The sequence below is a fragment of the Cellulosimicrobium sp. KWT-B genome (genome assembly GCF_002127155.1).
GTDB lineage: Bacteria > Actinomycetota > Actinomycetes > Actinomycetales > Cellulomonadaceae > Cellulosimicrobium > Cellulosimicrobium funkei.
Genome location: NZ_NEDO01000001.1, coordinates 629650 through 686102 on the forward strand (window position 1 = coordinate 629650; position 56453 = coordinate 686102).

General features: G+C 75.8%; 48 protein-coding genes and 1 tRNA gene (2 of these 49 only partly in view). 21 read left to right on the forward strand and 28 right to left on the reverse strand.

The features are described from left to right. Positions 1–7, reverse strand: partial view of an NUDIX hydrolase gene (locus B9L22_RS02690; protein ID WP_086149110.1) — the start only. The gene continues 659 nt to the left of window position 1, outside the view; only the first 7 of its 666 coding nucleotides appear in the window; its start codon is at positions 5–7; its stop codon lies off the left edge, out of view. A gap of 72 nt (positions 8–79) precedes the next feature. On the opposite strand from B9L22_RS02690, the gene B9L22_RS02695 reads away from it, so the two are divergent. Next, positions 80–796, forward strand: a complete 717-nt coding sequence (locus B9L22_RS02695; protein ID WP_319946766.1) for an ATP-binding protein — start codon at positions 80–82, stop codon at positions 794–796. Positions 797–862: 66 nt separating this feature from the next. Here B9L22_RS02695 and B9L22_RS02700 read toward each other — a convergent pair whose 3' ends face one another. The 7 genes from B9L22_RS02700 to B9L22_RS02730 form a co-directional block, all read right to left on the reverse strand. Then, positions 863–1735: a methyltransferase gene (locus tag B9L22_RS02700; protein ID WP_233139633.1), complete on the reverse strand. Its 873-nt coding sequence runs from the start codon at positions 1733–1735 to the stop codon at positions 863–865. 167 nt (positions 1736–1902) lie between these two features. Continuing rightward, positions 1903–2979, reverse strand: coding sequence for an LLM class flavin-dependent oxidoreductase (locus tag B9L22_RS02705; protein ID WP_086149112.1), 1077 nt, complete (start codon positions 2977–2979; stop codon positions 1903–1905). Then, positions 2976–4385, reverse strand: coding sequence for an LLM class flavin-dependent oxidoreductase (locus B9L22_RS02710; protein ID WP_086149113.1), 1410 nt, complete (start codon positions 4383–4385; stop codon positions 2976–2978). Before B9L22_RS02710 ends, B9L22_RS02705 begins: the two co-directional genes overlap by 4 nt. Beyond that, positions 4382–5200: an ABC transporter ATP-binding protein gene (locus B9L22_RS02715; protein WP_086149114.1), complete on the reverse strand. Its 819-nt coding sequence runs from the start codon at positions 5198–5200 to the stop codon at positions 4382–4384. The genes B9L22_RS02710 and B9L22_RS02715 overlap by 4 nt, the downstream gene beginning before the upstream one ends. After that, entirely contained in the window at positions 5176–6039 is an 864-nt protein-coding gene (locus tag B9L22_RS02720) for an ABC transporter permease (protein ID WP_086149115.1), read from the reverse strand. Before B9L22_RS02720 ends, B9L22_RS02715 begins: the two co-directional genes overlap by 25 nt. Continuing rightward, on the reverse strand, positions 6036–7157 hold the full coding sequence (locus B9L22_RS02725; RefSeq protein WP_086149116.1) for an ABC transporter substrate-binding protein: 1122 nt from the start codon (positions 7155–7157) through the stop codon (positions 6036–6038). Before B9L22_RS02725 ends, B9L22_RS02720 begins: the two co-directional genes overlap by 4 nt. Before the next feature lie 521 nt (positions 7158–7678). Continuing rightward, complete coding sequence (locus B9L22_RS02730; protein WP_031315080.1) at positions 7679–10246, reverse strand: ATP-dependent Clp protease ATP-binding subunit; 2568 nt, start codon at positions 10244–10246, stop codon at positions 7679–7681. Positions 10247–10526: 280 nt separating this feature from the next. Between B9L22_RS02730 and B9L22_RS02735 the strand changes: the two genes are divergently transcribed. Beyond that, entirely contained in the window at positions 10527–11174 is a 648-nt protein-coding gene (locus B9L22_RS02735) for a hypothetical protein (RefSeq protein WP_228485221.1), read from the forward strand. A gap of 170 nt (positions 11175–11344) precedes the next feature. Then, a complete protein-coding gene (locus B9L22_RS02740; protein WP_086149117.1) occupies positions 11345–12298 on the forward strand; it encodes a universal stress protein in 954 nt (317 codons plus the stop codon). Positions 12299–12300: 2 nt separating this feature from the next. On the opposite strand, the gene B9L22_RS02745 is transcribed toward B9L22_RS02740, so the two are convergent. Next, positions 12301–14364, reverse strand: coding sequence for an AarF/ABC1/UbiB kinase family protein (locus B9L22_RS02745; protein WP_086149631.1), 2064 nt, complete (start codon positions 14362–14364; stop codon positions 12301–12303). Between the two features lie 164 nt (positions 14365–14528). Between B9L22_RS02745 and B9L22_RS02750 the strand changes: the two genes are divergently transcribed. Then, complete coding sequence (locus B9L22_RS02750) at positions 14529–14861, forward strand: cupin (RefSeq protein ID WP_085386519.1); 333 nt, start codon at positions 14529–14531, stop codon at positions 14859–14861. A 46-nt stretch (positions 14862–14907) separates the two neighbouring features. Then, complete coding sequence (locus B9L22_RS02755) at positions 14908–15618, forward strand: hypothetical protein (RefSeq protein ID WP_086149118.1); 711 nt, start codon at positions 14908–14910, stop codon at positions 15616–15618. A 69-nt stretch (positions 15619–15687) separates the two neighbouring features. On the opposite strand, the gene B9L22_RS02760 is transcribed toward B9L22_RS02755, so the two are convergent. Further along, positions 15688–16182, reverse strand: coding sequence for a hypothetical protein (locus B9L22_RS02760; RefSeq protein ID WP_086149119.1), 495 nt, complete (start codon positions 16180–16182; stop codon positions 15688–15690). Positions 16183–16289: 107 nt separating this feature from the next. On the opposite strand from B9L22_RS02760, the gene B9L22_RS02765 reads away from it, so the two are divergent. The 4 genes from B9L22_RS02765 to B9L22_RS02780 all read left to right on the forward strand — a co-directional run bounded on the left by B9L22_RS02765 (position 16290) and on the right by B9L22_RS02780 (position 21378). After that, complete coding sequence (locus tag B9L22_RS02765) at positions 16290–17327, forward strand: LacI family DNA-binding transcriptional regulator (RefSeq protein WP_086149120.1); 1038 nt, start codon at positions 16290–16292, stop codon at positions 17325–17327. A gap of 360 nt (positions 17328–17687) precedes the next feature. After that, positions 17688–19784, forward strand: a complete 2097-nt coding sequence (locus B9L22_RS02770) for a heavy metal translocating P-type ATPase (protein WP_086149632.1) — start codon at positions 17688–17690, stop codon at positions 19782–19784. A 141-nt stretch (positions 19785–19925) separates the two neighbouring features. After that, positions 19926–20519, forward strand: a complete 594-nt coding sequence (locus B9L22_RS02775) for an alpha/beta family hydrolase (protein WP_086149633.1) — start codon at positions 19926–19928, stop codon at positions 20517–20519. A 91-nt stretch (positions 20520–20610) separates the two neighbouring features. Continuing rightward, on the forward strand, positions 20611–21378 hold the full coding sequence (locus B9L22_RS02780; protein WP_143317027.1) for a hypothetical protein: 768 nt from the start codon (positions 20611–20613) through the stop codon (positions 21376–21378). Between the two features lie 131 nt (positions 21379–21509). Here B9L22_RS02780 and B9L22_RS02785 read toward each other — a convergent pair whose 3' ends face one another. The 4 genes from B9L22_RS02785 to B9L22_RS02800 form a co-directional block, all read right to left on the reverse strand. Continuing rightward, positions 21510–21791, reverse strand: coding sequence for a hypothetical protein (locus B9L22_RS02785; RefSeq protein ID WP_086149122.1), 282 nt, complete (start codon positions 21789–21791; stop codon positions 21510–21512). Positions 21792–21946: 155 nt separating this feature from the next. Continuing rightward, a tRNA-Thr gene (locus B9L22_RS02790) sits at positions 21947–22019 on the reverse strand. Between the two features lie 113 nt (positions 22020–22132). Continuing rightward, on the reverse strand, positions 22133–23686 hold the full coding sequence (locus B9L22_RS02795) for an alpha/beta hydrolase (RefSeq protein WP_086149123.1): 1554 nt from the start codon (positions 23684–23686) through the stop codon (positions 22133–22135). A gap of 88 nt (positions 23687–23774) precedes the next feature. Then, positions 23775–24383 carry a hypothetical protein gene (locus B9L22_RS02800; protein WP_086149124.1) on the reverse strand — a complete coding sequence of 203 codons (609 nt, stop codon included), beginning with the start codon at positions 24381–24383 and terminating at the stop codon, positions 23775–23777. 126 nt (positions 24384–24509) lie between these two features. Here B9L22_RS02800 and B9L22_RS02805 point away from each other — a divergent pair, with 126 nt between their 5' ends. The 3 genes from B9L22_RS02805 to B9L22_RS02815 all read left to right on the forward strand — a co-directional run bounded on the left by B9L22_RS02805 (position 24510) and on the right by B9L22_RS02815 (position 27383). Next, positions 24510–25835, forward strand: coding sequence for a low temperature requirement protein A (locus B9L22_RS02805; protein ID WP_086149125.1), 1326 nt, complete (start codon positions 24510–24512; stop codon positions 25833–25835). Positions 25836–25943: 108 nt separating this feature from the next. Continuing rightward, the gene (locus B9L22_RS02810; protein WP_051027601.1) at positions 25944–26324 is read left to right on the forward strand and encodes an SHOCT domain-containing protein; all 381 of its coding nucleotides are present in this window, start codon (positions 25944–25946) and stop codon (positions 26322–26324) included. Positions 26325–26393: 69 nt separating this feature from the next. Further along, entirely contained in the window at positions 26394–27383 is a 990-nt protein-coding gene (locus B9L22_RS02815; RefSeq protein ID WP_086149126.1) for a TIGR03557 family F420-dependent LLM class oxidoreductase, read from the forward strand. A 6-nt stretch (positions 27384–27389) separates the two neighbouring features. Here B9L22_RS02815 and B9L22_RS02820 read toward each other — a convergent pair whose 3' ends face one another. Further along, positions 27390–28526: a DNA polymerase III subunit delta' gene (locus B9L22_RS02820; protein ID WP_086149127.1), complete on the reverse strand. Its 1137-nt coding sequence runs from the start codon at positions 28524–28526 to the stop codon at positions 27390–27392. After that, positions 28523–29287: a dTMP kinase gene (tmk, locus tag B9L22_RS02825; RefSeq protein WP_233139635.1), complete on the reverse strand. Its 765-nt coding sequence runs from the start codon at positions 29285–29287 to the stop codon at positions 28523–28525. Before tmk ends, B9L22_RS02820 begins: the two co-directional genes overlap by 4 nt. Before the next feature lie 100 nt (positions 29288–29387). On the opposite strand from tmk, the gene B9L22_RS02830 reads away from it, so the two are divergent. Further along, a complete protein-coding gene (locus B9L22_RS02830) occupies positions 29388–30116 on the forward strand; it encodes an HAD-IA family hydrolase (protein ID WP_086149129.1) in 729 nt (242 codons plus the stop codon). A 79-nt stretch (positions 30117–30195) separates the two neighbouring features. Here B9L22_RS02830 and B9L22_RS02835 read toward each other — a convergent pair whose 3' ends face one another. Continuing rightward, positions 30196–30699 (reverse strand): MarR family winged helix-turn-helix transcriptional regulator, encoded by a 504-nt coding sequence (locus B9L22_RS02835; RefSeq protein ID WP_051876361.1) that lies wholly within the window; start codon positions 30697–30699, stop codon positions 30196–30198. 122 nt (positions 30700–30821) lie between these two features. Between B9L22_RS02835 and B9L22_RS02840 the strand changes: the two genes are divergently transcribed. Then, the gene (locus B9L22_RS02840) at positions 30822–31031 is read left to right on the forward strand and encodes a hypothetical protein (RefSeq protein ID WP_021482922.1); all 210 of its coding nucleotides are present in this window, start codon (positions 30822–30824) and stop codon (positions 31029–31031) included. Between the two features lie 21 nt (positions 31032–31052). Here B9L22_RS02840 and B9L22_RS02845 read toward each other — a convergent pair whose 3' ends face one another. Continuing rightward, on the reverse strand, positions 31053–32147 hold the full coding sequence (locus B9L22_RS02845; RefSeq protein WP_086149634.1) for a Gfo/Idh/MocA family protein: 1095 nt from the start codon (positions 32145–32147) through the stop codon (positions 31053–31055). A gap of 127 nt (positions 32148–32274) precedes the next feature. On the opposite strand from B9L22_RS02845, the gene B9L22_RS02850 reads away from it, so the two are divergent. Together B9L22_RS02850 and B9L22_RS02855 are read left to right on the forward strand one after the other, a co-directional pair. Continuing rightward, positions 32275–33060, forward strand: coding sequence for an ABC transporter ATP-binding protein (locus B9L22_RS02850; RefSeq protein ID WP_144681809.1), 786 nt, complete (start codon positions 32275–32277; stop codon positions 33058–33060). Further along, entirely contained in the window at positions 33057–35723 is a 2667-nt protein-coding gene (locus B9L22_RS02855) for an ABC transporter permease (protein WP_086149130.1), read from the forward strand. Before B9L22_RS02850 ends, B9L22_RS02855 begins: the two co-directional genes overlap by 4 nt. 64 nt (positions 35724–35787) lie before the next feature. Here B9L22_RS02855 and B9L22_RS02860 read toward each other — a convergent pair whose 3' ends face one another. Continuing rightward, positions 35788–37071 (reverse strand): MFS transporter, encoded by a 1284-nt coding sequence (locus B9L22_RS02860; RefSeq protein ID WP_086149131.1) that lies wholly within the window; start codon positions 37069–37071, stop codon positions 35788–35790. 1 nt (position 37072) lies between these two features. Next, positions 37073–37579, reverse strand: a complete 507-nt coding sequence (locus B9L22_RS02865; RefSeq protein ID WP_086149132.1) for a MarR family winged helix-turn-helix transcriptional regulator — start codon at positions 37577–37579, stop codon at positions 37073–37075. A gap of 93 nt (positions 37580–37672) precedes the next feature. Between B9L22_RS02865 and B9L22_RS20720 the strand changes: the two genes are divergently transcribed. The 3 genes from B9L22_RS20720 (at position 37673) to B9L22_RS02880 (ending at position 40199) form a co-directional block, all read left to right on the forward strand. Further along, positions 37673–38173 carry a PadR family transcriptional regulator gene (locus B9L22_RS20720; protein WP_086149133.1) on the forward strand — a complete coding sequence of 167 codons (501 nt, stop codon included), beginning with the start codon at positions 37673–37675 and terminating at the stop codon, positions 38171–38173. Then, positions 38170–38907, forward strand: coding sequence for a hypothetical protein (locus tag B9L22_RS02875; protein WP_086149134.1), 738 nt, complete (start codon positions 38170–38172; stop codon positions 38905–38907). Before B9L22_RS20720 ends, B9L22_RS02875 begins: the two co-directional genes overlap by 4 nt. A 146-nt stretch (positions 38908–39053) precedes the next feature. After that, positions 39054–40199: a glycerol dehydrogenase gene (locus B9L22_RS02880; RefSeq protein ID WP_086149135.1), complete on the forward strand. Its 1146-nt coding sequence runs from the start codon at positions 39054–39056 to the stop codon at positions 40197–40199. Between the two features lie 172 nt (positions 40200–40371). Here the strand turns inward: B9L22_RS02880 and topA are convergent, their stop codons facing one another. Both topA and B9L22_RS02890 read right to left on the reverse strand, forming a co-directional pair. Then, positions 40372–43149 carry a type I DNA topoisomerase gene (gene topA / locus B9L22_RS02885; RefSeq protein WP_086149136.1) on the reverse strand — a complete coding sequence of 926 codons (2778 nt, stop codon included), beginning with the start codon at positions 43147–43149 and terminating at the stop codon, positions 40372–40374. Positions 43150–43304: 155 nt separating this feature from the next. Continuing rightward, entirely contained in the window at positions 43305–44402 is a 1098-nt protein-coding gene (locus tag B9L22_RS02890) for a phosphatase PAP2 family protein (protein ID WP_233139641.1), read from the reverse strand. A gap of 148 nt (positions 44403–44550) precedes the next feature. Between B9L22_RS02890 and B9L22_RS02895 the strand changes: the two genes are divergently transcribed. Further along, entirely contained in the window at positions 44551–45288 is a 738-nt protein-coding gene (locus B9L22_RS02895; protein WP_086149138.1) for a TetR/AcrR family transcriptional regulator, read from the forward strand. 4 nt (positions 45289–45292) lie between these two features. Here the strand turns inward: B9L22_RS02895 and B9L22_RS02900 are convergent, their stop codons facing one another. Genes B9L22_RS02900 through B9L22_RS02910 form a run of 3 tightly spaced genes read right to left on the reverse strand, consistent with a single transcriptional unit; the run spans position 45293 to position 51386 of the window. Further along, positions 45293–48958: an ATP-binding protein gene (locus B9L22_RS02900; RefSeq protein WP_086149139.1), complete on the reverse strand. Its 3666-nt coding sequence runs from the start codon at positions 48956–48958 to the stop codon at positions 45293–45295. Further along, positions 48958–49713, reverse strand: coding sequence for a DUF4194 domain-containing protein (locus tag B9L22_RS02905; protein WP_198947185.1), 756 nt, complete (start codon positions 49711–49713; stop codon positions 48958–48960). Before B9L22_RS02905 ends, B9L22_RS02900 begins: the two co-directional genes overlap by 1 nt. Then, entirely contained in the window at positions 49710–51386 is a 1677-nt protein-coding gene (locus tag B9L22_RS02910; RefSeq protein WP_086149140.1) for a DUF3375 domain-containing protein, read from the reverse strand. The genes B9L22_RS02905 and B9L22_RS02910 overlap by 4 nt, the downstream gene beginning before the upstream one ends. Before the next feature lie 341 nt (positions 51387–51727). Here B9L22_RS02910 and B9L22_RS02915 point away from each other — a divergent pair, with 341 nt between their 5' ends. Continuing rightward, entirely contained in the window at positions 51728–52426 is a 699-nt protein-coding gene (locus B9L22_RS02915; protein WP_233139643.1) for a vitamin K epoxide reductase family protein, read from the forward strand. A gap of 84 nt (positions 52427–52510) precedes the next feature. Here the strand turns inward: B9L22_RS02915 and B9L22_RS02920 are convergent, their stop codons facing one another. The 3 genes from B9L22_RS02920 to B9L22_RS02930 form a co-directional block, all read right to left on the reverse strand. Continuing rightward, on the reverse strand, positions 52511–54007 hold the full coding sequence (locus tag B9L22_RS02920) for a S1 family peptidase (protein ID WP_034652773.1): 1497 nt from the start codon (positions 54005–54007) through the stop codon (positions 52511–52513). Positions 54008–54124: 117 nt separating this feature from the next. Next, a complete protein-coding gene (locus tag B9L22_RS02925; protein WP_086149141.1) occupies positions 54125–55096 on the reverse strand; it encodes a LysR family transcriptional regulator in 972 nt (323 codons plus the stop codon). A 42-nt stretch (positions 55097–55138) separates the two neighbouring features. Continuing rightward, on the reverse strand, positions 55139–56453 hold the 3' portion of the coding sequence (locus tag B9L22_RS02930; protein WP_086149142.1) for a methyltransferase. 374 nt of this gene lie beyond the right edge of the window; only the last 1315 of its 1689 coding nucleotides appear in the window; its start codon lies off the right edge, out of view — the gene reads right to left on this strand; its stop codon occupies positions 55139–55141.

A 56453-nucleotide genomic window follows, 5' to 3' on the forward strand; every position in this document is an offset into this window, starting at 1 on the left:
CGGTCACCGGGGAAGGCTACGCGCCCCACCCGACGCCCCGCCTCGGGGCTCGCGCCGGACGCTGCGACAATGGTGTCCCGTGAGCGACCCTCAGCACGACGCCGACGGCGGCCCCACCGACGCCGCCACCCGGACCGATCCGGTGCCGACCGGACCCGCCGGGGACCCGGCGCTGTTCGACCTCCCGCCCGGGTCGCGCGAGGTCCCGACGCGGATCGTGCTGCTCACCGGGGCGTCGGGCTCGGGCAAGACGTCGCTCACCCGTCGGCTCGGGCTCCCGGTCGTCGCGCTCGACGACTTCTACCTCGACCACGACCACCCCGACCTGCCGCAGCGGTTCGGCATCGTGGACTGGGACGACCCCCGCTCGTGGGACGCCGAGGGCGCGGTCGCGGCGCTCGTCGACCTCGCGCGCACGGGCCACGCCGACGTGCCGGTCTACGACATCCCGACGTCGCGCCGCACCGGCACGACCCACGTCGACGTCACGGGCTCGCGCGTCGTCCTGGCGGAGGGGATCTTCGCGGCGGAGATCGTCGCGGCCTGCCGCGCGCAGGACGTGCTGGCCGACGCGATCTGCCTCTACCGACCGCGCCTCGTGACGTTCTGGTTCCGCCTGCTGCGCGACCTCGCCGAGATGCGCAAGCCGCCGCTCACCCTGTTCCGGCGTGGGTGGGCGCTGCTGCGCGCCGAGCCCGCGCTCGTGCGGCACTGGGAGTCGCTCGGCTGCCGCGCGCTCACGCCCGCGCAGGCCGAGAAGGAGATCCGCGCGCTGCTGCGGCCCGCCTCGGCCTAGGTACGCGCGGAAGCCTGCCGAGACGTGTGAAGTGGCCCCTGACCCGCGCGTCGCAGGGGCCACTTCTCACGTCTCGGCGGGGAGCGTCCCGACGACGATCGTCGCGCCGATGTCGTCGTCCCGGACGACGCGCGCGACGAGCCCGGCGCGGTCGAGCACCGCGACGGCGCCCGCCGCCTGGCGCTCGCCGGACTCGGTGAGCAGGTGGCCGCCGGGGGCGAGCCAGGCGGGCGCCTCGGCCGCGACGCGGCGCAGCACGTCCAGCCCGTCGCCGCCGCCGTCGAGCGCGACCTGCGCCTCGTGGTCGCGCGCCTCGCGCGGCAGGAGCGGGATCTCGCCCGACGGCACGTACGGCACGTTGGCGAGGAGAAGGTCGACCCGCCCGCGCAGACCGGCGGGCAGAGGGTCGAAGAGGTCGCCCTCGTACGCGGTCCCGCCGGCGGCCGCGACGTTGCGCGCCGCGCACGCGACCGCGGCCGGGTCCACGTCGCTCGCGTGCAGCGCGACGGTCTCGTCGCCGCCGAGGCCCACCGCCGTCGCGAGCCCCAGCGCCCCGGCGCCGCAGCACAGGTCGACGACGACCGTCCGGCCGTCCGGGCCACCCTCCGGACGACCGCCGGGGACGCTGGCCGGGCCGCCGTCGGACAGGGGCGCCGGGCGCCCGGCCCGCCGCCCGAGCGCGACCGCCTCGTCGACGAGCAACGTGGTGCGCTGGCGCGGCACGAACACCCCGGGGTCGACGGCGACCCGGAGCCCGTGGAAGTCGACGTACCCGAGGACGTGCTCGAGCGGCTCGCCCGCGACCCGGCGCGCGACGAGCACCTCGAGGTGCGCGTCGTCGTCGGCCCGCTCGGCGAGGAGCGCGGCCTCGTCCTCCGCGAAGACGCACCCGGCGGCGCGCAGCCGGGCGGTGAGGTCGTCGAGCCGGCTCTGGTCCACGCTCCGGACGGTACTCCGGGTCGCGGCCGCCCGGGGTCCGTCGACCGACCCGCGATCGACCCGCGCGCCCGGGATCAGCCCGCGCCCTGGATCGACCCGTACGCACCGGTCCGACCCGCAGAGGGTCGACCCCATGACGCACGGGTCGATCCCCGCGACGGTGACCGTCAGTCGCGCAGGAGCGGGAGGAGCCGGGTGCCCTGGCGCTCGATCTCGCGCAGGTACGGGGTGTCGGACAGGACGCAGTGCGTCACGCCGAGGTCCTCGTAGCGCCGCAGCGACTTCGCGACGTCCTCCGCGGAACCGACGAGCCACGTCGTGCCCGCTCCCCCGCCGCCGAACCGGCCCGGGGCGGTCCACAGGTTGTCGTCGAGCACCTCGCCCCGCTCGGCCAGGTCGAGCAGGCGCTGCTGCCCGACGGCGGTGCTCCGCCCCCGGTCCCGGGCCGACCACGCCTCGCGCTCCGGCGAGCGGGCCGCGAGCTGCGCGACCTTCGCCTCGGCGTCGGCCCACGCCTCCTCCGTCGTGTCCCGCACGAACGTCGTGACGCGCAGCCCGAACTCGAGCGGTGCGTGCTCACGGCCGAGCTCGGCGCTCAGCCGCCTCAGCCGGTCGATGCGCTCCGCGATCCCGTCGAGCGGCTCGCCCCAGAAGAGCTGCACGTCGGCCTCGGTCGCCGCGACGCGCTCCGCCGCCTCCGAGGCGCCGCCGAAGTAGATCCGCGGGTGGGCGCGGTCGCCGCGGACCACGGGCCGCGGCCCCAGCGACGAGCGCGTCACCGAGAAGTGCTCGCCCGCGTACGTGACCTCGTCCTGCGTCCACAGGCGCCGCACGATCTGCAGGAACTCGCGCGTGCGGGCGTAGCGGTGCGCCGGGTCGGCCTCGCCGTCGCCGTACGCCTCCTGCCCGTCGGTGCCGGACACGATGTTGACGCGCAGCCGGCCGCCGCTGAGGTGGTCGAGGGTCGCGGCGGCGGACGCGAAGTGGGCCGGCCGCCAGAAGCCGGGCCGGATCGCGACGAGCGGCTCGAACGTCGTGGTGCGGGCGGCGAGCGCCGTCGCGACCGTGAACGTGTCGGGACGCCCCCAGCTCGTCCCGAGGAGCGCGCCCGCGAACCCGTGGCGTTCCAGGGCGTGCGCGTGGCTCGTCAGGGTGTCGAGGCTGTTGTGGTCCTCGGTGGTGTCGTCGCCGCGGTGCCCCGGCCGCACCTGGTTCGGGATGTACCAGAGGTGCTCCGCGCTCATGCGAAGGCCCCCTCGACGACTCGTGCCCCGCCGTCGGACGACGTCCCGGCGGGGGCCGCGTCCGTGTAGCGGTTCGCGGGCCGTTCCAGCCCGTAGTGCTCGCGCAGCGTCCGGCCCTCGTACTCGGTGCGGAACAGGCCGCGCTCGCGCAGCACGGGCAGCACGTGCTCGACGAACTGCTCGAGCCCCGACGGCAGCACCGCAGGCATGATGTTGAACCCGTCGGCGGCCTCGGCGTCGTACCAGTCCTGGATCGCGTCGGCGACCTGCTCGGGCGTGCCGGCGAACGTGCGGTGGCCCCGCCCGCCGCCGAGGCGCCCGATGAGCTGGCGCACCGTGAGCCGCTCGCGCCGCGCGAGCTCGACGATCAGCGTGTACCGGCTCTTGGCCCCCTCGATCTCGTCCTCGGTGGGCAGGCCGTCGGGCAGCTCGCGGTCGAGCGGCAGGTCCTCGGGCGCGAGGCGCAGCGTCTTCGCGAGCTGGGCGCGCGCGTACTCGGGGACGATGAGCTCGTCGAGCTCGCGCTCCCGCGCGAGCGCCTCCGCCTCCGTGGAGCCGATGACGGGGACGATGCCGGGCAGGATCTTCACCGTCCCCGGGTCCCGCCCGACGGCGGCCGCCCGGGCCTTGAGGTCGGAGTAGAACGCCTGGGCGTCGGCGAGCGTCTGGTGCGCGGTGAACACGGCCTCGGCGTAGCGCGCGGCGAGGTCCTTGCCGTCCTCGGACGACCCGGCCTGCACGATGAGCGGGCGCGCCTGCGGCGAGCGCGGGGTCGTGAGCGCGCCGTGCACGGAGAAGTGGGTGCCGACGTGCGCGGGCCCGTGGATCTTGGCCGGGTCCGCCCAGACGCCCGCGGCCTTGTCGGCGAGCACGGCGTCGTCCTCCCACGAGTCCCAGAGCCGGAACGCGACGTCGAGGAACTCGGCCGCGCGCTCGTACCGCACGGCGTGCGCCGGCTGGTCGTCGAGGCCGAAGTTGCGCGCGATCTCCGGCCCGGCCGTCGTGACGACGTTCCACCCGGCCCGGCCGCCGGACACGTGGTCGATCGACGCGAAGCGCCGCGCCAGGTTGTACGGCGAGTTGTACGTCGTGGACGCCGTCGCGATGAGCCCGATGCGCTCGGTCACGGTCGCGATCGCCGTCAGCACGATGAGCGGGTCGAGCGACCCCGCCGGGCGGCGCCCGACGTCGGACCGCAGCCCGGGGCCGTCCGCGAAGAAGATCGAGTCGAGCTTTCCCGCCTCCGCGACCTGCGCGAGCCGCTGGAGGTGCGCGATGTTCGTCGACGTCCACGACGGGTCGCTCTCGGGCAGGCGCCACGACGCCTCGTGGTGGCCCGTGCTCATGAGGAACGCGTTGAGGTGCAGGCGGCCGGGGCGGTGGCCCGAGGAGGCGTGGCGGGTCATGCGGCGGTGTCCTTCCGGTCGGAGGTCGTCGGGGCGTCGCGGACGACGCCGAGCGCGTCGAGCAGCTCCGTGCGGAGCCGGGCGAAGCGGGGGTCCGCGGGGTCGCGGGCCTCGGTGGGGCCGTAGCTCCGGTCGATGCGGCGCTCGGCCGCGATCCGTCCCTCGTCGAGCACGACGACGCGGTCCGCGAGCACGATCGCCTCGTCCACGTCGTGCGTGACGAGCAGGACCGCGGGGCGGTGCCGCGCGCACAGGTCGCGCAGCAGGGCGTGCATCCGGATGCGGGTCAGGGCGTCGAGCGCGCCGAACGGCTCGTCGGCGAGCAGGAGCCGCGGCGAGCGCACGAGCGAGCGGGCGAGCGACACGCGCTGCTGCTCGCCGCCCGAGAGCTCGTTCGGCCACGCGCGCTCGCGCCCGGCGAGGCCGACCTCCGCGAGGCTCGCGCGGCCGGCGTCCCGCGCGGCGGCCCGCCCCCGCGCCCCGGCGTCGAGCCCGAGCACCACGTTGTCCAGCACGCGCGCCCACGGGAGGAGCCGCGAGTCCTGGAAGACGACGGACACCTGGTCCGGCACGACGACCTCGCCCGAGCCCGCGACCCCGTGGTCGAGCGCGGCGAGCGCGCGCAGGAGCGTGCTCTTGCCCGAGCCGGACCGGCCCAGGATCGCGACGAACTCGCCGTCGTCCACGGTGAGGTCGAGGTGGTCGAGGATGCGCTGCTCCCCGTACGACCGGACGAGCGAGCGGACCCGCACGGCCGCGCCCGGCGTCGTCGGGCGGGCCTCCTGCGTGGTCAGTCCTCCAGCGTGCGCCGCCACGAGAGCACCCTCCTCTGCAGGAGGCGGACGGCGAGGTCCGCGGAGTAGCCCAGCACGCCGTAGACGACGAGGCCGACGAGGATGATCTCCGTCTGCCCGTACGTCCGGGCGAGCTCCATCATGTAGCCGATCCCGGCCGTCGCGTTGACCTGCTCGACGACGACGAGCGCGAGCATCGACCCCGTGACCGCGAACCGCAGCCCGAGGAAGAACCCGGGCAGCGCGCCCGGCAGGATGACGCGGCGCACGAACTGCCGGCGCGAGAGCTGCACCGTCTCGGCGAGCTCGACGTAGCGGCTGTCGATCGCCCGCAGACCGTTGTGCGTGTGCAGGTAGATGGGGATGAAGACGCCGAGCGCGATGGTGATGACCTTCATCTCCTCGCCGATGCCGAACCACAGGATGAGCAGCGGCAGGAGCGCGAGGTTGGGGATGGCGCGCTTGACCTGGATCGGGCCGTCGAGCACCGCGTCGCCCACCCGGCTCAGCCCGGCGGCGAGCGCGAGCACGACGCCCGCGACGATGCCGGCCGCGAGCCCGAGCGCGGCGCGCGTCAGAGACACGCCGAGGTGCGCCCCGAGCTTGCCGTTCGCGACGAGCTCCGCGCCCGTCGAGACGACCGTCCACGGCGCCGAGAGCACGCGCGGGTCGACGAGCCCCGTCGCGGACCCCACCGACCAGACGACCGCGAGGAGCGTGACCCCGACGAGCGCCGCGAGCGGGACCGGCCGGCCGAGCCCGAGGCGCGTGCCGCGCGGCCGCACGTCCGCCGGGGTCGACGGCCCGGCGTCGGCCCGCGGGACCGCGACGTCGACCCGGTCGGCGACCGCGGCGCTCACTGGGCGCCCCCGTCCCGCGCGGCGGCGGCCGCCTCGCCCGCGACCGGGCCGAAGCGCACGTCGAAAAGGTCGGCCGCGTCGAGCGGCTGCTCGTCGAGCTCCGCCGCGAGCAGGTCGACCGTCGCCTGCGTGCGCTCGATGCCCTCGGTGAGGTCGGACGGGACGTCCGGGACCGGCGCGTGGTCGACGAGGTACTGCGCGTCCTCCTCGCTCAGCCCCTGGTCCTCGATGTAGTAGCCCTGCTTCCACTCCTCCGGGTGCTCCGCGACCCAGACCTTCGCCGCCGCCCACGCGGCGACGTACTCGCGCAGCGCCGCCGCCCTGGCCGGGTCGCGCACGACCTCGGTCGGGCCGTAGAGGTGCGACGCGTCGTCGCGCAGGTGGTGCTCGACCGACGTCGCGCCGTCGGCCTCGTACGTCGCGAGGTACCGGAAGAGCTGCGTGCCGCCGAGCGGCGCGACGTCGACCTCGCCCGCGGCGAGCGCGGTCGAGTACACGTCGCCCGTGCTCGGGAGCTCGACGAGCTCGACGTCGTCCTGCGTGAGCCCGGCCTCCTCCAGCGCCTTGAGGACGATCGCGCCCTGCGCCTGGCCCGGGCTGAACGCGATGCGGTGACCGCGGAAGTCCTCGAGGGAGTCGAGCTCGACCCCCGGCGCCCCCGCGAACTCGTAGACCGGTGCGTCCTCCCAGTTCTCCCGGTAGACGGACGCGTAGACCTGCACGTCCAGGCCCGTCCAGGTCGCGTGGATCGGCGGGATCTCCGCGACGGCGCCGACGTCGAGCGACCCGGCCCGGAACGCCTCCGTCGTCGCCGGGCCGCCCGAGATGTTGGCCCACTCGATCTCGAACGAGAAGTCGCTGTCCAGGTCGTCGCCCGCGAGCTCGAACGCCTTCTGCGTCGTCGGGTCGCCGACGCGCAGGACGGTGCCCTCCGGCACCTCGGTGGGCAGCTCGGCGTCCGGGGCGAGCGTGCCGCCGTCGGCCGGGTCACCGCCCCCGGACGCCTCGGCGGTGCTGCACGCACCGGCGGCGAGGAGCGCGACGAGACCGAGCGCGACGGCCGTCGCCCTCCGGCGGCCGGGCGGTGCGGACGAACGACGGAGCGGGGAAGCACGCATGACGGGTCCTCTCAGGGAGAGCGCACGGGGAGGCACGAGGGCGCGCGGGTGCCGTGCGCGGGAGGGTGGTGGGACGGCCCGACGGCGGCCCGGGGCGGCCGTCGGTCAGTGCGTCGGGGTGCTCAGCGGCACGCGGTCGGACGACACGCGGCCCGACGGCGCAGTCGCGCACGCAGGGCGCGACGACACGCGAGCCCGGGCACGTGCCCGGCGTCGGTGGCGGGGAGGGCGACGAGGCCCCCCGGTGTCGTCGGCATGCGGGCGACTGTGCCAGCGTGCGCACGCCCCGCAAAGGGCGGTCGACCCCTGTCCCACGACGAGGACGGACGTAACGCCGTGCAACGGCCCCTCGCCCGCCGACCAGGTTCTCTGTGTCGGCCGAGCACGCGATGGTGGTGCGTCGGTCGTCCCGGACGCGCCACGACCACCTGCTCGGCGGGCGAGGGGGCGCCGGGACGACGACGGGCCCCGACCCTCCCGGAGGAGGATCGGGGCCCGTGTGTCAGGCGTTCAGGAGTGCGTCACTCGGCGCCGGCCTGCAGCTCGCCCGTCGGGGGCAGGTCGCGGACCGAGACGCCGGTCGGGGCGTCGAGCGCGGCGGCCGCGCCCACGCTCACCGGGCCGCGGTCGTGCTCGCCCTTCGAGACACCCCGGAAGGTGAACTCGCCGAGCAGGCCCTCGCCCTCGGCGTCGACCAGGACGATCTCGCCGGCCTTGAGCTCGCCGAACAGGATCTTCTCCGAGAGCACGTCCTCGATGTCGCGCTGGATCGCGCGGCGCAGCGGACGAGCACCCAGGACCGGGTCGTAGCCCTTCTCGGCGAGAAGCTGCTTCGCGGGCTGCGTGAGCTCGATGCCCATGTCCTTGTCCCGCAGGCGGGCGTCGAGACGGGCGATCATCAGGTCGACGATCTGGATGATCTCGGCCTGCGAGAGCTGCGGGAAGACCACCACGTCGTCGACGCGGTTGAGGAACTCCGGCCGGAAGTGCTGCTTGAGCTCGTCGTTGACCTTCGCCTTCATGCGCTCGTAGGACGTGACCAGGTCGCCGCCGGCGTTGAAGCCGGTCTGGACGCCCTTGGCGATGTCCCGCGTGCCGAGGTTGGTCGTCATGATGATGACGGTGTTCTTGAAGTCCACGACGCGGCCCTGCGAGTCGGTCAGGCGACCGTCCTCGAGGATCTGCAGGAGCGAGTTGAAGATGTCCGCGTGGGCCTTCTCCACCTCGTCGAACAGGACGACCGAGAACGGCTTGCGCCGCACCTTCTCGGTGAGCTGGCCGCCCTCGTCGTACCCGACGTAGCCGGGGGGCGAGCCGAACAGCCGCGAGACGGTGTGCTTCTCGGAGAACTCCGACATGTCGAGCTGGATGAGCGCGTCCTCGTCCCCGAAGAGGAACTCGGCGAGCGCCTTGGCCAGCTCCGTCTTCCCGACGCCCGTGGGGCCGGCGAAGATGAACGACCCACCGGGGCGCTTCGGGTCCTTGAGGCCCGCACGCGTCCGGCGGATGGCCTGCGACAGCGCCTTGATGGCGGCCTCCTGGCCGACGACGCGCTTGTGCAGCTCGTCCTCCATGTTGAGCAGGCGGCTGGACTCCTCCTCGGTGAGCTTGAAGACCGGGATGCCCGTGGCCATGGCCAGGACCTCGGCGATCAGCTCCTCGTCCACCTCCGCGACGGTGTCCAGGTCACCGGACTTCCACGCCTTCTCCTTGTCGGCGCGCTTCGCGGTGAGCTGCTTCTCCTTGTCGCGCAGGCCGGCGGCCTTCTCGAAGTCCTGCGCGTCGATCGCGGACTCCTTCTCGCGGCGCGCCTCGGCGATCTCCTCGTCGAGCTCCTTGAGCTCCGGCGGGGCCGTCATGCGGCGGATGCGCAGGCGCGCGCCCGCCTCGTCGATGAGGTCGATCGCCTTGTCCGGGAGGAACCGGTCGTTGATGTACCGGTCCGCGAGCGTGGCCGCGGAGACGAGCGCGGAGTCCGTGATGGACACGCGGTGGTGCGCCTCGTAGCGGTCGCGCAGGCCCTTGAGGATCTCGATGGCGTGCGGGAGCGACGGCTCGGCGACCTGGATGGGCTGGAAGCGACGCTCCAGGGCCGGGTCCTTCTCGACGTGCTTGCGGTACTCGTCGAGCGTCGTCGCGCCGATGGTCTGCAGCTCGCCGCGCGCGAGCATCGGCTTGAGGATGCTCGCGGCGTCGATCGCGCCCTCGGCGGCACCCGCCCCGACGAGGGTGTGGATCTCGTCGATGAACAGGATGATGTCGCCGCGCGTGCGGATCTCCTTGAGCACCTTCTTCAGGCGCTCCTCGAAGTCGCCGCGGTAGCGCGAGCCGGCCACGAGCGCGCCGAGGTCGAGCGTGTAGAGCTGCTTGTCCTTGAGCGTCTCGGGGACGTCCCCGCGGACGATGTCCTGGGCGAGGCCCTCGACGACGGCCGTCTTGCCGACGCCGGGCTCGCCGATGAGGACGGGGTTGTTCTTGGTGCGGCGGCTCAGCACCTGCATGACGCGCTCGATCTCGAGGCTGCGCCCGATGACCGGGTCGAGCTTGCCCTCGCGCGCGGCCTGGGTGAGGTTGCGCCCGAACTGGTCGAGCACGGCCGAGCCGGACGGCTGGCCCTCGGTGGGACCGCCGGCGGCGACCGGCTCCTTGCCCTGGTAGCCGGACAGGAGCTGGATGACCTGCTGGCGCACCTTGTTGAGGTCGGCGCCCATCTTCGTCAGGACCTGGGCGGCGACGCCCTCGCCCTCGCGGATGAGGCCGAGCAGGATGTGCTCGGTGCCGATGTAGTTGTGGCCGAGCTGGAGCGCCTCGCGCAGCGACAGCTCGAGCACCTTCTTGGCGCGCGGCGTGAACGGGATGTGCCCGCTCGGGGCCTGCTGGCCCTCGCCGATGATCTCGGTCACCTGGGTGCGGACGCCGTCGAGGGAGATCCCGAGGGACTCCAGCGCCTTGGCCGCGACACCCTCGCCCTCGTGGATGAGGCCGAGGAGGATGTGCTCGGTGCCGATGTAGTTGTGGTTGAGCATCCGCGCCTCTTCCTGGGCGAGGACGACGACCCGACGGGCTCGGTCTGTGAATCTCTCGAACATGTGCTGCTCCTCGTGAGCGGCGTACACCTGCCCGCCGGACGACGGGTACAAGCCTGACCGCATTGACTCTATGCGGTTCGAACGAGCCGCACCCCCTCCGTATGCCGTTGTTCGCCAGGGGCGTGAAAGAGGGGTCGCGCCGTGACCTGCCGGGTGGTCCCGGGCGCACGACGGCGGAGATCACCCGGCCCGACACGCGCCGGGGGCGTTGACCGCGGCCCGCGCCACGGGCAGGCTCGGGAGTGCGCCCCGCACGACGTCCAGAAGGGTGGCGAGAGCGATGCACCAACCGGACCAGCCGCCGGAGGACACCCCCGCACCGGACGCGGACGAGCGAGAGGCACGCCCCACGGGCTCGGCCGCGTCGTGGGAGCAGGTGGTCGCGCGGTTCCACGGCGCCGTCGCGGAGGTCGACGACCCGCTCACCTGGGGTCTCGACCTCGACGAGGAGACGCTCACGGGTGCCGGCCACGGCGCGCACGACCCGGCCGAGGAGCGCTTCCTGCGCTCCTACGTGTCGTTCACGGGCGAGACGCTCGACGTCGAGACGCTGCGGGTGCGCGCCGCGCACGACGAGCAGGCCGAGGACATCGCCCGCACCGCGCTCAGCGGGGCGCTCGCCGCGCCCCTGCACTCGGACACCCCCGGCGACGACGACTTCCTCGACTCCTACCAGGAGTACCGCGCCGCGATGCGCGCGATCGTCGAGGAGGTGGACGTCGCGCCCGTCGTGCGCACCACGTTCCGGGTCGACGGCGAGACCCGCCCCTGCCTGTACGTCACCGTGCGGGAGCACGCCGCGGCGTACGTCCCGGTCGAGGACCGGGCGCTGGTCGTCTCGGGCCCGGCGGACCTGCTCGCGCGGGTCGACGTCGTCACCCGCCCCCTGCGCAACATCCTCCAGGACGAGCCCGACCCGCGGTTCTGACCGGCTCCGCGCGCCGCGCCGCGGGACTCTCGTCCACCTCCTCGGGACGCCCGTCCCGGGCGCGGCGCGGCCCCGCGGCCTAGGGTCGAGTCAGCACCGGCGCCGCCGACGGCGTCGGGGACAGCACGCCGACGGCGCACGCGGTCGGCCGACCGGGCGGAGGTGGCGAGATGCGCGGCGTGATCGTCGGTGTCGACGGGTCGGAGGAGTCGGGCGGCGCGCTCGACTGGGCGCTGCGCGAGGCGGCGGACCGGGCGGTGCCACTGACGGCCGTGCTCGCGTTCGAGTCGCGGCAGGGGCCGGGCGACGGCCCCGACGCGGCGGCCGAGGAGAAGCGGGCGCTCGTCCAGGAGTGGCTCGACGCCGCGCGCGCCCGCACGGGGATCGGCCCGGACGCGGTCGCCGCGACGGCCGTCGCCGAGCGCGGCAGCCCTGCGGCCGTCCTGCTCGCCCTCGCCCAGCCGCGCGTCGCGCAGGCCGCCCAGGACGACGTGCGGCCCGACGCCGCCGACGGTGACGACGCCGACCTGCTCGTCCTCGGCCGCTGCGGCCGGGGCCGCCTCGGGCGGATGGTCCTCGGGTCGGTGCCGACCGCCGTCGTGCAGCACGCGACCGTCCCCGTGACCGTGGTGCGCGGGACGCCCGACGTGCGCCACGACCACGTGCGGCCCGTCGTCGTCGGGGTCGACGGGTCGTCGACGTCGGTCCAGGCGCTGCGGCACGGCGCCGACGTCGCGCGGCGCACGGGCGCGACGCTCGAGGCCCTGTTCTGCTGGCAGATCGTCTCGCTCGCGCCCCTGCCCGACTCGTGGGGATGGACGCCGCCCATCGACGACTACGAGAAGTTCGCCGCCCAGAAGCTCGACGCCGCGCTCGAGGCGGCGGGGGTCGACCTGCCCGACGACCGCCTCGTGCGCAGCGTGCAGCACGTGCACGCCGCCAAGGGGGTCATCGAGGCGTCGTCGCGCGCGGAGCGCCTCGTGCTCGGCAACCGCGGCGTCGGCGGGTTCGACCGGCTGCTCCTGGGCTCGGTGAGCCGGCACGCGGTCGAGTACGCGCACTGCCCGGTCACGGTCGTGCGGCCCGCGGACGCGACGCACCCGTCGGGCACCCACGACGGCTGAGGTCACCCGCGCCGAGCGGCCGTCCCCCGGAACGCGAACACGAGGACGCGCACGGCGAGCACGGTGCCCACGAACCCGAGCGCCGCACCGAGCACGGCGAAGAGGCGCAGGCCCTCGACGAGCTCGGGGCCGGAGTCCGCGGAGACCAGCACGACCGCCGCGACCACCGCCGCGGCGGCGATGACCGTGGAGACGACCTGCTGCACGAGGCCGGTGAGGAACGCGCGGTCCTCGGGGTGCGCGAACGAGCGGACGGTGACGGTGAGCCGCCCGGCCTCGACGTCGCTCGTGATCTTCGCGAGCCGGCGCGGGAGCCGTTCGAGCTCGGGCGCGAGGCCGAGGAACAGGCTCGTCGCGCGCTCGCGCAGGCCCTCCGGCGTCACGACGCGCCGCACGAGCGGCTGCGCGGTCGCGCGGGCCGCGGCGACGAGGTCGAACCCGGGGTCGAGCAGGCGCAGCGTGCCCTCCAGCGATGTGAACGTGCGGAACGCGGCGGCGACCTGCGACGGGACGGCGAGGCCTGCGTCGGTCACGAGCCGGAAGAGCGCGGTGAACATCGCGCCGCTCGCGCCGGCGCCGCGGAACCGCACGATCACCTGCCCGACGGCGCGCTCCAGGCGGCGCACGTCGAGGTCGGCCGGGGCGTCGAGCAGCTCCAGGAGGGCGTCGGTCGCGGCCACGGCGTCGTCGGCGTCGACCGCGAGCAGCACCGCAGCGAGCGCGAGCCGGTCGGGTTCGCCGAGCCGGCCGACGGAGCCCATGTCGAGCAGGCCGAGGCGGCCGTCGGCGGTGACGAGCACGTTGCCGGGGTGGAGGTCGGCGTGGAAGGTGCCCGCGACCAGCACCTGCTCGAGCGTCGCGGTGAGGAGCCGCGAGGCGAGGTCGGCGCGCACGGCGTCGTCGAGGCCGGCGAGCACGTCCGCGGCGCGGCCGAGGGGAACGCCGTCGAGCCGTTCCATGACGAGCAGCGTCGTCCCGGAGAGCTCGGGGTAGACGTCGGGGACCCGGACGCGCGGGCCCGTGCCCGGGTCGGCGTCGTCGTCGGGGCGCCGGTCCCCCGCCGCTCCCCGCGCGAGCGCGGCGCGCAGCGCGAGCGTGTTCTCCAGCTCGACCGTGTAGTCGAGCTCCTCGCGCAGCGACGCGGCGAAGCCGTCGGCGAGGTCGACGACGCCGAGCGAGCGGCCCCACGCGGTGTCGCGCTCGATGCGACGCGCGAGCCGCCCGAGGATCGCGAGATCCGTCTCGACCTGGGCACGGGCGCCCGGGCGCTGCACCTTGACGACGACGTCGCGCCCGTCGAGCAGGCGGGCCGCGTGGACCTGGCCCACGGACGCCGAGGCGAGGGGCTCCGGCGAGAAGTCGGCGAACGCCTCGTCGACCGGGCGCCCGAGCGCGCCCGTGACGGCCGCCTCCACCTGCGACCACGGCGCGGGCGGGACCTCGCTCTGGAGGGTGGCGAGCGCGTCCGCGAACGCGGCGGGGAGCAGGTCCCGGCGCGTGGACAGCACCTGGCCGAACTTCACGAAGGTCACGCCGGCGTCGCTGAGGGCGTCGCGCAGCGCGGCGGCCTGGCGCCGCTGGTCGGTGCGCGACAGGCGCGAACCGTCCGGCTGCCGCGCCCCGCGCGTGAGCGCCCCGCCGAGGCCGTGCCGGACGCCGATCCCCAGGATCTGCGCGTAGCGCCGCGTCTCGCGGCGGCCCTGGCGCAGCCCCCGGAGCGCGCGCCACGGCCCCGGGACGGAGCCCGTCGGCACGAGGAGCTCGAGCACGAGGAGCACGCACAGCCCGAGCACGAACGCCCACGCGAACGCGAGCACGACGGCGACGAGCGCGACACCCGGCGCGACGGTGAGCGTCCCGTCCGGGCGCGACCAGCCGGCGTCGAGCAGGCCGCCCGTGAGCACCCAGGACGCGACCGACAGCATCGCGAGGGCCACGACCGCCGAGCGGATCCAGCCGACCGGCGCGCCCATGACGCGCCGCGCCGTCGCGGCGAGGAGCAGCAGCATGCCGACGGTGAAGACGAGGCCGAACAGACCGACGAGGAGACCGGAGACCACCTGCATGGCGGCCACTCTTCCGGACCGCACGGCAGACCACCAGCACGCGCCACCGGCGCGCCCCGCCCGCCCGAGCCGGTCGCGGCGACCAGCGCCGCACGGCCGCGGCACGGGCGGCACCGACGTCCGCGGCGCGGCATGATGGAGCTCCCCGACAGGCCGGAGCCCCGATGACGAACGTCGACCTCCTCACGGAAGCCCACCTCACGACCGCCCGCACCGCGCCGAACGGTCGCAGCGCCGAGGTCGTGCTGCACGACGGCCCGCTGCGCCAGACGATCCTCGCGCTGCGCGCGGGCGTCGAGCTCGGCGAGCACAACTCCCCGCCCGCGGCGTCGATCCAGGTCCTGCGCGGCCGGGTCCGGGTCACGGCGCTCGGCGAGGGCGACGTCGAGCTGGGCGAGGGCGAGCTGCGCGTGCTCACGCACGAGCGGCACGCGGTGAGCGCGATCGAGGACGCGGCGTTCCTCCTGACGACCGTGACGAGCGTCCCCGGCAGCTGAGCGCCTGCTCCTGCGAACCGCCCGCACGGCTGCCAGGGTGGTGCGGATGAGAGCCTCGACAACGACGACCGTCCTCGCCGCGAGCGCCCTGGTCCTCGCGGCCTGCACCGCGGCCCCCGGCGACGCGCCGAGCACCCCGGAACCGTCGGCCCCGGACCCCTCGACCGCGCCCTCGACCCCGGCACCCGGCGATCCGGCCGCGGCGCTCCCGACGGACGCGCCCGCCGACGTCCTCCTCCCCGCGGGCGCGTGGGGCGGCGAGGGAGCACGCGACGAGGCGGAGGGGGTCGCGGACTGGCACCTTCCGGAGGCGTGCGCCGACGGCGGCCCCGCGGACGCCACGGCGATGCGCACCGCGACCGAGGGCGACGGCGCGGCCGAGGGCACCGTGGGGGTCCACCAGGTCGCGGTGTTCGCCGACGCCGACGCCGCCACCGCGGAGGCCGCGCGGCTCGCGGACCTGCTCGCCGCGTGCGCGGCGCAGGGTGGCGCGGAGGGCACGACGTACACGGCCGAGCCGCTCGACGTCGGCGCCCAGGGCAGCGGTCTGGCCACCGACTACTACGGGTCGGGCGGGAGCGGGGACCTGGACACGGCGCTCGGCACCTACCTGGCGACCACGCGCCGCGGTGCCGCGGTCACGCTCGTCGCGCTCGACGGCGGGGAGAGCACCGTGGGCGCGGCCCGCGAGACGGTCGCGGAGCAGGCCCGCGCCGCGTGGGAGCTGCTGTGCCGCTACGAGCAGGCGGGCTGCTGACGGACGGCGCCCTCCCACCCGGGAGACTGACTCCCGGGACGTCGTGCCCCGGGTCGCCGTGGCGGGCGCTCAGCCCCGGACGGCCCAGGCGGCGAGGGCCAGCGCCGTGACGTCCTCCGCGACGGCGCCGGGCCAGTCGGGCCGCTCGCCGACGGCGAGGCGTCGCCACGCCGCACCGCCCCACGTCCCGACGGCCCCGCCCGCGGCTCCCGCGGCGGCGGCGAGGACCAGCCCGACCGGACCGGTCCGGTGCCGGGCGACGAGCACCCCGCCCACGGCGCCGCTCGCGACGCGGACGACGGGGCCGGGCGGCGCGAGCCGGCTCGGCGTCTGCGGCAGCTTGTCGCCGACCAGCTCGCCGACGACGCCCAGGAGCGCCGCGCCGCGCGCGAGCGGCCCGGGTCCGTGACCCGACCGGCCCGACCCGCCGGGCCGCACGAGGCCGGCCAGCACCGGCGCCGCGACCCCGAGGCTGCTGCGCGAGCCCGCGGCGACGCCGAGCGCGAGCGCCCGGGCGAGCACCGCCGTCGTGCCGCGCGGCGCGGCTGCGTGCTGGGACGTCATGAGGTCCTCCTGCGGCGTGGTGGGGCCCGGTCGACCGGGCTCTTCCGAACGTAACCGCTCGCGGGGCGGCCCACCCGGCGACGAGGCGCCCCCGCTAGCCTGTTCCCGTGCCCGGACCCACCCTGAGCGAGGTCGCTCGCGACGCCGGCGTCTCCCTCGCGACCGCGTCCCGCGCGATCAACGGGAGCGCGAACCGCACGGTGCGCCCGGACCTGCGGGAGCGGGTCCTCGCGTCCGCGCGTCGGCTCGGGTACTCCCCCGACCCGAGCGCGCAGGCCATGGCCCGCGGCCGCACGACGAGCGTCGGTCTCGTCGTGCACGACATCGCGGACCCATACTTCTCCTCGCTCGCGGCGGGCGTCGCGGAGGCCGCCGACCACGACGGGCTCATCGTCACGCTGACGAGCACCCGGCACTCCCCCGAGCGCGAGCGCGCGTTCGTCGAGCTCATGGACCGCCAGCGGGCGCGGGCGGTCGTGCTGGGCGGCGGCCGGCTCGCCGACGACGCCGACGGCGCGCTGCGGCACGCGCTGGAGCGGTACCGCGCGTCGGGGGGCGGCGTCTCGCTCGTCGGGCAGCCGCTCGGCGACCTGCCCGCGGTGGAGATCGCGAACGCCGACGGCGCGGCCGCCCTCGCGCGCGCCCTGCACGGGCTGGGCTACCGCGCGTTCGGCGTGCTGGCCGGGCCGGCGAGCCACCGCACCGCCGTGGACCGCGCGCAGGGGTTCACCACCGCGCTCGCCGCGCTGGGGTCCCCGGTCCCGCCGGACGCGGTCGCCGAGTGCGCGTTCACGCGCGACGGCGGCCACGGCGGGATGCGCGACCTGCTCGCCCGGGTGGGTGCCGCCGGGCCCGACGGCGCACCGCGCGCCGTCTTCGCGGTGAACGACGTCATGGCCGTCGGCGCGATGGCGGCCGCGCGCGAGGCGGGGCTGCGCGTCCCGGAGGACGTCGCGGTGGCCGGCTTCGACGACATCGTGACGCTGCGCGACGTCACGCCGGGCCTGACGACGGTCCGCATCCCGCTGACCGAGGTCGGCGAGCAGGCGCTGCGCCTCGCGCTCGCCCCGGACGACGACGACGCACCCCGGCGCGTGGCGGTCGCGTGCTCGGTCGTGCTGCGGGAGTCCACCCCCGCGCTCTGACGCAGGACCCTCCCCGTCGCGTCGCTCCCGAACGGTTGACGGATCAGCACCACCGGGGCATGATCGGGAGGAGGAGATACCCCCTAGGGGTATCAGCGGCCGAGAGGAGACACGGTGGACCACCGCACGGAGCACGGCCCCGGGCGTCGGACCGGCGCGGACGGCGAGCGCGGGCACCACGAGGCGCACGCGCACCCCGAGGCGCACGGGCACCCCGGCGCGGCGGCGACCGCCGCCGTCGACCACGCCGCGCACGCCCCGGCCGCGCACGGCGGCCACGACACGGCGGGGCACGAGGACCACCACGCGGCCGGTCACGGCACCGCGGGCCACGGCACGGCCGGGCACGAGGGCCACGACATGGCCGGTCACGGCACGGCGGGCCACGCCCGGCACGACATGGCGGGTCACGGGGGTCACGGTGGGCACGGCGACCACGTCGGGCAGTTCCGCCGCCTGTTCTGGATCATGCTCGTCCTCGCGGTCCCCACGGTCGCGCTGAACGCCATGTTCGCGATGCTCCTGGGCTACGACCTGCCCGACGCCGCGTGGGTGCCCTGGGTGTCCCCCGTCCTCGGCACGGTGATCTACGCCTGGGGCGGGCGCCCGTTCCTCACCGGTGCGGTGAGCGAGCTGCGGAGCCGCAAGCCCGGGATGATGACGCTCATCTCGCTCGCCATCACGGTCGCGTTCGTGTCGTCGCTGGGAGCGAGCCTGGGCCTGCTCGCGCACGAGCTCGACGTCTGGTGGGAGCTCGCGCTCCTCGTCGTCATCATGCTGCTCGGCCACTGGCTCGAGATGCGCTCGCTCGCGCAGACCGCGTCCGCGCTCGACTCGCTCGCCGCACTGCTCCCGGACGAGGCGGAGCGGGTCGCCGAGGACGGGACCGTGACGACCGTCGCGCCGACGGACCTGCGCGTGGGCGACCTGGTCGTCGTCCGGCCGGGAGGGCGCGTGCCCGCGGACGGCGAGGTGGCGTCCGGCTCGGCGGACGTCGACGAGTCGATGATCACCGGCGAGTCGCGCCCCGTGCGCCGCGCCGTCGGGGACGCCGTCGTCGCGGGGACCGTCGCGACGGACGACGCGCTGCGCGTGCGGATCACGGCCGTCGGCGAGGACACCGCGCTCGCGGGCATCCAGCGGCTCGTCGCGGACGCGCAGGCGTCGTCGACGAAGACGCAGCGCCTCGCGGACCGCGCCGCCGGGTGGCTGTTCTGGTACGCGCTCGGTGCCGCTGCCCTGACGATCGGCCTGTGGCTCGTCTTCGGCACGCCCGAGCAGGCGCTGATCCGGGCGATCACCGTCCTCGTCATCGCGTGCCCCCACGCGCTGGGCCTCGCGATCCCGCTCGTCGTCTCGCTGTCGACGGAGCGCGCCGCGAAGGCGGGCGTCCTCGTCAAGGACCGCCTGGCGCTCGAGCGCATGCGCACCGTGGACACCGTCCTGTTCGACAAAACCGGGACGCTCACCGCGGGCGAGCCGGTCGTCGTGCACCTCGCGACCGCGGGCGGCACGTCCGAGGCCGCGCTGCTCGCGCTCGCGGCGGCGGCCGAGGCGGACAGCCAGCACCCGCTCGCCCGCGCGATCGTGCGGGCGGCCGAGGAGCGGGGCGACGACGTCCCCCGCGCCACCGGCTTCCGGTCGCTCACGGCCGTCGGCGTCGAGGCGACCGTCCCGACCCCCGACGGCGCGCGCCGCGTCGCGGTCGGCGGGCCGGCACTCCTGCGCGAGCGCGGGCTCGACCCCCTGCCCGACGCCGCGGCGTGGGCCGAGGACGGGTCGACCGTCCTGCACGTGGTCGTCTCGGACGACGCCGGCACCCGCACCGGCACCGCACCGGACGGGCGGTCCGGCGAGGTCGTGGGCGCGTTCGCCCTGGCGGACGCGATCCGCCCCGAGTCGCGCGAGGCCGTCGACGCGCTGCACCGGCGCGGCATCCGGGTCGTCATGATCACCGGCGACGCCGAGCCCGTCGCCCGCGCGGTCGGGCGCGAGCTCGGCATCGACCAGGTCTTCGCGGGCGTGCGCCCCGAGGACAAGGACGCGAAGGTCGCCGAGCTGCAGCACGGCGGGCGCGTCGTCGCGATGGTCGGCGACGGCGTCAACGACGCCCCGGCGCTCGCCCAGGCGGACGTCGGCATCGCGATCGGCGCGGGCACCGACGTCGCGATCGCGTCCGCCGGGGTGATCCTCGCGAGCTCCGACCCGCGGGCGGTGCTGTCGATCATCGAGCTGTCGCACGCGTCGTACCGCAAGATGCAGCAGAACCTGTGGTGGGCCGCGGGCTACAACATCGCGGCCGTGCCCCTCGCCGCGGGCGTGCTCGCGCCCGTCGGGTTCGTCATGCCGATGGCGGTGGGCGCGATCCTCATGTCCGCGTCGACGGTCATCGTCGCGCTCAACGCGCAGCTGCTGCGCCGCACGGACCTCGACCCGGCCCGGCTCGCGTCGCGGTGACCCGGGCCGCGAGGCCCCCTCGACCACGAGGTTGCTGTCGTTCTGCCGGGCAGGACGACAGCAACCTCGTGGTCGGCCGCGCGGAAGGTCGTGCTCGACCGTGAGGGACCCCGTGCGCGCTGCGAGACTGGGCCGGTGACCATGCCGCACCCCGACGACCGGCCCGTCGCCGGCGTCCTCCTCACGCCCGGCGCCGGCGCGAGCCGCGACCACCGCGCGCTCGTCGCGATCGACGAGGCGCTGGCCGCCCTCGACCCGCCCGTCCCCGTGCGCCGCGTCGACTTCCCCTACCGGATCGCCGGCAAGCGGATGCCCGACCGGCCGCCCGTCGCGATCGCGCACGTCCGCGCCGAGGCGGAGGCGTTCGCCGCCGAGCTCGGCACCACGACGGACCACCTCGTGCTCGGCGGCCGCTCGTACGGCGGACGCATGTGCTCGATGGCCGTCGCCGAGGGGCTCCCCGCCGCCGGGCTGGCCCTCGTCAGCTACCCGCTGCACCCGCCGGGCAAGCCCGAGCGGCTGCGGACCGAGCACTTCCCGGACCTCCACGTGCCGGTCCTCCTCGTCTCCGGGCGCACCGACCCGTTCGCGACGCCGGGCGAGCTCGCCGAGCACGCCGCCGCGATCCCCGGGCCCGTCACGCGCGTGGAGCTGCCCGGTGCCCACGACCTCAAGGGACAGGACGCGGCCGTGTGCGAGGCCGTCGTCCGGTGGCTCGCGACGCTCGGGGCCTGACGCACCCAGGGCACCGCCCCGGCGTTCCGACCGGCCCGCACGACTGCGTACGATGTGCCGCGGACCGCTCCCGAACGACCCGGAGGTGCTGATGCGTGCCGCTGGCCGCCTGCTCGCCCTCGCACCCCTGGCGGTGCTCGTGGTGGCCGTCGCCGCCGCACCCGCGACCGCCGTCGGCCGGGACGGCGAGAGCGGGCTCGAGGTGAGCGTCGACGGCGTCTCGTTCGACCCGGAGCGCCTCTGGTCCGAGTGGGGCGCCGTCTCCTACGCCGTGAGCGCGCCGGACGGGAGCCGCGAGCGGTACTACTCCGACTCCTACGGCCCGCGCGACTCCGCGGACGGGTTCCTGGCCTTCTCGGTGCCGGCGCGCACGTTCCCCGACGGCTACTGCGTCACGTGGGCCCAGGTGTCCGGCCTGCGCGCGCAGCACGCGCGCTGGAACGGGGACGACCCCGTCTGCACGACGGCGCAGGCCGCGCCCTCCCCCACGACGCCGCCCCCGGCGCCGACCCCCGACGCCCCCGCGACCTCGGCCCCGACGGCCGAGGCGCCGCCGACCGCGGCGGTCGTGGAGGCGCCCGTCGAGACGCCGGACGCGCCGGAGCCGGACGTCACGGAGGAGCCGACCGCCGAGCCGACGGAGGAACCGACCACGGCCGCCCCCGTCGAGCCGACGCCGACCGCCGCGCCCACGACCGCGGGCCCCGAGCCGGCGCGCGTCCCGCTCGCGTCCGTCGACCGCACGGCGCCGCCCCCGCCCGCCGGCGAGAGCTTCCCGACCTTCGCCGCGGTGGGTGTCGGCGGGCTCGTCGCCGCCGCGGCCGGCGGCGTGATCCTGCTCGTGCGCCGCGTGGGCTGAGCCCTCAGCGGCGGGCGGTGCCCGCCGTCGTCCGGCCGGACCGGCGCTCCCCGCTGGCCCGCGAGCACCGGGAGCGCGCGGCACGTGCCGCAAGGTCTCGCGACGAGACGTGCGCGGCGCTGCTCAGCCGCTCAGACCGCTGTCCTGCGGTCCGGGTCTCGCGGCTGCGCACGGACCTCGGCGCGCGGGACCGCCCTGGCGAAGAGCCCGAGGAGCCCGAGCACGGCGACGATCCCTCCGACGGCCGCCGTCGTGGCCGCACAACCCAGGAGAAGGGTCACGTGCACGCGCGGCACGCCGTCTTCCGCCAGCGGGTCGTCGGAGATGACGCCGACGGTGTAACCGGTGACGACCCCGGCGACCACCAGCACGAGGCCGAGGACCATCAGGATGACTGCGACGCTGCGGGACATCTCGCTCCTCGGGGCCGGGTCGTGCGGCCGACGTGCATCGTGCGGCCCGTGCGGCGTCCGGCCGCCGCGCGTCGGGGCTCGAGTGTCGCACCCTCCGTGCCGCCCCCTGAGCACGACGAAGGCCCGGAACCGTGGGTTCCGGGCCTTCGTGACCGAGCCGCCTAAGGGAATCGAACCCTTGACCTATTCATTACGAGTGAATCGCTCTGCCGACTGAGCTAAGGCGGCGTGCTACGTCCCGGTCCGCTCGGCGAACCGGTGGGCAACGAGCGCCTACTGTACCCAACGACCGGGCCAGATTCCAAAGCGGGCCCGGGGGCCGCCGTCGGGCGCCCTTCGGCTCAGCAGCGGAGTCCGTCCTCGGGGACGGTCCCGTCCACGAGGTAGGCGTCCACGGCGTCGCTCAGGCAGTCGTTCGCGCGCCCGTACGCGGTGTGCCCCTCGCCCTCCCAGGTGACCAGGACGGCGGAGTCGAGCGTGTCGGCGAGGCCCTCGGCCCACACGTACGGGGTGGCCGGGTCGTTGGTCGTGCCGATGACGAGGATCGGTGCGGCGCCCTCCGCGGCGAGGTCGAACTCCTGGTCGACGACGGGGTACGCCCAGCCCTCGCACGTGAGCCCGCCGAACGCGAAGAAGTAGCCCATCGTCGGGGCCTCCTCCTCGAGCCGCTCGAGCTGGGCCTGCATCGCGGCCGGGTCGTCGTCCTGGCGCCCGTCGAGACAGTTCACGGCCCGGAACGCCTCGGACGAGTTCGACGAGTACGTGCCGTCGGCGTTCCGGTCGTTGTAGAAGTCGGCGAGGTAGAGCAGGCCGTTGCCGGTGCCCTCCTCGAACGCCTCGGTGAGCGCCTGCGTGAGCACGGGCCAGCTCTGGTCGTTGTACAGCGTGACGGCGACGCCGTAGAAGCCGAGGGTCTGCGTGACGCTGCGACCCGAGTCCGTCGGGAGCGGGTTCGCCTTCGCGGCGTCGAGGAGCGAGCGGATCTGGCGCATCCCCGCGTCCGTGTCGCCCTTCAGGGGGCACTTGCCGCCGGCCTGGCAGTCCTCGACGTACGCGCGCAGGGCGTTCTCGAAGCCGACGGCCTGCTGCTCGGAGATCTCGTCCGGGTCGAGCGAGGTGTCGATCGCCCCGTCCAGCACCATGCGGCCGACCTTGTCCGGGAACAGCCCGGCGTACGTGGCCCCGAGCTGCGTGCCGTAGGAGTAGCCGAGGTACGCGAGCTTCTCGTCGCCGAGGACGGCGCGCAGCATGTCCATGTCGCGCGCGGCGCTCTGGGTGTCGACCTGGCCGAGCAGCTCGCCCGTGTTCTCGGCGCACGCGTCGGCCCACGCGCGACGGTCCTCCGCGAGCGCCTCGAGCCCCGCCTCGTCCGTGTCGAAGTCGCGCGACAGGGACTCGTCCTTGGCGGCGTCGTCGAGGCACACGACGGGCGACGACTGCCCGACGCCGCGGGGGTCGAAGCCCACGAGGTCGTAGGCCGCGGTGACGCTCTCGCCGACGGTCGGCGCGAGCGACGCGACGAAGTCGACGCCCGACGCGCCGGGCCCGCCGGGGTTCGTGAGGAGCGAGCCGATGCGTTCGCCGGTCGCCGGCTGGCGCTTGACCGCGAGCTCGATCTCGCCCGCCGCCGGGTCCTGCCAGGAGAGGGGGGCGCGCGCCGTCGTGCACTCCCAGCCGGCCCCGCACTCCTCCCACGCGAGGGACTGCCCGTAGAACTCCTCGAAGCCCTCCGGTCCCGTCTCGCCCGTGCCGGTCGACGACGCGGTCGGGACGTCCTCGACCGGGGTCTGCTGCTTCGGGGGCGCCGAGCACGCGCCCGCGACGAGGGCCAGCACGAGGGTCGCGGCGCAGGCCAGGGCGCGGCGAGCGGGGCGGGAGGAGGGGGACGTCGTCACCCGGACACGGTAGCCGCTCGCCCGTCGCGCGGGAGACGGCCCACCGGCGGCGGCCCGTCCTTTCACGCGCTCTTCACCGCGCGGGTCGTCACCCCGCGGTCCAGGCGAACTCGCCGGCCGCGCCCTCGGCCGGCGGCGGCACGACGACGGTCCCGCGGTCCCCGAGCACGACGCTCACGTCGGCGCTCGTGTCCACGTCGTCGGGCACCGCGACGACGGACGTCGCGGGGACGTAGTCCATGGTGCACGCGGTGTCGGCGGGGATGTCGACGAACGACACGACGACGTCGCTCCCCTCGACCGCGGCGTCGTCCTCGGCGAGCAGCGGGCACGAGCTGGACCCGAACGTCACGACGAGCAGCAGGCCCGGCTCGGCGCTCCACGCGGCGCCGGTGCCGCCCTCGGTCGGCGCGTCCGCGCCGGGCGGCAGGCCCTTGCCGTGCGCGCCCGCGACGACGTCCATCGTCGCGGCGTCGGGCAGGCCCTGCTGGTCGTCGGTGGCGTCGTCGGTCGGCTCCGTGGAGGGGTCCGACGAGGGGTCGCCGTCGGGCTCCGTGGTCTCCTCGGTGGCGCTCGTGCCGTCACCGCCCCCGTCGGTTCCGGACGCGCACGCCCCGAGCAGGGCGACCGTGGCCGTGAGCGCGAGCGCCACGGTGAGGCGCGCGGTCCGGGCGGCGGGACGACGGGCGGGGACCATGGGGACTCCTCGGTCGACGACGGGTGCGCGACCATCGTGGTCCGCGCCGGGACCTCGCGCGCGCCGAACCGCCGACGCGCCGCGGGATCGTGACCCGACGGTGACCCGGGGTGGGAGCATCCCCGCATGGACGCACCGCACCCGACCCGCGGCACCGAGCGGCCCTCGCTGCGCTGGGGCCTGCGCACCGACCTCCTGCGGCACGGCGACGGCGGCGACTCGAGCCGCGTCGGGTACGTGGAGCTGTTCTTCGACCTGGTGTTCGTGTTCGCGGTCACCCAGCTCTCGCACGGGCTCATCGCGCACCCCGGCGTCGAGGCGCTCGGGCACACGCTCCTGCTCGGCGTCGCCGTCTGGTGGGTGTGGGTCGACACGATGTGGGTGACGAACTGGCTCGACCCCGAGCGCCTGCCGGTGCGGGGCCTGCTCGTGGTGCTCATGCTGCTGGGCCTCGTCCTCGCGAGCGCGATCCCGGAGGCGTTCGGCGACAAGGGCCTGCTGTTCGCCGTCATGCTCGTCGCGATGCAGGTGGGGCGCAGCCTCTTCACGATGGTCGCGATGGGCCGCGTCTGGCCCGAGAACGCGGTGAACTTCGTCCGCATCACGACGTGGCTCGCGGCGTCGGGCGTGCTCTGGGTCGCGGGCGGCCTCGTCGAGGAGCACCGCCTGCTGCTGTGGGCGCTCGCGGCCGCGATCGACGTCGCCGGGCCGCGCGCGATGTTCTGGCTCCCCGGGATCGGGGCGTCGCGCGCGAGCACGTGGGTGGTGCGCGGGGAGCACATGGCCGAGCGAGTCAGCCTGTTCGTCATCATCTGCCTGGGCGAGTCGATCATCGTCACGGGCGCCGCGTTCGCCGAACTCCCCCTCGACCTCACGACCGTCTCCGCGTTCTGCTCCGCGTTCGCGAGCACCGTGCTCATGTGGCTGCTGTTCTTCGACCGGTCCGAGCGGCGCGCCACCGAGTACTTCACGTCGCGCGCCGAGCGCGGGATGGTCGCCCAGACGGCGTACACGTACGTCCCGTTCGTCATCGTCGCCGGGATCGTGCTCACCGCCGTCGCCGACGAGCTCGTGCTCCTGCACCCGCTCGGGCACGACGGCGGTCACGCCGACGCCTGGACCGCCGGCCTCGTGTGCGGGGCGGCGGCGACGTACCTCGTGGGGAACGCGCTGTTCCGGCGCGCGACGGGCGGGCGCTGGTCGCTCCCGCACGTGCTGGGCGCGGTCGCCGTCGGCGTGCTCTTCGCCGTCCACGCGTGGCTCTCGCCGCTCGCGCTCAACTGGATGACGGACGGCGTCCTGCTGGCGGTCATCGTGGGCGACGTGGTCCGCGCGCGGCGGGTCCCGACCCCACCGTCGGGCGCGCCGTCGGACAAGCCGTCGGGTGCGCCGTCGGACGGGCCGGGCGCGCCGACGGGGCCACCGCCCGAGGCGCCGTCCGGGACTCCGTGAGCCGGGCCCCGCGCGTCTCGCCGGGCGCGATCGTCGCGACGTCGCTACGTTCGCCCTGATGGCGCGGGGCAGCAGGCCGTCGCGTCGCGGGACCCGTCGAGAAAGGGCGTGACCGTGGACTTCTGGGACTTCTTCTGGCTCCTCGTGTGGAGCTTCTTCTTCATCGCGTACCTCATCGTGCTCTTCCAGATCATCGCGGACCTGTTCCGTGACCGGGAGCTCTCCGGGTGGTGGAAGGCGGTCTGGATCATCTTCCTCATCTTCCTGCCCGTGCTGACGTCGCTCGTCTACCTCATCGCGCGCGGGCGCGGCATGGCGGAGCGGCAGGCCGCGGCCGTCGTCCAGGCGAAGCACGACACGGACGCCTACATCCGCCAGGTCGCGACGACGTCGCCGGCCGAGCAGATCTCCCACGCCAAGTCGCTCCTCGACTCGGGCGCCATCACCCCCGAGGAGTTCGCGCAGCTCAAGGCGAAGGCGCTCGCCTGACCGTCCCTCCCTCCCCCGGGCCGGGCGTACCCGCGTGCGGGTGCGCCCGGCCCGTCCGACGATCGAGACATGACCCGCTTCGGCTACACCCTCATGACCGAGCAGTCCGGCCCTCGTGCGCTCGTGGAGCACGCGGTCGACGCGGAGCGCGTCGGCTTCGACTTCGAGGTGATGAGCGACCACTACTTCCCCTGGCTCGACGCCCAGGGCCACGCCCCGTACGCGTGGTCCGTGCTCGGGGCGGTCGCCCAGGCGACCGAGCGCGTCGGCCTCATGACGTACGTGACGTGCCCCCTCCTGCGCTACCACCCCGCGGTCGTGGCGCAGAAGGCCGCGACCGTGGCGCTCCTGTCCGACGACCGCTTCACCCTCGGGCTCGGCGCCGGGGAGAACCTCAACGAGCACGTGGCGGGCGAGCGCTGGCCCGCCGTCGGCGAGCGGCACGACATGCTCGAGGAGGCGGTGGAGATCATCCGCTCGCTGCTCGACGGCGAGCGCCTCACGTTCGACGGCGTCCACTATCGCGTCGACTCCGCCAAGCTCTGGGACCTGCCCGACGAGACCGTCGAGATCGGCGTGGCCGTCTCCGGGCCGCAGTCGATCGAGCGGTTCGCGCCGCTGGCCGACCACCTCGTCACGACCGAGCCCGAAGCCGGCGTCGTGCAGCGGTGGTCCTCGGTCCGCGAGCGCGCCGAGCTCGCGCCCTCGCGCGTCGTCGGGCAGATGCCGATCTGCTGGGACCCGGACGAGGAGACCGCCGTGGCGCGCGCGCACGAGCAGTTCCGGTGGTTCGGCGGCGGCTGGCGCGTCAACGCGGACCTGCCGACGACCGAGGCGTTCGAGGCGGCGACGGCGTTCGTGCGGCCCGAGGACGTGGCCGCGTCCATCCCGTGCGGTCCCGACGTGGACGCGGTCGTCGAGGCGGCGTCCGCGTGGTGGGAGGCGGGGTTCACCGACCTCGCGCTCGTCCAGGTGGGCGAGGTCGGGCAGCGCGAGTTCCTCGAGACCGCGGCCGGGCCGCTCCTGGAGAAGCTCCGCGCGGCGGCGCCGTCGAGCTAGCGGCCGTCAGCCCTGGGGGCGCAGCGCGACGACCATCGCCTCCACGGCGAGCAGCGGCGCGACGTTGCCCTCGAGCCGCTCGCGCGCGACGCCGATCGCGTCCATGCGCCGCACCGTCTGCTCGGGCGTCGAGTCCTGCGCGAGCGCAGCGACCGTCTCGGCGAGCTCGGTGTTGACGAGCTCGACCTGCGCCCCGAGCTGCACCACGAGCACGTCGCGGTACAGGGAGAGCAGGTCCACCATCGCGCGGTCGAGCACGTCGCGCTGGTGGCGCGTCGCGCGCCGCTTCTGGTCGGCCTCGAGGTCGCGGAGCTGGGAGCGCAGCCGCGGCGGGAGCGTCTCGCCGTCCGCGACGCCGAGCGCACGCAGGAGCTCGGCCTTCTCCGCGGCGTCGCGCTCCTCCGTCGCCGCCTTCGCCTCGGCCTGCGCGAGGTCCACGAGCTCCCCCGCCGCGAGCACGGCGTCGCCCACCCCGCGGACCCGCCGGGCGAGCGACAGCACGGACGTGCGGCGCTCGCGCGCCCCCGCGTCCCGCGCGAGGCGCCGGGCGAGACCGATGTGGCTCTGAGCCGCGCGCGCCGCGACGAGGGCGACGTGCTCGTCGACGCCGTCGCGCTGCACGAGCAGGCCCGCGACGGCCTCGACCGGCGGCACCCGCAGCACGACCCCGCGGCACCGCGAGCGGATCGTCACGAGCACGTCCTGCGGGCTCGGGGCGCAGAGGATCCACACCGTGTGCGGGGCGGGCTCCTCGATCGCCTTGAGGAGGACGTTCGTGGTGCGCTCCGCCATGCGGTCGGCGTCCTCGACGACGATGACCCGGCGCCGGCCCTGCGACGGGCTGCGGCTCGCGACCGTCACCAGGTCGCGCACGTCGTCGATCTTGATGGTCACGAGCTCGGTCGCGACGAGCGTCACGTCCGGGTGCGTCCCGGCGAGCGTCGTGCGGCACGCCTGGCAGCGCCCGCAGCCGCCCTCCTCGCACTGGAGCGCGGCCGCGAACGCGCGCGCGGCGTTCGAGCGTCCGGACCCGGGCGGGCCGGTGAGCAGCCACGCGTGGGTCATCGCGGCCGGGTCGGTGGCCGCGGCACGGAGCGTCGCGACGGCCTGCTCCTGTCCGACGACGTCGTCCCAGACGCTCATGCGCGCGCGTCCCCGGCAGGCCGCGCCGGGGCGCCCGGCAGGAGGTCCGTGCCCGGCGCGTAGCCGATCGCGCTGTCCGTGTCGTCGAAGCCGTCGTCGGGCAGCGCGGCGACCGTGTCCTCGGCCTCCTCGACGACGGGCGTGAGCTCGAGCCGCGCGGCGACGTCGACCCGGATCTGCGCCTGGAGGTCGTCGACCGAGCCCGCGGCGTCGAGCACGACCCAGCGGTCCGGGTCCGACGCCGCGCGCGTGAGGAACGCCTCGCGCGTGCGGCGGTGGAACTCCGCGCCCGCGCGCTCGAGGCGGTCGTGCTGGCGGCGGATGCGCCCGGCGGCGACCGCGGGATCGAGGTCGAGCAGGATCGTCACGTCCGGGAGGAGGTCCTGCACGGCCCAGCGCGAGATGAGCTCGACCTCGTCGGCGCCGAGCTCGCGCCCGCCCGCCTGGTACGCGACCGACGAGTCGAGGTAGCGGTCCGTGACGACGATCGCACCGCGCTCGAGCGCGGGGCGCACGAGGCTCGCGACGTGGTGCGCGCGGTCCGCGGCGTAGAGGAGCGCCTCCGTGCGGGGGTCCATGTCCTGCCCGTGGAGCACCGCGGCACGCAGCTCCTTGCCGAGCTCCGTGCCGCCCGGCTCGCGCGTCAGCACGACCTCGCGCCCCGTGAGCTCGCCGAGCCACTGCCCGAGCAGGCGCGCCTGCGTCGACTTGCCGACGCCGTCGCCGCCCTCGAAGGAGATGAAGTACCCGGGTGCGCTCACGGCGACCACCCTAGTCGCGACGTCGGACACGGGCCGGTCCCCCGGCCGCCGGACGTGCGGGACAACCGCGGGCGCCGGACGCGCGGGATAGCCTCGGGCCATGCCCGATCCCGTGACCGCCCCCGCGACGGACCCTGCGCCCGCTCCTCTGCCCACCCCCGGCGTCGCGTTCGCCGGGCGGACGTTCGACGCCGTGCTGTTCGACATGGACGGCACCCTCATCGACTCGGTCCCGGCGGTGGACCGGAACTGGCGTCGCTGGGCTGCGGAGCACGGGCTGCCCGACGCCGAGGACTTCCAGATCCAGCACGGCACCCCCGCGCGCACGCTCATCGCGACGCTCCTGCCGGCCGACCAGGTCGAGCCCGCCTACGACCGCATCCACGAGCTGGAGCTCGAGGACAACGAGGGCGTGACGATCCTGCCGGGGACGCGCGACGCGCTCGCCGCCCTGCCCCCGGAGCGGCAGGCGATCGTCACGTCGTGCACGCGCCCCCTCGCGGCGGCGCGCATGGCCGCGTCGGGCCTCGTCGCGCCGTCGGTGGTCGTCACCGCGGACGACGTCGCCCACGGCAAGCCCGACCCGGACCCGTTCCTCCTCGGCGCGGAGCGCCTGGGCGTGGACCCGGCGCGGTGCCTCGTCGTCGAGGACGCCCCCGCCGGGGTCGCGTCCGCCCGCGCCGCGGGGTGCGCGGTGCTCGTCGTGACGGGCACGCACACGGCCGACGAGCTCGCGTCCGCGTCCCCTGCACCCGACGCGCTGGCGGCGGGCCTGGCGTGGGTGCGCTTCGCCGCAGGCCCGGACGGCATCCGGGTCACGGACGCCTGACCACGCGCCGACCATGGGGTCGTCTCCCGTCCTCGTCCCCGGACGGGCCAGAACCGCATGCTCGGCGGGCTGCCGTCGGTCAGTAGACCCCTGCGCGTTGGGCGGCCGCGACGACCTTCGACGCGGCGGCGTGGATCTCCGCCAGCTCGTCGAGGGTGAGGCCCGTGGCGGCGACGATGGCGGGCGGGATGCGCTCCGCGTCACGACGCCGCGCGCGCCCCTCGGGCGTGAGCGTCACGCGGACCTGGCGGCCGTCGTCGGGCGATCGGGACCGGCGCACGTAGCCGAGGCTCTCGAGCCGCTTGAGGAGCGGCGAGAGCGTCCCCGCGTCGAGGTGCAGCCGCGCGGCGAGGTCGCCGACGGTCGACGTCGTGCCCGCCGCGTCGTCCTGCCACAGCGCGAGCAGCACGAGGTACTGCGGGTGGGTGATGCCCAGGGGCTCGAGCAGCGGTCGGTACAGGGCGACCATGCCGCGCGCGCCCGCCGAGAGCGCGAAGCACACCTGCGCCTCGAGCGCGAGCGGGTCCGCGAACAGCGTCGCCGCGCCCGGTGCTGACGCCCCGCCGTTCTCCTCGCTCGTCATGGCGCCATGCTACCGAGGATCGCGCTATTCTTGGTACGCCAATCATTGGTGCACCAACCATCAGCGGACGAGCACCAGCCACCGGCCCCCGGGCCGGCGACGCGACACCAGCGGAGGACACCGTGGCGCGCAAGAACGACAAGCGCACGCTCGGCATGCGCATCACCGAGGGCTTCCTGCCGATCTTCGGCCCGGCCCAGCTGGGGCGGCAGGAGGCCGACGGCCGCGGCGTGTCCGACGCCGAGCGCGAGCGCGACCAGGAGCTGCGCACCCGCTTCGAGCGGGTCACCGGCCCCGACGGCCGCAGCTACGTCGTCGAGCACACCGACTGACGCGACGCCCGCCCGCGGGCGTCACTCCCCGGGGTAGACGACCCCGACCTGGCGGCGCACCTCGTCGAGCGTGCGCATGACCTCGAGCGTCGAGTCCCACGACATGCGCGGGCTCTGCGTCTCGCCCGCGGCGACGCGGCGCGCGACCTCGGCCGCCTGGTACTGCTTGCCCTCGCCGGAGAAGCCGTCGTAGAACCAGGACGCGCCGTCGTGCCGGACGACCCGGAACGACGTCGGCGCGTAGAACGTGCCCTCGACCTCGATGCGGCCCGCCGTGCCCGAGATCACCGCTGTGTTCGCGGTGCGCGACCACAGCGTGGTCGAGAGCGTCGCCTGCGTGTCGCCGTAGCCGAGCACGATGCTCGCCTGCCCGTCGACGCCCGTCTCCGTGAGCGCACCGACGGCCGTCACGGTCGACGGCGCGCCCAGCAGGTCGTGCGCGAACGACACCGGGTAGACGCCCAGGTCGAGCAGCGCGCCGCCCGCCAGCTCCGGCGCGTAGAGCCGGTGCTCGGGGTCGAACGGGAACCACTGGCCGTGGTCGGCGCTGAGGTTCACGACGTCGCCGATCTCGCCGCGCGCGATCACGCCGCGCAACGCGGCGACGTGCGGCAGGAACCGCGTCCACATGGCCTCCATGACGAACACCCCCGCCTCGCGCGCGGCGTCGAGCACCTCGACCGCCTCGGCCTCGTTGCGCGTGAACGCCTTCTCGACGAGGACGTGCTTGCCCGCGCGGATCGCGAGCAGGGCGTGCTCGTGGTGGTGCGAGTGCGGCGTCGCGACGTACACGACGTCCACCTGCGGGTCCTCGACGAGCTCGTCGTAGCCGTGGTGCGTCGTGGGGACGCCGTGCGCGGTCGCGAAGCGCTCGGCGCGCACGCGGTCGCGCGAGCCCACCGAGGCGACGCGACCCTGCGTGTGCAGGCGCACCGCCTCCGCGAACGACGACGCGATGCCGCCCGCGCCGAGGATGCCCCAGCGGATCGGAGGGGCGCTGCGCGGGTCGGGGACCGTGCCCGTCACCTCGGCGGACAGGTCGGGGAACGGGTGGACGCCGGAGGCGGCCGGGGTCTCGTCGGGGTGCGCGGCGGGCGGCGGGGCGACGGTGCTCATGCGGCCCACGCTATCGCCCCGCGCGGGCGCCGCCGCCGCTCGTCCACAGGCCGCGCGCCGGGCCCGCGAGCAGCCCTCCCCCGCGCGGGTGGTGCGCGCCGCCGCGCGGCACGTCACGATGGGGGGCATGACGACCCCCGCGCCCCGGACCGGCACGCCGACCGACGCCGGACCCGAGCCCGAGGCACGGGCGAGCGCGCGCGACCTCGTCAAGGTCTACGGCTCCGGCCCGACGGCCGTCCGCGCGCTCGACGGCGTCGACGTCGACTTCGCGCGCGGCCGCCTCACGGCGATCATGGGGCCGTCCGGCTCCGGCAAGTCGACGCTCATGCACTGCCTCGCCGGCCTGGACTCCCCGACGTCCGGCAGCGTCGTGATCGACGGGCAGGAGATCAGCCGCATGTCGCAGCGGCGGCTCACGGCGCTGCGCCGCACGCGCGTCGGGTTCGTCTTCCAGGCGTACAACCTCGTCCCGACGCTCACGGCCGCGGAGAACATCACGCTGCCCCTCGACATCGCGCGCACCCGCGTGGACCGCGACTGGTTCGACGAGGTGACGACCGCCGTCGGGCTCACCGACCGCCTGCACCACCGCCCATCCGAGCTGTCCGGCGGGCAGCAGCAGCGCGTCGCGTGCGCGCGGGCGCTCGTGTCGCGGCCCTCGATCGTGTTCGCCGACGAGCCGACCGGCAACCTCGACTCGCGCTCCGCGGGCGAGGTGCTCACGTTCCTGCGCCGCTCCGTCGACGAGCTCGACCAGACGGTCGTCATGGTCACGCACGACCCGCGCGCGGCGTCGTACGCGCACCGCGTCGTCTTCCTCGCGGACGGTCGCCTCGCGGGCGAGCTGCACGACCCCACGCAGCAGGACATCCTCGACGCGCTCGCGCTCGCCGCGGACGCCGGCGCATGATCCGCGTCGCGCTGCGGGGCGTGCGCGCGCACGTCGTGCGGTTCGTCCTGTCGGTGCTCGCCGTGACGCTCGGCGTCGCCTTCGTCGTGGGCACGTTCGCGTTCCGCGGCATGCTCTCCTCCACCTTCGACGACATCATCGCGACGACGCTCACGGCCGACGTCTACGTGCGTGGCGCGCAGGAGGTCGAGAGCGACGCGTCCGGGCCCGGTGGCGGCGGCGCCGCCGGCGGGGGCGGGTTCGCGGGCGACCGCACGCTCGTCCCGGCGGACCTCACGACGGAGGTCGAGGGGGTCGACGGCGTCGAGCGGGCCGTGGCGGACGTGTCCGGCCCCGTCGTGCTCGTCGCGGCCGACGGCACCGCCGTCGTGACCACCGGCCCGCCGAGCACGGCGTTCTCCGTCGACCCGGAGGACCCGAGCCTCACGCTGCTCGACGGCGCGTGGCCCGGCGCGGGCGAGATCGTGCTGGAGCAGAGCGCGGCCGAGACCGCGGACCTCGCCACGGGCGACGAGACCACGGTCGTGCTGGGCGGGGAGCCACGCCCCGTGACCGTGTCCGGCGTGTTCGGCATCGAGGCTGCCGCCGCGGGTGCGGTCCTCGTCGGGATCGACGGCGACACCGCGCGCGAGGTCTACGCGCCCGACGGGCTGGTGCCCCAGATCGCGGTCTGGGCGGACGCGAGCGGACGGGTGGACGAGGACGCGCTCGCCGACCGCGTCGCGTCGGTCCTGCCGTCCGGCGCGGAGGCCGTCACGGGCGAGCAGGCGCGCGCCGAGGCGAGCGAGGCGGTCGAGGAGGTGCTCGGCTTCGTCGAGACCTTCCTGCTGGTGTTCGCCGCCATCGCGCTGTTCGTCGGCGCGTTCATCATCGCCAACACGTTCGCGATGTCGGTGCGCGAGCGCCTGCGCGAGCTCGCGCTCCTGCGCGCGCTCGGCGCGTCGCCGGGCCAGGTGTTCGCGTCGGTCCTCGTCCAGGCGCTCGTCGTCGGGCTCGTGGGTGGCGGGTTCGGCGTGCTCGCGGGGGCCGGCCTGGTGCGGGTCATCCGGTGGGGGCTCGCGCTCGCGGGCTTCGAGTTCTCCGGCCGGGTCCCGCTCGGGACCTCGCAGGTCGTGGCCGCCGTCGCGCTCGGGGCGGTCGTCAGCGTCCTCGCTGCCGTGCTGCCCGCGCGGCGGGCCGCCGCGATCCCGCCCGTGCAGGCGATGCGCGACGACGTCGCGCCCGACCGTGGCACCGGGCTGCGGGCGGTGGGCGGGGTGGTCGTCGTCGCGGCGGGCGCCGGCGTGCTGTGGCTCGCGGCGTACCTGGGGTCCTCCGTCGTGGACGCGCCGACCGGCTGGGCCTGGGTCGACGACCTGAGCCCCCGGCTGCTCCTCGGCGTCGGGGCCGGGCTCGTGCTCGTGGGGGTGCTCGTCGGGTCGCCGGCCGTCGCGCGCGGCGTGCTCGCGGTCCTCGCGTGGCCGCTCGTCGTGGCGCTGCGCCCGCTCGGCCGCCTCGCGCGCGGCAACGTCACGCGCAACCCCCGCCGCACCGCGAGCACCGCGGGAGCCCTGCTCATCGGCATGGCGCTCGTGTCGGTCACGGGCGTCATCGCCGCCTCGACCCAGGCGTCCGTGCGGAGCATCGTCGAGAACGAGGTGCGAGCCGACCTCGTGGTCGACTCCGCGACGCTCGTCGTGCCCGAGGGCGCGGTCGAGGCCGTGACCGCGACGCCGGGCGCCGCGGTCGTGGACACGGTGCGGCTGGGGTCGGCGTCGGTCGCCACGGTCGGCGGCGGCTCCGGCACGGACGGCAGCGCGGCCGACGGCACGGACGACGGCGCGCGCGGGACCGACGTCGCGGGCGTGCCCGCCGGGTTCTTCGACACCGCGCTCGAACCCGTGACGCTCGCCGGGGACCCGACGGCGACGCTCGAGGACGGGGACGTCGTCGTGCACCGGCGCACCGCGCGCGAGCGCGGCTGGGAGGTGGGCGACACGCTGCGGCTCGGCGAGGGCGACGCCGCCGTGGAGGCGCGCGTGGGCGCGGTGATCGACAGCCAGCTCGTGGGGACCGGCGTCCTCGTGCGCGACGACGTGTTCGACGCCGTCGTGCCGGCCGCCCAGGCGAGCGTGCGGATCGTCTACGTGTCCGCGGCCGACGGCGCGAGCCCCGCCGACGTCGAGGAGCTGCGCATCGCCCTGACGTCGGCGGTCGAGCCGTTCCTCGTCGTCACGGTGCTGGATCGGGAGCAGACCGCGTCCGCGTTCGCCGACCAGGTGAACCAGGTGCTCGTCATCCTCTACGCCCTGCTCGCGCTGTCGATCGTCATCGCGCTGCTCGGCATCGTCAACACGCTCGCGCTGTCGATCATCGAGCGCACGCGCGAGATCGGGCTGTTGCGCGCCGTCGGGCTGGGACGCCTCCAGCTCGCGGGGGTCATCGCGATCGAGTCGGTGCTCACCGCCGTCTACGGCACGGTGCTCGGCGTCGCGACGGGCATCGGCATCGGCGCCGCCCTCCCGGGCGTGCTCGCCGACGAGGGGCTGAGCACGCTCGCCGTGCCGTGGGGCCAGGTGCTCGCGATCCTCGGCGTCGCCGTCGTCATCGGGCTCGTCGCGAGCGTCTGGCCCGCGATCCGCGCCGCCCGCCTCCCGGTCCTCGACGCGGTGACCGTGGACTGACCGCCTCCCCCTGAGTGCAGGAGCTCGTCGCGTCCGAACGCCCGGGCGCGACGAGCTCCGGCGCTCACGGGACGGGGAGGGGGTCCGGTGCCGGGGTGCGGTAGCGGCGCAGCGGGGCGTTGCGCCACGCGACGAGCCCGACGACGGCGCTCGCCACCAGCCCGCCCGCCACCAGCGCGACGGGCGCGGACGTCAGCGACGCGAGCACTCCCCCGCGGAAGTTCCCGACCTCCGGGCCGGCGACGCCCACCACGTGCTCGACCGAGGACACGCGGCCCCGGAACTCGTCGGGCGTCTCGAGCTGCACCAGCGCGCCGCGCGTCACGACCGACACCGTGTCCGCCGCACCGGCGACCGCCAGGCACGCGAGGGCGAGCCACAGCGGCCCCGCGAGCCCGAACCCGGCGAGCGCGACGCCCCACGTCGCCGCCGCGGCGAGCTGCAGCGCGCCCGAGCGCGTCGCCCGCGTCACGGCCCCGGAGAGCAGTCCGGCGCCGATCCCTCCCACCGCGACCGCCGAGAGGAACAGGCCGAGGGTGCGGGGGTCGCCGTCGAACCGGATCTCGTTGACGAGCGGGAACAGCGAGATCGGCATGGCGAGCACGGTCGCCGCGACGTCCGTCGCGAACGCGCCGCGCAGCGTCGGCTTGCGCCACACGATCGACCACCCGCCCGCGGCCGCCCGACGGCGCGGCGCGGGCCCGGGCGGCGCGGCGGCCGGGCCCGTCGTGGCCGAGGGACCGACGGGGAGCGGGGGCAGGGGCGGGAGGCGGACGAGCCCGAGCAGCGCGACGACGGCGGCCACCGCCTGGAGGCCGTACGCCGCGGGCAGATCCCAGCGCGCCAGGACCAGGCCGGCGAGCGCGGGCCCGACCAGCATGGCCACCTGGAACGCGAGGTTCTGCAGCGCGAGACCCGCGGCGACCTGGTCGGGCGGCAGCAGCCGGGGCGGCACCGTCCGGCGCGCCGGCGAGCCGAGCGCGTTGCACGCCGCGCCGGCGGCGACGAGCCCGAGCAGGAGCCACACCGACCGGTTCCCCGCGAGCGCCTGCGCGGCGAGACCGGCCGCGGCGAGCACCTGCCCGACCGCGGCGAGGCGCATGAGGGTGCGGCGGTCGTGGACGTCGGCGAGGTGCCCGCCCACCAGGCCGAGCGTGAGGAGCGGGACCGCCGTGGCCAGGCCGATCGTGCCCGTCCACAGCGGGCTGCGGGTGAGCTCCCAGACCTGGAGCAGCACCGCGACGTTCGCGATCTGGAACCCGAGGCCGCCCACTGCGGACCCGGCCCACAGGTCGCGGTACGCGCGGCTCGCGCGCAGCGGCCGCAGGTCGAGGACGTGGTGGCGCACCTCAGCGCTCCCGCGGCGCCGGGTGGCCGGCCGCGTCGAGGCGCTCGACGAGCCGCTCGCGCAGCGACCGACGGGCGAGCACGCGCTCCAGCTCGACGACGACCGCGCTCAGGGCGTGCGGCAGCTCGTCGTCGATCTCGGCGACGGACTCCTCGGTCGCCCGCCACTCCGCCTCGAGGAGCGGGACGAGCTCGCGCGACCGCGCCGTGAGCGCGACGCGGCGCGTGCGGGCGTCCGCGCCCGGCGCGGTCTCGACGAGGCCCTCGCGCCGCATCGCGGTGACCGTCTGACTCATCGCCGAGTGCGTGCGGCCGAGCGAGGCGGCGAGCTCCCGGATGGTCAGGGGGCCGGTGTGCGCGAGCCGGATGAGCGGGTAGACGAACCGCGGGCGCACCCCCACGATCCCCCGGTCCGCGTAGACGGTCTCGATCTCGTCGTCGAGGCGTCGGAGCACGGCGTGCAGGGAGTCCCACCGGCCAGGGACCGTGGTCGGGTCCAGAGAAGTCATAGCACTGTTATAACAGCACTCATGCGAATCGCAGGACGCCGGCCCACCGATCACTAGGTTGCCGCCCTAACTAGATAGTCGTACTGTCTAGCCATGAGGTTCGACGAGCGGCTCGACCGGGAGCTCCTGCGCGGCGTGCTGCCGCTGTGCGTGCTCGCGGTCGTCGCGACCCACGGCCCCACCTACGGCTACGCGATCACGCGGTCGCTCACCGACGCGGGCCTCGGCACCGTGAAGGGCGGCACGCTCTACCCGCTGCTGCAGCGGCTGGAGGACGACGGCCTCGTCACGACCTCCTGGCACCAGGGCGAGCGGGGGCCGAGCCGTCGGTACTACGCCGTCACGGACCAGGGTCGCGTCGCGCTCGCCGACGCGACCTCCCGCTGGGACGCCGTGACGACGGCGGCGACCACCCTCGTCGCGGGCGCGTCCGGCGCGCCCTCGCCGGACCGTCCGCGCCCGGCCGCGGGCCTCGACCCGCATGCCGGCGCGCGCCCGGACCCCGACCCGGGAACCGCACCGATCCACGAGCCGGGCGCGATCCCGGCCGACGCACCCCCTCCAGACCCCACCCCGACAAGGACTCCCCGATGAGCGACACGACCCGCTACACGATCGAGCGCCGTCACGCGCCGCACGTCGACCCGCGCTGGGCCGAGGCGCTCCTGCTGGAGCTGCGGCTCCAGGGCGTCGCCGGAGCGCGCATCGGCGCGGTGCTCGCCGAGGTGGACGCGCACGTCGTCGACTCCGGCGAGGCCGCGCAGGAGGCGTTCGGCGACCCTGTGGCGTACGCGCGCTCGCTCGACCTGCCCGAGGACCCCGCGCAGTCGAGCTCCTCGATCGGGCGGACGGTCGCCGCCTCCGCCGTGCAGACGGTCGGGATGCTCGGCGTGCTGTGGTCGCTGCGGCCCGCGCTCGACGGCGGCGCCCTCGTGGTCCCGGTCGGGATGCTGCTCGTCCTCGTCGCCGCGCTCGCGGGCTTCGTCGGGCTGTGGCGCGCCGGCGACCGCGTGCTGCGCGCCGCGCTCGCCCACCCCGTGCTGACCGTCCTCGGGAACATGGTCGTGACGGCTGCCCTCGTGGCCGTCGCGGTCACGCTGCGCGCCCCGGTCGCGAGCCTCCCTGCGGTCCCGGTCCTGGTCGCGGCCGCCGTCGCGCTCGTCGTGGGGACCGTCTGGGGCCTGCGCGAGCAGGGCTCGGGCGACCCCGTCGTCGACCCGCTCGACGACGCGCCGCACGCCCGCACCGACCGCACGGGGCGCTGGGGCGTGCTGCTCCTGCCCGCCGTGACGGTGGTGCTCGGGACGATCACGGTGCTCGTCCGCTGAGCCGGGAGGGGACCTAGGTCACGCGACCCGGCGTCCCGGTGGTGGTCCCCGGGGACGCGTGACACGGTGGGGATGGCCGGCGGGCACCGGCCTCGCACGGCTGCGGCGCGCCCGACGGCGACCCACCGACTCCACAGGAGGCCACGATGTCCGAGGTTCCCGTCCGCACGCTCATCAGCCCGCTGCGCTACGTCCAGGCCCGCGGTGCGCTCACGCGGCTCGGCGAGTTCGTCCGACCGATCGGCACGAAGCCGCTGCTCGTCGCCGACGACGTCGTGTGGGGCATCGTCCAGGACACGGTCGCCGTGTCCTTCCAGGAGCAGGACCTCCCCCGCCACCGCACCGGGTTCGGCACCTACGCCACCGCCGCGGAGGTCGACCGGCTCGCGCGCGAGATCGACGAGCTCGGCGCCGACGTGATCGTCGGCATCGGCGGCGGCTCGACCATCGACGCGGTGAAGGCCGCGGGCCACCTGCGCGGCATCCGCTGGGTGTCCGTGCCGACCGTCGCGTCCACCGACGCCCCGTGCTCCGCCCTGTCCGTCATCTACACCGAGGACGGCGCGTTCGAGGAGTACCGGTTCTTCCCGCACAACCCGGACCTCGTGCTCGTCGACACGGGCCTCGTCGCGAACGCGCCCGTGAAGTTCCTCGTCGCCGGCGTCGGCGACGCGCTCGCGACGTGGATCGAGGCGCGCGCCGTCGCCGAGGCGAACGCGTCGACCATGGCCGGCGGCCTCCCTCTCGTCACGGGCACGGCGCTCGCGCAGCTCTCGTGGGACATCCTCTGGGAGAACGCGCTGCCCGCGATCGACGCGGTGCAGAACCACCTCGTGACGCCCGCGGTCGAGAAGGTCGTCGAGGCGAACACGCTCCTGTCCGGGCTGGGCTTCGAGTCCGGCGGCCTCGCCGCGGCGCACGCGATCCACAACGGCCTCACCGCCGCACCCCAGACGCACGGCCTCACGCACGGCCAGAAGGTGAACATCGGCTCCGTGACGCAGCTCGTCCTGGAGGGTGCGCCGACCGAGGAGATCGAGGAGTTCGTGCGCTTCACCACGCGCGTCGGCCTGCCGAACACGCTCACCGAGATCGGTCTGACCGCCGACGACGTGCACGACCTCACGCGCGTCGCGGAGGCGGCCACCGCGGAGGGCGAGACGATCCACGCCATGCCGTTCCCCGTGCGCGTGCCGGAGCTCGTCGACGCCCTGCGCTCCATCGAGGGCTTCTCCCGCCGCGTCCGCGCCGAGGCCGGCCTCCCCGAGCCGGTCAAGCACACCGCGCACTGACCGTTCGCCCCGGGCCGGGCCCCGCCGTCGCCGGAGGGGCCCGGCCCGGGATGGGCGACCAGGCGGTCCCGACCCCTCGACCAGGTGGATCTGGCGCGTCCGGCGGCCCGGACGTACCACGATCACCTGGTCGGCCGACGGGTGACGGCCGACGGGTGAGGGCTGACCGCGGCTACTTCTTGGCGGCCGTCTTCTTCGCCGGGGCCTTCTTCGCGGCCGGCTTGCGGGCCGTGGTGCGCTTCTTCGCCGGGCCCTGCGCGCGCTTCTCCGCGAGGAGCTCGATCGCCTGCTCGGGCGTGATCGACTCGGGCGTGACGTCGCGGGGCAGGGTGCGGTTCGTCTCGCCGTCGGTGACGTACGCGCCGAACCGGCCGTCCTTGACGACGATCGGCTTGCCGCTGTTCGGGTCGTCACCGAGCTCGCGCAGCGGCGGCGTCGCGGCACGCTGGCCGCGCCCGCGCTTGGGCTGCTTGTACAGCTCGAGCGCCTCGTCGAGGGTGACGGTGAACATCGACTCCTCGTCAGGCAGCGACCGCGAGTCGGTGCCCTTCTTGAGGTAGGGACCGTAGCGGCCGTTCTGCGCCGTGATCTCCTCGCCCGACTCCGGGTCCGTCCCGACGACGCGCGGCAGCGACAGCAGGCGCAGCGCGTCGTCGATCGTGATCGTGTCGAGCGACTGCGTCTTGAGCAGCGACGCCGTGCGCGGCTTGGGCTGCGCGGCCTTCGCCTTCTTCTGCGCGGCGGCCGAGAGGCTCGTGTCGATCGGCGGGAGGTCGAGCACCTCGGTGACGTACGGGCCGTAGCGGCCCGCCTTCGCGATGATCTCGTTGCCGGACACCGGGTCGGTGCCGAGCACCTTGCCGTCGTCGGCGCCCGCGGCGAGCAGCTCGCGCGCCTTGGCGACCGTCAGCTCGTCGGGGGCGACGTCGTCGGGCACGGACGCGCGCGGCGGGTTCTCGCCCTCCTTGACGGGGACGGAGAGGTCCTCCACGTAGGGCCCGTAGCGCCCGACGCGGAGCTGGATGCCCTCGCCGATCGGCACCGAGTTGATGCCGCGCGCGTCGATGTCGCCGAGGTTCGCGACGAGGTCGCGCAGGCCCTCGGCGTCCTCGCCCTTCGCGGCGTCGCCGAAGTAGAACTCGGTGAGCCACGCGACGCGGTCGCGGCGCCCGGCGGCGATCTCGTCGAGGTCGGCCTCCATGCGCGCGGTGAAGTCGTAGTCGACGAGCCGGTCGAAGTGCTCCTCGAGCAGCCGTACGACGGCGAACGCGAGCCAGCTCGGTACGAGCGCCTGTCCGCGCGAGAGCACGTACCCGCGGTCCTGGATCGTCGAGATCGTCGAGGCGTACGTCGACGGCCGCCCGATCCCGAGCTCCTCGAGCGCCTTGACGAGGCTGGCCTCGGTGTACCGGGGCGGCGCGGACGTGGAGTGGCCGTCGGCGGTGAGGTCGTCGGCGCGCAGGGCGTCGCCCTCGCTCATCTGCGGCAGGCGCGCCTCGTCGCCGCCCTTGGCCCCGACGACGGGCGCGTCCTCGGCGTAGCGGTCGACGTCCGAGCTCTCCTCGTACGCGGCGAGGAACCCGCGGAACGTGATGACGGTGCCCGACGCGGCGAACACCGCGTCGCGGCCAGCGACGTCGCCCGCGGCGACCGAGAGGCTCGCGCCGAGGCGGACGGACGCCGTCGACCCCTTCGCGTCCGCCATCTGCGACGCGACGGTGCGCTTCCACACGAGCTCGTAGAGCTTGAACTGGTCGTCGCTCAGCTCGCGCTTGACCTGCGCGGGCGTGCGGAACGAGTCGCCCGCGGGGCGGATCGCCTCGTGCGCCTCCTGCGCGCCCTGGTTCTTCGCGGCGTAGACGCGCGGCTTCTCCGGGACGAACTCGGGGCCGTACAGCTCGGCCGCCTGGCGGCGGGCCGCCGTCGTGGCCTCCGCCGACAGCGACGGCGAGTCCGTACGCATGTAGGTGATGTAGCCGTTCTCGTACAGCGACTGCGCGGTGCGCATGGCCTGGCGCGACGACATGCGCAGCTTGCGGCTCGCCTCCTGCTGGAGGGTCGACGTCGTGAACGGCGCCGCGGGACGGCGCGTGTACGGCTTGGTCTCGAGCGAGCGCACCGCGAACGCCGCGTCCGCGAGGCCGGTCACGACGGCGCGCGCCGTCGTCTCGTCGAGGTGCGCGACGCCGTCGCGCGCCGCCGCAGGCTTGAGCTGCCCCCGGTCGTCGAAGTCGCGGCCCGAGGCGACGCGCGCGTCGCCGAGCTGCACGAGCCGGGCGCCGAAGGCCTTGCCCGCGTCCGGCGCCGACGCGTCGGCGTGCTCGAAGGTGCCCGTGACGTCCCAGTACTCGGCGGGGACGAACGCCATCCGCTCGCGCTCGCGCTCGACGACGAGGCGCGTCGCGACCGACTGCACGCGACCGGCCGAGAGCCCCTGGGCGATCTTGCGCCACAGCACGGGCGAGACCTCGTAGCCGTAGAGGCGGTCGAGGATGCGGCGGGTCTCCTGCGCGTCGACGAGGTGCTCGTCGAGGTCGCGCGTGTTCTGCAGCGCCCGCTGGATGGCCTCGCGCGTGATCTCGTGGAAGACCATGCGCTTGACCGGGACCTTGGGCTTGAGCGCCTCGAGGAGGTGCCACGCGATGGCCTCGCCCTCGCGGTCCTCGTCGGTCGCGAGGTAGAGCTCGTCGGCGTCCTTGAGCGCGCGCTTGAGCTCGGCGACCTTCTTCTTCTTGTCCGCGTAGACCTCGTAGTACGGGTCGAAGCCGTGGTCGACGTCGACCGCGAACTTCCCGTACGGGCCCTTCTTCATGTCCGCGGGCAGCTCGGACGGCTGCGGCAGGTCGCGGATGTGCCCGACGCTCGCCTCGACCTCGTAGTCGTCGCCGAGGTAGCCCTGGATCTTGCGAGCCTTGGCGGGCGACTCGACGATCACGAGCTTGCGTGGCATCCGATCCTGCTTTCGTCCGTGCGTACGTGTCCGTGGCGGGCGCTCCCTGCCCGACGGCGGCGGGCCCCGCCGGGGCCCCGGCGACCCGGACGACCGTCCGGTCGCCCGCCGTGGCAGCCTACGACGTTACTCCCGTCGCGCCAGCCGCACGCACCCTACCCCCGAACGGGACGACGGTCGGGGCGGGCTGTGGACTGACGGACGAGGAGCAGCACCGCGAACGCCGCGGCCGTCACCGCCAGCACGCCCGCGACGCCGCCCGCGTAGGCCGTCACCTCCTGGGCCGCCGTCGTGCCCCAGGTCGCGGGCGTCGCGCGCAGGGCGAGCGCCGCCGCGACCCCCGCCGCGGCCGCGCCGAGCAGGAGGAGCACCGCGGTGACGGTGGAGCCGGGCGTGGGCCCGGCGCCCGGGTCGAGCGACGACCTCGGCGTGAAGACGCACACGAGGGCGGCCCACGCGAGGACGACGAGGACGGCGGCGACGACGTCGCTCGGGCGGTGCCACTGGCCGACCAGGGTCGAGACCCCGGTGGCCGCGGTGTACGCGCCGCCGAGGACGGCGACGAGCGCCCGGGCGCCGCGCGGCACGACGAGCAGGAGCGCGGCCGCGACCGACCCCGCGACGGTGGTGTGGCCGCTGGGCAGCGAGTTCTCCCAGTGCCAGCCGCCGATGAGCTCCTCGCGGCCGAGGAGGGAGTGCTTGACGAGCTGTGTCGTGACGTTCGCGCCGACGACGAGGAACGCGACCTGCACCGCGAGGCCCCAGCGGCGGCGCAGGAGCGCGATGCCCATCGCGGCACCCAGGCCGCCGACGACGAACGCGACCGAGACCGTGTCGAGCACGGGCTCTGCGACCGCCCAGAGCTCTCCCTGGCCGGTCACGGCACCGTCGAACGCGGCCCGCTCGAGCATCTGCCCGGCGAACGTGTCGACGAAGAACCGCCACACGAGCCACGCCCCCGCGACCGCGAGCAGCGCGACGACGGCCGCGACCACGCGCGAGCCGGTGCTCGGTCCGTCGGGACCCGGGACGGCGTGCGCGTGCGGCGCCCGGCGCGGCGCCGGGGCGGAGGGACCGCCCGCGGCGGCCTGCGGGACGGGCGGGTACGGGGTCCCGGCGGGGGGCGCTGCGGCGGGCGGCGGCGCGGCCGTCGGTCCGGGCGTGGGCGGCATCGGCTGCGTCGCCGGGAGCGGCCGCGTACCCGCCCCGCCGCTGGTCGGCAGCGGCCGGGTCGGGGCGTGGTCGGAAGGCATCCCACCACCGTAGAGGACGCGTGTGCGCATTCGGGGAAGACGACGGGAAGAGCTGCGGGCGCTGCCCCGGACCGGTCCGGGGCACGGCCCGCCCTTCCGGGCCGAGGGGCCCGGGCACGGCGTCGCGGGCCGCCAGTAGGGTGACGCCATGACCGACGCCTCCCCCGCGCCGAGCGCCCCCGGCGACGCCGACGCGAGCGACTCCGCGTCCTCCCGGAGCCCGCGCCCCCGGAGCCCGCGGCCCCGGCGCCCGCGCCCCGGGACCGCCGAGCGGCGGGAGGAGATCCTGCGCGCGGCGATGCGCGTCTTCGGGTCGCGGGGCTACCACCAGGGGTCGCTCGCCGAGGTCGCCGAGCAGGTGGGCATCACGCACGCCGGCGTGCTGCACCACTTCGGGTCCAAGGAGCGCCTGCTCACCGAGGTCCTCGCGTCCCGCGACCGCGACGGCGTCGCGCACCTCGAGGGGCAGCACATGCCGGGAGGGCTCGACCTGTTCCGGCACCTCGTCGCGACCGCCGCCGCGAACGCCGAGCGCCCCGGGATCGTGCAGACCTACACGGTCCTCGCCGGCGAGGCCGTCACGGACGACCATCCCGCCCGCGCGTGGGTCACCGCGCGCTTCGCCGGGCTGCGCGCCGACGTCGCCGGTGCGCTCCGCGAGGTCGTCGAGGAACGGCGGGCGGCAGGCGACGAGACGGCGGCCGTGCCGGACGACCGCGCGCTCGACCTCGCCGCGTCGACGATCATCGCCGCGATGGACGGCCTCCAGACCCAGTGGCTCCTCGACCCCGACGCCGTCGACCTCGCGGAGGCGACCGCGTTCGCGATCGAGGCCGTCCTCGCCGCGACCCTGGCGGGCGCCCACCGCGCCCGCCCGCTCGCCTGACGCGCTACGTCGTCACGCTCTCCGGCACGGGCTCGGGCACCGGCTCGACCGCGGGCTCGGCACCGCCGTCCGACGGCACCGCGCCGCCCTCCGACGGCGCGGCGTCGCCCTCCCGGCGGCCCTCGCGGTACGCGGCGATGGACAGCGTCCGCAGGCGCGACGACCGGCCGGTGGGGTTGTCGACGAACCCGACGGCCGAGATGTACGGCTCGATGACGTGGATCTTCTGCAGCGGCGTGACGATGAGCAGCTGCAGCCCGAGGCGGCGGAACAGCTCGAGCGCGAAGCGCGTCGACTCGTCCGACCCCCGCCCGAACGCCTCGTCGATGACGACGAACCGGAACGCCGTCGACCGCACCGCGCCCCAGTCGAGCTTGAACTGGTAGGCGAGCGACGCCGCGAGCACGGTGTACGCGAGCTTCTCCTTCTGCCCGCCGGACTTCCCGCCGGAGTCGGAGTAGTGCTCGTGCTCGGAGTCGTCGGCGCGGGACCGCTCGGACGCGGAGAGCACGAACCAGTTGCGGACGTCGGTCACGCGGCGGCGCCACGCCTCGTCGAGGTCCGTCATGCCCTCGCGGCCGCGGAACCGCTCGACGAGCGCCTTGACCCGCAGGAACCGGTCCTCCGAGTACGACAGCGCGCCGTCGGCGAGCGACCCGTCGCCCTCGGCGAGCGCGCGGTCGTCCTCCGCGAGGATCCCGTCGCCGTCGGTGCACGCGCGCAGGTCCTGCTGGAACTCGCGCACCTCGAGGTTGGGCGTGCGCGACATCTCCAGACGGATGTACCGGCCCGGGTTGTAGTCGATCGCGCGGAGCGAGTCGTTGATCGTGTCGATCCGGTCGCGGATGACGTCGGCCTGCTTGGCGAGCTCGGCCGCGAAGCCCGCGATGTCGCGGATCGCGTTCGTGTTGAGGTACGCCTTGAAGTCGGCCTCGAACCGCGGGAGGTCGTCGCGCACGAGCCGGTCGTGGATCTCGCGGTAGCCGTCGGCCGACCGCACGTCCGCGTCGAGCTCCGCCGTCTCGACCGGGTACGCCGACCGGAACGAGGCCATCTGCCCCGCGATCCGCGTCCCGAGGTCCGCGCGCTCGCGCTGCGCCTGCTCGGCCTCGGCCGTGAGCCGCGAGCGCACCGCGCTCTCGACCGCGTCGAGGTCGGCCGCGCGCGTCGGGCGGTCGGCAGCGCCGCCCGGGCCCGCCGCGCCGAACCCGGCGAGCTCGCGGTCGAACTCCGCGGCGAGGGCCGCCGTCGTCTCCTCGTCGAGCGTCTCGCCCGCGCCGTCGAGCACCGCGCGCGCCCGCTCCCGCGCCGTCCGCGCCTCGTCGAGCGCGTGCCGGTCGGCGCCGAGCGTCGCGACGACGCGGTCGCGCTCCGCCTCGAGCTCCGCCTGGCGGCGCGCGTTGTCGTCGAGGAGCGCCGCGAGGCGGCCGAGCTCGTCGCTCGCCTGCTCGAGCCGCCGCTTCTCCTCGGCGAGCTCGGCGATGCGCGCCGTCTCGGCCCCGCGGTCGAGCTCGTCCCAGTCGCGGTAGACGTCGAGCCGCCCGAGCGCTGCGGAACGGGCCTGGAGGGCCTCGCGCGTGGCGGCTGCCTCGTCCCGACGCCGTGCGAGCGCGTCGCGACGCGCCGTGACCTCGGCGGCCTGCTCGAGGAGCGCGTCAATCTTCGCCTGGGTCGACCAGCCCAGCACGTAGCCCCGGCGGTCGTCGACCGCGCGCGTGTCGTTCTTCTCGTGGTGGTCCGGCGAGTGCTTGACCTGGCCGGCCCGCGTGATCGCGCGCGGGAGCCGGCGGAACGCGTCGAGGTCCGGCGCGCACGCGTGGTCGGCGCGGCGCTCGAGCTCGGCCTCGACCCACGCCGTGAGGGTCGGCGCGTCGTCGAGGCGGCGCACGTCGAGCAGGTCGGCGAGGAGCGGCACGCCGTCCTCGCGCGGCGCCGGCCGGGCGGCGGAGACGCGCTCGGGCACCCGGTGGTAGACGAGCCGCAGCCCGAGGTGCTCGCGGTCGACCCACGCGGACACCGCGTCGTAGTGCGCCGCCGGCACGAGGAGCGAGAGCGCGAAGCCGCGCAGCACGCGCTCGGCCGCACCCTCCCAGTCGGCGTGCTCGGGGCGGACGGCGAGCAGCTCGCCCACGAAGGGGACGTCGCCCGGCGCGAGCCCGACGCCGTCGCACAGCCGGTCCCGGACCTCCAGGTGAGTGCGCGGCAGGTTGGACCGGCGGTCGGCGAGGCTCGCGAGCTCGGCCTTGACGTCGGCGGTCTCCTGCTCGACGGCGCGCACCTGCGCCGCGACCTCGCTCGCCTGCTCCTCGGCCCGGGCGAGGTCGTCGCGCACGCGCACGGCGGCGTCGTCGGCCGCGCGCCGCAGCGCCGCGAACGCCTCGGCGTCGACGAGCGCGGCGGCCACCGCGCCCGCGGTGGCGCCCTGCCCCGGCCCCGCCGGGCCGGAGTCCCCCGCCGCGGCGTCGGCGCCGTCCGGGGCGCCGAGCGTCAGGCCGGCCGCCGCCGCGTAGCCGGCGAGCTGGGCGACGCGGCGCTCGCGCGCGGCGCGCTCGACCTCGCGGCGCGCGACCTCGCCCTCGATCGCGGCGAGCCGGTCGCCGCCGTGGCCCGCGCGCTCGAGCTCGAGCCGCTGCCGCTCGGCGCCGAGCAGCCCCAGCTCGTCGACGACGCGGCGGCGGCGGGCCTCGCCGTCGGCCACGCGCTCGTCGAGGGCGGCGGTGAGGCCGTCGAGGTCCGCCACGCGGCGCGACGCGGTGAACGCGCGCAGGGCGTCGCGGCGCGCGACGAGCGCCTCGGCCCGCTCCCCGAGCGCGTCGTGCGCGTCGCAGTCCGCGAGCAGGGGCGCGAGCCGCTCGATCTGCGCGGTCGCCCGCACGACGGCGTCGTGCGCGCTCGTCAGGTCGTCGAAGTGCGCGACGAGCCGGTCCGTCCAGCGGTCGGCGTCGAACGGCTCGAGCATGTGCTCGCGCACGAACTCGCCGAGGTCGCCGACCGACTTCATCGACACCGTCTGGTGGAACAGGTCCATCGCCTGCTCCGACGGGATGCCGAGCAGGCGGCGGAAGTCGCGCCCGTAGTCGGGGAAGTGGTCGCGCACCTGCGCGCCGGACTCGCGCAGGCGGCGGCGCAGCGCCGTGACGTCGCCGCCGAAGCCCGCGAAGTCCTCGGTGATCGTCAGCGGGCGGTCCACCGTGACGAAGAAGCGGTCCGGCTGGCCCGCCTGGCCCGGGGCGAGCCAGAACACCTGCGCGAGCGTGACCTCCTGGTCGAACCCGCGGTTCGAGAACCGCCCCAGCACGACCGAGTACGTGCCGCGCTCGCGCAGGCCCACGTGGCGCGTCGTGCCCGTCGCCTCGTCGCGCTCGGACTTGTAGTGCCCCGCGACGTACGACCGCAGCGACCGCTCGCGCGCCCCCGCCCCGGCGGCCTTGTTGTACGAGATCCGGTGCGACGGCACGAGCAGCGTCGTCACCGCGTCGACGATGGTCGACTTGCCCGAGCCGATGTCGCCGGTCAGCAGGGCGTTGCGACCGTCGAGGTCGAACGCCCACACGCGCTGGTCGAACGTGCCCCAGTTGAGCACCTCGAGCCGTTCGAGCCGGAACCCGGCGCGCGCGTCGAGGTCGGCCGCCGGGTCGTGCAGCTCGACCGCGCTGAACAGGCCCTCCATCACGCCACCGTCCTCGTCGTCGTGCCCGCCGTACCCGTCGCCAGGCCAGTCCCCGCGCCCGCCGCTCCGGTGCGCGTCCCCGCCCCCGGGCCGCCGCCCTCGGCGGCGAGCTCCAGGTACTGCGCGAGGCGCGCGTCGAAGTCCGCGAGCCACTGGGCATCGACGAACGCCTTGAGGATGCGGCGCACCTCGTACCGCCGGGCCTCCGCGTCGGCCGGGTCGCCGGGGTCCCCCGGCGCGCCGGCGTCGGGCCCGTCCGGGTCCGGGCGCCCTGCCGGGCGCAGGAAGCCGAGCTCCACGACGCGCCGCACGAGCGCGTCCACCCGGTCCACGAGCCGTGCCTCGTTCGCCGCGGCGCCCGCGTCCTGGGTGAGGAAGACCCGCAGCAGGTCGACGATCTCCGAGCGCGTGAGCACGAGGCGCGTCTCGCCGCCCTCCGAGTCCGCCTGCGCGAGCCGCTTGCGCAGCAGGGCGAGCAGCAGGCTGACGTCGAACGGCAGCTCGCGGCGCGGGATCAGCCGCGGCACGCGCTCGTCGCGCTCGTGCTCGGGCTGGGAGCGCAGGTAGGCGTAGCCGTCGCCCTCGTCGACGACGACCTGCAGCCCGAGCATCGCGACGGCGTCGCGCACCTGCGCCTCGCGGGCGAGCAGGTCGCGCCACAGCGCCTCGCCGGACTCGCGGTAGACGACGCCCTTGAGCAGCGACGTCACGACGACGGACAGCTCCGGGTCGCGCGCGGTGCGGGTCGTGCTCACGGGGTCTCCTCCGGGCTCGGGTCGGGGGCGGCGTCGGGTCGTGCGTCAGGTCGTGCGGCAGGGGGCCCGCCGGGCGGGGAGCCGCTCGTCCGCCGCGCGTACGTGACGCGCGGCAGGCGCGCGACGCGCACCACCGGGTCGGGTGCGCCGTCCTCGGCGACGGGCCCTGCCGGGGCCTCGCCCTCCCAGCGCACCTCGTCGGTGCGCTCGTCGTCGTGCACGACGACGAACCGCGGGTCCTCGAGCGACAGGTACGTCACGAGCTCGGCCAGCCCGTGCTCGAGCGGGGCCTCGGCGAGCAGGTCCGCGAGCGCGACCTCCCCCGGGCCGCCGGGCCGCGAGAGCGTCGCGCGGACCGTGCGCGCGAGGCGCTCCGGGTCGACGTGCACCTGGTCGTAGAGCGCGTCGACCTCGAAGTCGTCGTCGCCGACCTCGACGTGGTCGGAGTCGAGGCGCGCCGTGGGGCGCGGCGTGAAGAGCGGCCGCTCCGTCGGCAGCACGACCTCGGGCGCGACGGCGTCCACCGGCATCCCCGGCGGCGCACCGGCGCGGCCTGCCGCGCGGGCGACGTCGCGCGCGGCGAGCGCCTTCGCCTCGACGCCGCGCAGGATGTCCATGACCCGCCGGTTCTCGAGCCACACCTGGTCGTCGAGGAAGCGGCGGAGCTGCTCGGAGAGGGTCCGCACGGTCGCCTGGGTCCGCTCGCCGGCGTCGAGCCAGTCGTAGTGGACGCGGCGCAGGCGCCGGTGCTCCTGCTCCCGGGCCGCGGCCTGCGCGGCGGCGTCCACGGCCGGGCCCGGCGTCCCGGGGGCCGGCCGGACGACGTCGGGCGCGATCGCGTCGAGGGACTGCACGCGCTCGACGAGCGCGGCGAACTCCTCCTGGCGGCGCCGGTCGAGGAGGAAGTCGTAGAACGCGTGGAACGACCGCCCCTGGTCCGACTCCGCGATGGCCGTGCGCGACCGCACGACCTCCTCGAGCAGCTCGCCCTTCGCGCCGTCCCACCCCGTGATGCGCTCGCGCAGCTCCCGGTCGAGGGAGCGGAAGTTCGCCTCGACCTCGCGGAAGTCGGAGAGCAGGTCGGCCGCCGTCTGGGTGAGCTGCTGGTAGCGGTCGCGCTGCGCCGCCGCGTCGAGGACGGCGACGCGCCCCGCGCGGACCTGGGCGATCTCGTCGTCGATGGCGGCACGGCGCTCCTCGAGCTCGCGCAGCCGCTCGGCCGGGTCGGTCTGCGTGCCGACGGCGAGCTGGCGCAGCAGCTCGAAGACGGTGTTGAGCCGCGACTCGGTGCCGACGAACCCGCGCCCGCGCAGCGACGCGACCCAGCGCACGGCCTGCTCGACGGCGGGCGTCGCGTCGTAGTGCGGCTCGGCCGAGCCGGGCGGGTACCAGGCGCGCAGCCAGCCCTGGTCCGGGTGCGTCCAGTGGTCGACGTACGCCTGCGGGGCGCGCGGGTACCGCGGCTCCGTGCCGGAGGCCCGCGCGGCCCGGCCGTCGACGGCCCACAGGTGGTCGTCGAGGCGCGCGACGAGCTCGCTCTCCGGGATGGCGCGCACGTTGTCCTCGACGAAGAGCGTGCCGAGGAACGAGAGCACGAGCGGCGCCGTGTCCGCGCGCAGGAGCCGCCACGCCGCGCTCGACCGTCGCAGGGAGTCGACGTCGTCGTGCTGCACGCAGGTCCTCTCGGGCGGGGCGGGTCGGTGCCCGGCGCGGCGGCCAGGGCGCGCCACGCGAGGGGGCGCCCCCAGATCTTAGGGCGGACCGCCCCCACCGCCCCCACGACCCACCGCGAGGCCGCCCTCCCGCCGGGCTCGGCGGACGCCCGACCGGTCGCCCGGGACCGCCCGAGAAGCGCCCCGGATCCGGGACCATGGTCCCTGTCGGCCCCGCCGCGCACGTTCGTACGCTGGGTGCGGCGCCGGGCCGGCAGCGCGCCCACCCTGCCGGCCGGCGCCACCTTCTGCCCCGCCCGCCGGACCTCTCCGGCGGGGCCCCGCGGACCCGAGGACCGCCCGTGACCGGAACGACCACCGCGCTCGCGGACGACGCCCGCTCGCCCGGCCCGACGGCGTGGGGCACCACGCCGGACGCGGGCTTCGACCCCTTCGCCCGGCCCACCGGCTGGACCCACTCCCGCGGCGTGCTGTTCGGCGAGATGCTCCTGTTCGGGCTGCTGAGCCTCACCGCGGCGTTCGTGCTGTCGTACGACGCCGTCCTCCTCGCCGGGGACCCCGGCGCGGTGCTGTCGTGCGACGTCAACACCGTGCTGTCGTGCGGGACGGTCGCGCAGTCGTGGCAGGCGCAGGTGTTCGGCTTCCCCAACGCGTTCCTCGGGCTGATCGCGGAGCCGATCGTCATCACGACGGCGGTCGCGGCGCTCGGCGGGACCCGCTTCCCGCGGTGGTTCCTCTTCGCCGCGCAGTGCGTGTACCTGCTCGGGGTCGTGTTCGCGTACTGGCTCTTCTACCAGTCGATGTTCGTCATCGGGGCGCTGTGCCCGTGGTGCCTGCTCATCACGGTCTCCACGACGCTCGTGTTCGCGTCGCTCCTGCACTGGAACGTCCTGGAGGACAACCTCTACCTGCCGCGCGGCGCCCAGGCGCGCCTGCTCGGGTTCGTGCGGTCGGGGGCGTACGGCTACCTCGTCGCGGCGTGGCTCGTGGGCCTCGCCGCCCTCGTGCTGCTCAAGTACGGCCCGGCGCTGCTGGCCTGACGGCCCACGCGGCCGAGCACGAGGCTGCTCCCGGGAAGCGGACGGGAACGACGGCGACCTCGTGCTCGGCGCGCGGCAGGCGGGTCAGGGCGTCGTCGCCCCCAGCGTGTAGGCGCCCGAGCCGGAGTACGCCTGGACGACGAACCGGTAGTAGCCCGCGGCCCCCGAGTAGGAGACGGACTCGTTCGCGCCCGGGGAGGTCGACTGCGCGACCGTCGCCCACGTCGACCCGTTCCAGCGCTGGAGGTAGAGGTCGAAGTCGGCACCGCTCGGACCGCTCACGCACGCGCGGTGCGTCCCGGCGGCCCCGGCCGTGTAGTACGACCCGTTGGGCTGGACCGCCGTCGTGCCCGCGGCGAGCGACCCGGTGTACGTGCGGGCGTAGCCGCTGCAGCCCGTCGGGGGCTGCGGCGTGCCGCCCCCGCCGTCGCTCGTGACGAGGGTCAGGCCGTACGCCGAGAGGATCTCGCCCACCGGCTGGAAGTACGTCGTCCCGCCGGAGCTGCAGTTCCCGGACCCGCCGGACGTCACGCCCTGCGCCTGGTTGCCCGCGAGGAGCGAGCCGCCGGAGTCGCCGGGCTCGGCGCACACCGTCGTGCGGATGAGGCCCGTGACGGTCCCCTGCGGGTAGGTGACGGACGCGTTGTACGCCTGGACGGTGCCGCAGTGCCAGCCGGTGGTCGAGCCCGAGCGGCAGACGGAGGCCCCGACCGGCGCCTGCGTCGCGCCCGCGACCGCGACGCGGCCGCCAGCGTAGTTGTTCACCGCGCCGACGGGCGTGTTGCCCGCGTCGACCTGGACCCACGCGTAGTCGTTGCCCGGGAAGCTCGACCCGCGGAACGTGCCCGCCGGCCCGGACGTGCGCGCGCCGGTCGAGCCGCAGTGCCCGGCGGTGACGAACCCGCCCTGGACCGCGAACCCGACGGAGCACCGGCTGCCGCCGCCGATCGTGTACGCGTTGCCGCCCACGACGTCGATCAGCGGCCGCGGGGACTCCGTCGTCTCCTCGTACGCGACCGCGTCGGCGGGGACGCCCGCGGCGGCGACCTGCGCGGCGACGTCGGCCTGGCCGCCCTCGCGCACCGAGACGACGACGCGGTTGCGCGTCACGTCGACGTACCAGCCCGGCAGCGCCGCCGGGTCGTCGGCGAGCGCGCCGTCGAGCGTCGCGCGCCAGGTCTCGAGGTCGGCGAGCGTGTGGTCGACGTCGACCGCGGTGGCGCCCTCGGCGCGCACCGTGCGCGCGTCGGCGGCGTCGGTGACGCCGACGTAGAGGACGTTCGCGGCGTCGTCGACCCACGCGCCCGCGTAGTCGGCGCCGAGGCGCCGCTCGAGCGCGGCCTCGGTGCCCGCCGCGTCGGACTGGAAGGCGAGGCGCGTCCGTGCGTCCCGCGCGCTGAGGCCCAGGTCGCGCTCCAGCGCGCGCTCCAGGCCGGGGGCCGTCTTGGGGACCGCGCGCACCGTCGCGCGCTGGTCGTCGGGTGCGGGCGTGGCGGCGACGGCGTGCGTCGCGGCCCCGCCCGCCAGGAGCGTCGCCGCGGCGGTGACCGCGGCGAGCCTCCTGCGGAGTGGTCGTGTCATGTCGTCCATTCCCTTCGCCGGGCCCGGGTGGCCCGGTCGAGGCCACGCTAGAGACACGTCCAGGGCGCGCCCAGATCACGATCAGGTCATACGCGGGCGCTATGTGCGGGCTCGCCCCTACGCGGTCTCCACCGGGTGCTCGGCGCGCCACCGCCGGTAGCGGGGCGAGCGCTGGACGGCGTCGCGGTGCGCACCCGTCGCGGCCCGCAGGACCGCGTCGACCGGGAGGCGGTCGACGGCGTCGCGCCGCCACCCCACGTGGTGCGTCCAGCGCAGCGGGGCGCCCTCGAGCGCGACGGTCCGCACGCCCGGGGCGTCGAGGAGCACGGGCTGGACGAGCGCGACCGCGTGCCCGCCGCGCACCTGGTCGATGCACGACGTGCGGTCCGACTCCCCCATCGCGCGCGGCGTGAAGCCCGCCCGCGCGCACGCCCCGACGAAGCAGCGCTCGAAGCACCCGCTCCCGGGTGCCGTGAGCCACAGCGCGTCGGCGAGCTCGCCCAGCCCGACGGCGTCGCGCCCCGCGACGGGGTGGTACTCGTCGACGAGCACGAACACCGGGTCGGTGGACACCGCCGTCCACACCAGGCCCCCGGCCGCGGGCGGGGACGCGTCCCCGCACATGCCGACGAGCGCGACGTCGAGCGTCCCGCTCGCGAGCCGGTCCGCGGTCTCCTCGACGGACCACGACGTCGCCGTCGTGACGAGCAGGTCGTCGACCCCCAGCGCGCCGGGCAGCGCGGTGTGCAGCCGGCTCGCGAACAGGCCGCCGATCGCGGAGCTCACCGTCCCCACGTGCACGCGGCCGACCGTGCCGTGCTCGCTCGTGAGCCGCCGGGCGTCGTCGACCAGCGCGGACATGGCGGGCAGCACGACGCGCGCGTGCCGCAGCACGAGCTCGCCGAGCTCCGTGGGCCGCGCGCCCTGGCGGTCGCGCGTGAACACGTACCCGCCGAGCGTGCGGTCGATCCGGTTGAGCTGGGCGGTGAGGGCGGGCTGCGCGAGGCCCAGCGACGCCGCCGCCTTGGTCACGCTGCCCGTCTCGGCCACCGTCACGATCATGCGCAGGTGCCGCACCTCGAGGTCCATGCCGCCCCAACGTAACGGTGCGGCCGGGGCGTGTCGCGCGCGTCAGCCCACGGGTGCGAGGAAGCCGTCGCGCACGAGCCCGCGCACGTCGGGCAGGAGCTCGCCCGCGAGGTCCTCGGCGCCGACCTCGAACAGCGCCGCGATCGCCCCCACGAGCTGCCCGACCGTCAGCTCGCCGTCGCTCGCGCCGACGAGCGCGGCGAGCCCCGTCGTCGCCCGCACGGCGCGGCCCAGACCGTCGCCCTGGCGCAGCAGGACGACCGTGGGGTCGGGCGCGCCGGGCGTGTGGAACCGCTCCTCCGTGACGTCGGGCGCGACGGCGAGCCGCTCGCCCGCGAGGGCCGCGTCGTCGCGCGCGGCGAGCCAGTCGTGCGCCGCGAGCGACGCCGCGAGGTGCGCGCCGAGCGGCTGGCGCACCGACCCGGTGTGCTCCTCGAGCCGCCGCAGCGTCGGGCGCGCGCCCGCGAGCGGACGACGCAGCGTGACGATGCCGAAGCCGACGGCCTCCACGTCGCGCGCGGCGAAGTCGTCGAGCCACGCGCCGTACGCCGCCGCCCACGCCGCGGGCTCGCGCTCGGGGGTCGTGCCGCCGTCGCGGATCCACGTCTCGGCGTACTCCGCGGGGTCGAGCACCTCGCGCTGGACCGCCCAGCCGTCGAGGCCGGCCTCGTCGAGCCACGCGCCGACGCGCTCGTCCCACGGGACGCCGCGGCGGTGCTCCCAGTTGCCGAGGAGCTGCGCCACGCCGCCGGGCTCGAGCACGGCACCGACCCCGGTCACGAGGTCGCGCACGAGGTCGTCGCCCGAGCGGCCGCCGTCGCGGTACTCGTAGTCCAGGAGCGCGCCCCCGGCGGCGCGCGGGGTGATGACGAACGGCGGGTTCGACACGACGAGGTCGAAGCGCTCGCCCGCGACCGGCTCCAGCATCGAGCCCTCGCGCAGCTCGACCCGCCCGGTCGCCGGGCCGTGGGGTGCGGCTCCGGCGGCGGGGCCCGACGCCTCGTCGAACGCCGCGTCGAGCGCCGCGTTGAACGCGGCGAAGCCGAGCGCCCGGCGCGAGATGTCCGTGCCGACGACCGCGCGCGCGTGCCGCGCGGCGTGCAGGGCCTGGATGCCGCAGCCCGTCCCGAGGTCGAGCACGCGCCCGACCGGCGTCCGGACGGTCACCTGGGCGAGGGTCAGGGACGCGCCACCCGCACCGAGCACGTGGTCCGGGGCGAGCCGGCGGCCCGTCGCGAGCTCGCCCAGGTCCGACGACAGCCACCACGTGACGGGGCCCGCGGCGTCGGTCGCCGCGTACGGCCGCAGGTCGACGAGCGCGCGCACCGCGTCGTCGTCGCCCGCGCCTGCCGCCTCG

Bases quoted from the DNA above. Each gene is read 5' to 3' on its own strand.
- B9L22_RS02705 (WP_086149112.1), bottom strand. From the start codon at position 2,979: ATGAGCGCGGAGCACCTCTGGTACATCCCGAACCAGGTGCGGCCGGGG.
- B9L22_RS02710 (WP_086149113.1), bottom strand. From the start codon at position 4,385: ATGACCCGCCACGCCTCCTCGGGCCACCGCCCCGGCCGCCTGCACCTC.
- B9L22_RS02725 (WP_086149116.1), bottom strand. From the start codon at position 7,157: ATGCGTGCTTCCCCGCTCCGTCGTTCGTCCGCACCGCCCGGCCGCCGG.
- B9L22_RS02730 (WP_031315080.1), bottom strand. From the start codon at position 10,246: ATGTTCGAGAGATTCACAGACCGAGCCCGTCGGGTCGTCGTCCTCGCC.
- B9L22_RS02735 (WP_228485221.1), top strand. From the start codon at position 10,527: ATGCACCAACCGGACCAGCCGCCGGAGGACACCCCCGCACCGGACGCG.
- B9L22_RS02740 (WP_086149117.1), top strand. From the start codon at position 11,345: ATGCGCGGCGTGATCGTCGGTGTCGACGGGTCGGAGGAGTCGGGCGGC.
- B9L22_RS02745 (WP_086149631.1), bottom strand. From the start codon at position 14,364: ATGCAGGTGGTCTCCGGTCTCCTCGTCGGTCTGTTCGGCCTCGTCTTC.
- B9L22_RS02750 (WP_085386519.1), top strand. From the start codon at position 14,529: ATGACGAACGTCGACCTCCTCACGGAAGCCCACCTCACGACCGCCCGC.
- B9L22_RS02755 (WP_086149118.1), top strand. From the start codon at position 14,908: ATGAGAGCCTCGACAACGACGACCGTCCTCGCCGCGAGCGCCCTGGTC.
- B9L22_RS02760 (WP_086149119.1), bottom strand. From the start codon at position 16,182: ATGACGTCCCAGCACGCAGCCGCGCCGCGCGGCACGACGGCGGTGCTC.
- B9L22_RS02770 (WP_086149632.1), top strand. From the start codon at position 17,688: ATGGCCGGTCACGGCACGGCGGGCCACGCCCGGCACGACATGGCGGGT.
- B9L22_RS02775 (WP_086149633.1), top strand. From the start codon at position 19,926: ATGCCGCACCCCGACGACCGGCCCGTCGCCGGCGTCCTCCTCACGCCC.
- B9L22_RS02780 (WP_143317027.1), top strand. From the start codon at position 20,611: ATGCGTGCCGCTGGCCGCCTGCTCGCCCTCGCACCCCTGGCGGTGCTC.
- B9L22_RS02785 (WP_086149122.1), bottom strand. From the start codon at position 21,791: ATGTCCCGCAGCGTCGCAGTCATCCTGATGGTCCTCGGCCTCGTGCTG.
- B9L22_RS02800 (WP_086149124.1), bottom strand. From the start codon at position 24,383: ATGGTCCCCGCCCGTCGTCCCGCCGCCCGGACCGCGCGCCTCACCGTG.
- B9L22_RS02805 (WP_086149125.1), top strand. From the start codon at position 24,510: ATGGACGCACCGCACCCGACCCGCGGCACCGAGCGGCCCTCGCTGCGC.
- B9L22_RS02815 (WP_086149126.1), top strand. From the start codon at position 26,394: ATGACCCGCTTCGGCTACACCCTCATGACCGAGCAGTCCGGCCCTCGT.
- B9L22_RS02820 (WP_086149127.1), bottom strand. From the start codon at position 28,526: ATGAGCGTCTGGGACGACGTCGTCGGACAGGAGCAGGCCGTCGCGACG.
- B9L22_RS02830 (WP_086149129.1), top strand. From the start codon at position 29,388: ATGCCCGATCCCGTGACCGCCCCCGCGACGGACCCTGCGCCCGCTCCT.
- B9L22_RS02835 (WP_051876361.1), bottom strand. From the start codon at position 30,699: ATGACGAGCGAGGAGAACGGCGGGGCGTCAGCACCGGGCGCGGCGACG.
- B9L22_RS02845 (WP_086149634.1), bottom strand. From the start codon at position 32,147: ATGAGCACCGTCGCCCCGCCGCCCGCCGCGCACCCCGACGAGACCCCG.
- B9L22_RS02850 (WP_144681809.1), top strand. From the start codon at position 32,275: ATGACGACCCCCGCGCCCCGGACCGGCACGCCGACCGACGCCGGACCC.
- B9L22_RS02855 (WP_086149130.1), top strand. From the start codon at position 33,057: ATGATCCGCGTCGCGCTGCGGGGCGTGCGCGCGCACGTCGTGCGGTTC.
- B9L22_RS02865 (WP_086149132.1), bottom strand. From the start codon at position 37,579: ATGACTTCTCTGGACCCGACCACGGTCCCTGGCCGGTGGGACTCCCTG.
- B9L22_RS20720 (WP_086149133.1), top strand. From the start codon at position 37,673: ATGAGGTTCGACGAGCGGCTCGACCGGGAGCTCCTGCGCGGCGTGCTG.
- B9L22_RS02875 (WP_086149134.1), top strand. From the start codon at position 38,170: ATGAGCGACACGACCCGCTACACGATCGAGCGCCGTCACGCGCCGCAC.
- B9L22_RS02880 (WP_086149135.1), top strand. From the start codon at position 39,054: ATGTCCGAGGTTCCCGTCCGCACGCTCATCAGCCCGCTGCGCTACGTC.
- topA (WP_086149136.1), bottom strand. From the start codon at position 43,149: ATGCCACGCAAGCTCGTGATCGTCGAGTCGCCCGCCAAGGCTCGCAAG.
- B9L22_RS02890 (WP_233139641.1), bottom strand. From the start codon at position 44,402: ATGCCTTCCGACCACGCCCCGACCCGGCCGCTGCCGACCAGCGGCGGG.
- B9L22_RS02895 (WP_086149138.1), top strand. From the start codon at position 44,551: ATGACCGACGCCTCCCCCGCGCCGAGCGCCCCCGGCGACGCCGACGCG.
- B9L22_RS02900 (WP_086149139.1), bottom strand. From the start codon at position 48,958: ATGGAGGGCCTGTTCAGCGCGGTCGAGCTGCACGACCCGGCGGCCGAC.
- B9L22_RS02920 (WP_034652773.1), bottom strand. From the start codon at position 54,007: ATGACACGACCACTCCGCAGGAGGCTCGCCGCGGTCACCGCCGCGGCG.
- B9L22_RS02925 (WP_086149141.1), bottom strand. From the start codon at position 55,096: ATGGACCTCGAGGTGCGGCACCTGCGCATGATCGTGACGGTGGCCGAG.